The sequence below is a fragment of the Prevotella communis genome (assembly GCF_022024115.1).
Lineage (GTDB): Bacteria > Bacteroidota > Bacteroidia > Bacteroidales > Bacteroidaceae > Prevotella > Prevotella communis.
In genome coordinates, this window is sequence record NZ_CP091792.1 from 1499458 (window position 1) to 1555856 (window position 56399).

62 protein-coding genes and 3 tRNA genes (2 of these 65 only partly in view) are annotated in these 56399 nt (G+C 46.6%); 12 read left to right on the top strand and 53 right to left on the bottom strand.

Annotated features, from left to right (window positions below; all coding sequences use genetic code 11):
• The 4 genes from L6468_RS05900 to L6468_RS05915 all read right to left on the bottom strand — a co-directional run.
• Positions 1-7 carry the start of a hypothetical protein gene (locus tag L6468_RS05900; protein ID WP_237796390.1) on the bottom strand. The gene continues 533 nt to the left of window position 1, outside the view, so only the first 7 of its 540 coding nucleotides appear in the window; it begins with the start codon at positions 5-7; its stop codon lies off the left edge, out of view.
• 73 nt (positions 8-80) lie between these two features.
• Positions 81-836, bottom strand: a complete 756-nt coding sequence (locus tag L6468_RS05905; protein ID WP_237796392.1) for a hypothetical protein — start codon at positions 834-836, stop codon at positions 81-83.
• A 43-nt stretch (positions 837-879) separates the two neighbouring features.
• On the bottom strand, positions 880-1194 hold the full coding sequence (locus L6468_RS05910; protein ID WP_237796394.1) for a hypothetical protein: 315 nt from the start codon (positions 1192-1194) through the stop codon (positions 880-882).
• A 19-nt stretch (positions 1195-1213) separates the two neighbouring features.
• On the bottom strand, positions 1214-1666 hold the full coding sequence (locus L6468_RS05915) for a hypothetical protein (protein ID WP_237796396.1): 453 nt from the start codon (positions 1664-1666) through the stop codon (positions 1214-1216).
• A gap of 245 nt (positions 1667-1911) precedes the next feature.
• On the opposite strand from L6468_RS05915, the gene L6468_RS14685 reads away from it, so the two are divergent.
• Both L6468_RS14685 and L6468_RS05920 read left to right on the top strand, forming a co-directional pair.
• Positions 1912-2046: a hypothetical protein gene (locus L6468_RS14685; RefSeq protein WP_255779430.1), complete on the top strand. Its 135-nt coding sequence runs from the start codon at positions 1912-1914 to the stop codon at positions 2044-2046.
• 28 nt (positions 2047-2074) lie between these two features.
• Positions 2075-2965, top strand: a complete 891-nt coding sequence (locus L6468_RS05920) for a hypothetical protein (protein ID WP_237796398.1) — start codon at positions 2075-2077, stop codon at positions 2963-2965.
• Positions 2966-3031: 66 nt separating this feature from the next.
• On the opposite strand, the gene L6468_RS05925 is transcribed toward L6468_RS05920, so the two are convergent.
• Together L6468_RS05925 and L6468_RS05930 are read right to left on the bottom strand one after the other, a co-directional pair.
• Complete coding sequence (locus L6468_RS05925) at positions 3032-3880, bottom strand: DUF6712 family protein (RefSeq protein ID WP_237796400.1); 849 nt, start codon at positions 3878-3880, stop codon at positions 3032-3034.
• 80 nt (positions 3881-3960) lie between these two features.
• Positions 3961-5325 (bottom strand): hypothetical protein, encoded by a 1365-nt coding sequence (locus L6468_RS05930; protein WP_237796402.1) that lies wholly within the window; start codon positions 5323-5325, stop codon positions 3961-3963.
• Positions 5326-5448: 123 nt separating this feature from the next.
• Here L6468_RS05930 and L6468_RS05935 point away from each other — a divergent pair, with 123 nt between their 5' ends.
• On the top strand, positions 5449-5901 hold the full coding sequence (locus L6468_RS05935; protein ID WP_237796404.1) for a LexA family protein: 453 nt from the start codon (positions 5449-5451) through the stop codon (positions 5899-5901).
• On the top strand, positions 5886-7178 hold the full coding sequence (locus L6468_RS05940; protein WP_237796407.1) for a Y-family DNA polymerase: 1293 nt from the start codon (positions 5886-5888) through the stop codon (positions 7176-7178). Before L6468_RS05935 ends, L6468_RS05940 begins: the two co-directional genes overlap by 16 nt.
• Positions 7179-7770: 592 nt before the next feature.
• On the opposite strand, the gene L6468_RS05945 is transcribed toward L6468_RS05940, so the two are convergent.
• From L6468_RS05945 to L6468_RS05970, 7 genes are all read right to left on the bottom strand, one after another.
• Positions 7771-9411 carry a hypothetical protein gene (locus L6468_RS05945; protein WP_237796408.1) on the bottom strand — a complete coding sequence of 547 codons (1641 nt, stop codon included), beginning with the start codon at positions 9409-9411 and terminating at the stop codon, positions 7771-7773.
• A gap of 23 nt (positions 9412-9434) precedes the next feature.
• Complete coding sequence (locus L6468_RS14690) at positions 9435-9563, bottom strand: hypothetical protein (protein ID WP_255779432.1); 129 nt, start codon at positions 9561-9563, stop codon at positions 9435-9437.
• A gap of 117 nt (positions 9564-9680) precedes the next feature.
• Entirely contained in the window at positions 9681-9911 is a 231-nt protein-coding gene (locus L6468_RS05950; protein ID WP_237796410.1) for a hypothetical protein, read from the bottom strand.
• 54 nt (positions 9912-9965) lie between these two features.
• The gene (locus tag L6468_RS05955; RefSeq protein ID WP_237796412.1) at positions 9966-11057 is read right to left on the bottom strand and encodes a hypothetical protein; all 1092 of its coding nucleotides are present in this window, start codon (positions 11055-11057) and stop codon (positions 9966-9968) included.
• A gap of 189 nt (positions 11058-11246) precedes the next feature.
• Positions 11247-11615, bottom strand: coding sequence for a hypothetical protein (locus L6468_RS05960; RefSeq protein ID WP_237796413.1), 369 nt, complete (start codon positions 11613-11615; stop codon positions 11247-11249).
• Between the two features lie 46 nt (positions 11616-11661).
• Positions 11662-11886, bottom strand: a complete 225-nt coding sequence (locus L6468_RS05965; protein ID WP_237796415.1) for a hypothetical protein — start codon at positions 11884-11886, stop codon at positions 11662-11664.
• A 952-nt stretch (positions 11887-12838) separates the two neighbouring features.
• Positions 12839-13213 (bottom strand): A1S_2505 family phage non-structural protein, encoded by a 375-nt coding sequence (locus L6468_RS05970; RefSeq protein WP_237796650.1) that lies wholly within the window; start codon positions 13211-13213, stop codon positions 12839-12841.
• A gap of 815 nt (positions 13214-14028) precedes the next feature.
• Between L6468_RS05970 and L6468_RS05975 the strand changes: the two genes are divergently transcribed.
• Complete coding sequence (locus tag L6468_RS05975; RefSeq protein ID WP_237796417.1) at positions 14029-14673, top strand: vWA domain-containing protein; 645 nt, start codon at positions 14029-14031, stop codon at positions 14671-14673.
• Between the two features lie 43 nt (positions 14674-14716).
• On the opposite strand, the gene L6468_RS05980 is transcribed toward L6468_RS05975, so the two are convergent.
• From L6468_RS05980 to L6468_RS06100, 25 genes are all read right to left on the bottom strand, one after another.
• Positions 14717-16996 carry a UvrD-helicase domain-containing protein gene (locus L6468_RS05980; protein WP_237796426.1) on the bottom strand — a complete coding sequence of 760 codons (2280 nt, stop codon included), beginning with the start codon at positions 16994-16996 and terminating at the stop codon, positions 14717-14719.
• 750 nt (positions 16997-17746) lie between these two features.
• The gene (locus tag L6468_RS05985) at positions 17747-18193 is read right to left on the bottom strand and encodes an NUDIX domain-containing protein (RefSeq protein ID WP_237796428.1); all 447 of its coding nucleotides are present in this window, start codon (positions 18191-18193) and stop codon (positions 17747-17749) included.
• Positions 18193-18354 (bottom strand): hypothetical protein, encoded by a 162-nt coding sequence (locus tag L6468_RS05990; protein ID WP_237796430.1) that lies wholly within the window; start codon positions 18352-18354, stop codon positions 18193-18195. The genes L6468_RS05985 and L6468_RS05990 overlap by 1 nt, the downstream gene beginning before the upstream one ends.
• A gap of 3 nt (positions 18355-18357) precedes the next feature.
• A complete protein-coding gene (locus L6468_RS05995; RefSeq protein ID WP_237796438.1) occupies positions 18358-19143 on the bottom strand; it encodes an ADP-ribosylglycohydrolase family protein in 786 nt (261 codons plus the stop codon).
• Between the two features lie 27 nt (positions 19144-19170).
• Complete coding sequence (locus tag L6468_RS06000) at positions 19171-20142, bottom strand: AlbA family DNA-binding domain-containing protein (RefSeq protein WP_237796445.1); 972 nt, start codon at positions 20140-20142, stop codon at positions 19171-19173.
• A 53-nt stretch (positions 20143-20195) separates the two neighbouring features.
• Positions 20196-21680 carry a restriction endonuclease subunit S domain-containing protein gene (locus L6468_RS06005; protein WP_237796446.1) on the bottom strand — a complete coding sequence of 495 codons (1485 nt, stop codon included), beginning with the start codon at positions 21678-21680 and terminating at the stop codon, positions 20196-20198.
• A gap of 1 nt (position 21681) precedes the next feature.
• Complete coding sequence (locus tag L6468_RS06010; RefSeq protein ID WP_237796454.1) at positions 21682-23850, bottom strand: HsdM family class I SAM-dependent methyltransferase; 2169 nt, start codon at positions 23848-23850, stop codon at positions 21682-21684.
• A gap of 49 nt (positions 23851-23899) precedes the next feature.
• The gene (locus L6468_RS06015) at positions 23900-24562 is read right to left on the bottom strand and encodes a GIY-YIG nuclease family protein (RefSeq protein WP_237796456.1); all 663 of its coding nucleotides are present in this window, start codon (positions 24560-24562) and stop codon (positions 23900-23902) included.
• 346 nt (positions 24563-24908) lie between these two features.
• On the bottom strand, positions 24909-25529 hold the full coding sequence (locus L6468_RS06020) for a hypothetical protein (RefSeq protein ID WP_237796458.1): 621 nt from the start codon (positions 25527-25529) through the stop codon (positions 24909-24911).
• A 281-nt stretch (positions 25530-25810) separates the two neighbouring features.
• Entirely contained in the window at positions 25811-26128 is a 318-nt protein-coding gene (locus L6468_RS06025; RefSeq protein WP_237796460.1) for a hypothetical protein, read from the bottom strand.
• 28 nt (positions 26129-26156) lie between these two features.
• A complete protein-coding gene (locus L6468_RS06030; RefSeq protein WP_237796463.1) occupies positions 26157-26528 on the bottom strand; it encodes a hypothetical protein in 372 nt (123 codons plus the stop codon).
• 72 nt (positions 26529-26600) lie between these two features.
• Positions 26601-28337, bottom strand: coding sequence for a hypothetical protein (locus tag L6468_RS06035; RefSeq protein WP_237796464.1), 1737 nt, complete (start codon positions 28335-28337; stop codon positions 26601-26603).
• Between the two features lie 15 nt (positions 28338-28352).
• On the bottom strand, positions 28353-28979 hold the full coding sequence (locus tag L6468_RS06040; protein ID WP_091852019.1) for a P-loop NTPase family protein: 627 nt from the start codon (positions 28977-28979) through the stop codon (positions 28353-28355).
• A gap of 21 nt (positions 28980-29000) precedes the next feature.
• The gene (locus tag L6468_RS06045; RefSeq protein ID WP_237796466.1) at positions 29001-29207 is read right to left on the bottom strand and encodes a hypothetical protein; all 207 of its coding nucleotides are present in this window, start codon (positions 29205-29207) and stop codon (positions 29001-29003) included.
• A 230-nt stretch (positions 29208-29437) separates the two neighbouring features.
• Positions 29438-29959, bottom strand: coding sequence for a hypothetical protein (locus L6468_RS06050; RefSeq protein ID WP_091852011.1), 522 nt, complete (start codon positions 29957-29959; stop codon positions 29438-29440).
• A gap of 34 nt (positions 29960-29993) precedes the next feature.
• Entirely contained in the window at positions 29994-30815 is an 822-nt protein-coding gene (locus L6468_RS06055; RefSeq protein ID WP_237796468.1) for a hypothetical protein, read from the bottom strand.
• Between the two features lie 22 nt (positions 30816-30837).
• Positions 30838-31479 carry a hypothetical protein gene (locus tag L6468_RS06060; protein ID WP_237796470.1) on the bottom strand — a complete coding sequence of 214 codons (642 nt, stop codon included), beginning with the start codon at positions 31477-31479 and terminating at the stop codon, positions 30838-30840.
• Between the two features lie 39 nt (positions 31480-31518).
• Positions 31519-32511: a hypothetical protein gene (locus L6468_RS06065; protein ID WP_237796472.1), complete on the bottom strand. Its 993-nt coding sequence runs from the start codon at positions 32509-32511 to the stop codon at positions 31519-31521.
• A 144-nt stretch (positions 32512-32655) separates the two neighbouring features.
• A complete protein-coding gene (locus L6468_RS06070) occupies positions 32656-33669 on the bottom strand; it encodes a hypothetical protein (protein WP_237796473.1) in 1014 nt (337 codons plus the stop codon).
• A gap of 46 nt (positions 33670-33715) precedes the next feature.
• Positions 33716-34828 carry a Clp protease ClpP gene (locus L6468_RS06075; RefSeq protein ID WP_237796475.1) on the bottom strand — a complete coding sequence of 371 codons (1113 nt, stop codon included), beginning with the start codon at positions 34826-34828 and terminating at the stop codon, positions 33716-33718.
• A 104-nt stretch (positions 34829-34932) separates the two neighbouring features.
• A complete protein-coding gene (locus tag L6468_RS06080) occupies positions 34933-35358 on the bottom strand; it encodes a hypothetical protein (protein ID WP_237796477.1) in 426 nt (141 codons plus the stop codon).
• Between the two features lie 48 nt (positions 35359-35406).
• On the bottom strand, positions 35407-35892 hold the full coding sequence (locus L6468_RS06085) for a hypothetical protein (protein ID WP_237796479.1): 486 nt from the start codon (positions 35890-35892) through the stop codon (positions 35407-35409).
• 148 nt (positions 35893-36040) lie between these two features.
• A complete protein-coding gene (locus L6468_RS06090; RefSeq protein WP_237796481.1) occupies positions 36041-36277 on the bottom strand; it encodes a hypothetical protein in 237 nt (78 codons plus the stop codon).
• Positions 36274-36828, bottom strand: a complete 555-nt coding sequence (locus tag L6468_RS06095) for a sugar O-acetyltransferase (protein ID WP_237796482.1) — start codon at positions 36826-36828, stop codon at positions 36274-36276. The genes L6468_RS06090 and L6468_RS06095 overlap by 4 nt, the downstream gene beginning before the upstream one ends.
• 2 nt (positions 36829-36830) lie before the next feature.
• Positions 36831-37169 carry a hypothetical protein gene (locus tag L6468_RS06100; protein ID WP_237796484.1) on the bottom strand — a complete coding sequence of 113 codons (339 nt, stop codon included), beginning with the start codon at positions 37167-37169 and terminating at the stop codon, positions 36831-36833.
• Positions 37170-37266: 97 nt separating this feature from the next.
• Between L6468_RS06100 and L6468_RS06105 the strand changes: the two genes are divergently transcribed.
• Positions 37267-37671 carry a NifB/NifX family molybdenum-iron cluster-binding protein gene (locus L6468_RS06105; protein WP_237796486.1) on the top strand — a complete coding sequence of 135 codons (405 nt, stop codon included), beginning with the start codon at positions 37267-37269 and terminating at the stop codon, positions 37669-37671.
• Positions 37668-37961 (top strand): nitrous oxide-stimulated promoter family protein, encoded by a 294-nt coding sequence (locus tag L6468_RS06110; protein WP_237796487.1) that lies wholly within the window; start codon positions 37668-37670, stop codon positions 37959-37961. The genes L6468_RS06105 and L6468_RS06110 overlap by 4 nt, the downstream gene beginning before the upstream one ends.
• A 61-nt stretch (positions 37962-38022) precedes the next feature.
• Here the strand turns inward: L6468_RS06110 and L6468_RS06115 are convergent, their stop codons facing one another.
• From L6468_RS06115 to L6468_RS06130, 4 genes are all read right to left on the bottom strand, one after another.
• Positions 38023-38619, bottom strand: coding sequence for an antirestriction protein ArdA (locus tag L6468_RS06115; protein ID WP_237796495.1), 597 nt, complete (start codon positions 38617-38619; stop codon positions 38023-38025).
• A 972-nt stretch (positions 38620-39591) separates the two neighbouring features.
• Complete coding sequence (gene dnaG, locus L6468_RS06120) at positions 39592-42903, bottom strand: DNA primase (protein ID WP_237796497.1); 3312 nt, start codon at positions 42901-42903, stop codon at positions 39592-39594.
• Between the two features lie 391 nt (positions 42904-43294).
• The gene (locus tag L6468_RS06125; protein ID WP_237796499.1) at positions 43295-43504 is read right to left on the bottom strand and encodes a hypothetical protein; all 210 of its coding nucleotides are present in this window, start codon (positions 43502-43504) and stop codon (positions 43295-43297) included.
• Between the two features lie 356 nt (positions 43505-43860).
• Positions 43861-44160: a hypothetical protein gene (locus tag L6468_RS06130; protein ID WP_237796501.1), complete on the bottom strand. Its 300-nt coding sequence runs from the start codon at positions 44158-44160 to the stop codon at positions 43861-43863.
• Between the two features lie 515 nt (positions 44161-44675).
• On the opposite strand from L6468_RS06130, the gene L6468_RS06135 reads away from it, so the two are divergent.
• The 3 genes from L6468_RS06135 (at position 44676) to L6468_RS06145 (ending at position 45635) form a co-directional block, all read left to right on the top strand.
• Positions 44676-44748: transfer RNA gene (locus L6468_RS06135), tRNA-Thr, on the top strand.
• 15 nt (positions 44749-44763) lie between these two features.
• Positions 44764-44836, top strand: a tRNA-Gly gene (locus L6468_RS06140).
• A 4-nt stretch (positions 44837-44840) separates the two neighbouring features.
• Positions 44841-45635 carry a TrmH family RNA methyltransferase gene (locus L6468_RS06145; protein WP_237796502.1) on the top strand — a complete coding sequence of 265 codons (795 nt, stop codon included), beginning with the start codon at positions 44841-44843 and terminating at the stop codon, positions 45633-45635.
• Positions 45636-45667: 32 nt separating this feature from the next.
• Here the strand turns inward: L6468_RS06145 and L6468_RS06150 are convergent, their stop codons facing one another.
• Genes L6468_RS06150 through L6468_RS06160 form a run of 3 tightly spaced genes read right to left on the bottom strand, consistent with a single transcriptional unit; the run spans position 45668 to position 48141 of the window.
• Complete coding sequence (locus tag L6468_RS06150; protein ID WP_091818768.1) at positions 45668-45796, bottom strand: dehydrogenase; 129 nt, start codon at positions 45794-45796, stop codon at positions 45668-45670.
• Between the two features lie 15 nt (positions 45797-45811).
• Complete coding sequence (locus L6468_RS06155; RefSeq protein WP_237796504.1) at positions 45812-47311, bottom strand: DUF4270 domain-containing protein; 1500 nt, start codon at positions 47309-47311, stop codon at positions 45812-45814.
• A 17-nt stretch (positions 47312-47328) separates the two neighbouring features.
• Positions 47329-48141 carry a glycogen/starch synthase gene (locus L6468_RS06160; protein ID WP_237796506.1) on the bottom strand — a complete coding sequence of 271 codons (813 nt, stop codon included), beginning with the start codon at positions 48139-48141 and terminating at the stop codon, positions 47329-47331.
• Between the two features lie 173 nt (positions 48142-48314).
• On the opposite strand from L6468_RS06160, the gene panC reads away from it, so the two are divergent.
• Positions 48315-49169, top strand: a complete 855-nt coding sequence (gene panC, locus L6468_RS06165) for a pantoate--beta-alanine ligase (protein ID WP_237796514.1) — start codon at positions 48315-48317, stop codon at positions 49167-49169.
• Positions 49166-49507, top strand: coding sequence for an aspartate 1-decarboxylase (gene panD, locus L6468_RS06170; protein ID WP_091851945.1), 342 nt, complete (start codon positions 49166-49168; stop codon positions 49505-49507). The genes panC and panD overlap by 4 nt, the downstream gene beginning before the upstream one ends.
• A 73-nt stretch (positions 49508-49580) precedes the next feature.
• Here panD and L6468_RS06175 read toward each other — a convergent pair whose 3' ends face one another.
• The 8 genes from L6468_RS06175 to L6468_RS06210 form a co-directional block, all read right to left on the bottom strand.
• The gene (locus L6468_RS06175) at positions 49581-50672 is read right to left on the bottom strand and encodes a TlpA disulfide reductase family protein (protein WP_237796516.1); all 1092 of its coding nucleotides are present in this window, start codon (positions 50670-50672) and stop codon (positions 49581-49583) included.
• A gap of 22 nt (positions 50673-50694) precedes the next feature.
• Entirely contained in the window at positions 50695-51633 is a 939-nt protein-coding gene (locus L6468_RS06180) for a ribose-phosphate pyrophosphokinase (protein ID WP_091818762.1), read from the bottom strand.
• A 34-nt stretch (positions 51634-51667) separates the two neighbouring features.
• Positions 51668-52276: a thiamine phosphate synthase gene (locus tag L6468_RS06185; RefSeq protein WP_237796518.1), complete on the bottom strand. Its 609-nt coding sequence runs from the start codon at positions 52274-52276 to the stop codon at positions 51668-51670.
• A 62-nt stretch (positions 52277-52338) separates the two neighbouring features.
• Positions 52339-52412, bottom strand: a tRNA-Arg gene (locus tag L6468_RS06190).
• A gap of 68 nt (positions 52413-52480) precedes the next feature.
• Positions 52481-53278, bottom strand: coding sequence for a hypothetical protein (locus L6468_RS06195; protein WP_237796525.1), 798 nt, complete (start codon positions 53276-53278; stop codon positions 52481-52483).
• On the bottom strand, positions 53202-55208 hold the full coding sequence (locus L6468_RS06200; RefSeq protein WP_237796527.1) for a YgiQ family radical SAM protein: 2007 nt from the start codon (positions 55206-55208) through the stop codon (positions 53202-53204). Before L6468_RS06200 ends, L6468_RS06195 begins: the two co-directional genes overlap by 77 nt.
• On the bottom strand, positions 55189-55512 hold the full coding sequence (locus L6468_RS06205) for a DUF8442 family protein (protein WP_091818758.1): 324 nt from the start codon (positions 55510-55512) through the stop codon (positions 55189-55191). The genes L6468_RS06200 and L6468_RS06205 overlap by 20 nt, the downstream gene beginning before the upstream one ends.
• A 2-nt stretch (positions 55513-55514) precedes the next feature.
• A protein-coding gene (locus tag L6468_RS06210; RefSeq protein WP_237796529.1) for a golvesin C-terminal-like domain-containing protein crosses the window boundary here: on the bottom strand, positions 55515-56399 show its final stretch. The gene runs 1704 nt beyond the window's last position; the window shows 885 of its 2589 coding nt (coding positions 1705-2589); its start codon lies beyond the right edge, outside the window; the stop codon is at positions 55515-55517.

Consider the following 56399-nt stretch of genomic DNA (forward strand, 5'->3'; position numbering starts at 1 on the left):
GTAGCATAAGTAATGGTGTAATGTGAGTATGTAAGTATTTGGTAAATAAATTATTAAAGAATAACAACAAAATAAAAGTATCAAGGCTTTTTATAAGCCTTACGAAGCTCTTCTGCTTCCCTTGCCTTAGCGTCAAGCTCAGTGAGGGCACGCCATGTATCCATCTTCATGATGGCGGCTTCCTTGGTGATATCGCCACCAGTGAGGGCACGGATCATGGCATTCGTGCTGTCACGCAGTTGGCTGTAGATATCAGGCTGGGCACTACCAAGGAGATTGTCGTCACCCTTGGCGGGTGCCGGTTTGTAGAAGTTCGAGAAGAGCGAGGCGAAGTACTGTTTGAGCGAGGCCATCCAGTAGAAAATGCCTACGAGATGGGCACGAGAGGGCTTCACATGGTCGCTTCCATAAAGGATTTGCGCCATCTGAAGCAACAGTTCGTCCTGCTGTGTGTTGAGATAACCCTGGAACAGGTTGTCAACATACAGGTACTGCTCAAACGGAACCTTCTCGAAGTCTGCGGGCAAAGCATGGTACTTGCCGATTCGCGAGATACGAACAGGCATTGGAGCGAATGAATCCAAGTAATCTAGGACTGAGGTAGCTTGCTGAATCTGCCTCGTACTGAGCACAACCTGCTCCTTTTTCCTCTTAATGAGGAAACGATGGACGGGTAGGGTGGCAAGCACCTTCAAGTGATTCCACTTCATGAGACAGAGGGTCTTTACCTCTGCAGCTGACAAGTCGCGGCTGAAGAGGCTATAGACCATCAGGAGCTGCGCGTCGGATAGTTCGGCCCAAGTGGTGGGCAATGAGATATTAAAAACTGCTTCCATACCGCAAAGGTACAGAAGCAGGTTGTATGAGGAAAAGACAATGTTAATTGCCTCTTTTAAGTTCTTCTAACTCCCTTTTCTTCTCTTCAATATCATTTTCCAACTGCTTTATGGCACCTTTTATTGATTTTTGTAGGACGAAGTGCTTGACAGTTAATACAAGATTAGTGATATCAGCTTCTTCTTTGGGGATTGCTCCGTATGCTTCTGCTTCCTCTAACTGCTTTTCCTGCTCGAGCGTATGGTCAAGCAGGTCTTTCAATTTTGTGATTTCCTCAAAAGAATAAGGTGGTCTTATATCGTTTATTTCGCGGAGTTCGTCTTGCAAATACTGGGGAATTAATTCTTCCTTTTTCATTCTCTTGGTTGTATATATATTATTTCCAGGTTTTATTCGCTTCTATTTCCTTTGCCCATGCAATCTCCTTCTTAAGATAGTCTATTGCATGCTGATTGTATTTGTTTTCAGGTGAGGATTTAAACATGCGTAAAGCATATTCTTCTGTTTCGATGTAGTCAGCTGTAAAACCACCTAAAGCTATCAGTTTTTCTTCATAATTCAGCGCTTCGCCTTTTACGAGCTGTAGGATATAGCCTTCAAATCCCCATGAGGCACCACGATTGAATTCAAATGACTCTTTCTCGGCGGCAATTAAATCAGGAAGACTATTCTCATATTTGAGGATTGCTTCAATATCCTCTTTTGCTGTTGGTTGTCTGTTGTGAGCTATCTCGTAAACTACTTTTTGGGCTACCCAAACGGCACCACGAATAAAATCATCTGATGCATTTGGAAATGCCTTTCTAGTATATACTTCTATCATAATCATAGTGCAAAGGTACGAAAAATCCGCCTAAAATCGGTAGGCGGACGAGTAATTTTTAATCATGAAGACTTATTTGTTTTGATGATTAGGATATATTAGAATAATGAAAGAAGTAGGTTAATAATTTTGGCGAAAAATCGAATAAATTTTCCGCTTATAGGAAATTCTGGACATATTTTTTTGATATTTAATTAAAACGATGTAATTTTGCAGGCTGATTTAATTATTGTATTATTTATACCAAAAAAATGGAGATAACTAAAAAAGAAAATTACCAGAAACCTACCATTCAGGTAGTAGAGATTAAACAACAGTGCCATATTCTGGCTGGTAGTAATCCTCAATCAACCCTTAACGTAGAGTATGAGGAAGAAGAAGCTTAGTGTCAAACCCCAAATCAGAATGTGAACAATGAAGATGACTTTTAATAGAATGGGTTGGCTGGTCATGGCCGCAGCCTTCATCATGAGTTTTGCTGCATGCTCAAACGATGACAACGAAACAAATGTTCAACCTCAGACAATACATGTGTCCGTAGATGCAGGGCTAGGGAATGATGGAACTACTCGAAGTGAGATGATTACTGAGAGCGGTAAACGTGTGCTGACTTTTACAGAGGGTGATAGATTGTATGTATATGAAGATCTTGGGGGTTATTTGTGCTTGGCAGGCTATCTTACTATGAAAGATGGGTCGCTTGCTGCAGACGGGAAAAGTGCAGCATTTGAGGGTGACCTCAAAGTGTATGACTATAAGACTCTTACAGCAGTTGAGACATCCTATGACTTTGGCGATGCAGACCCCCTTGCAGCAGGAGCCGATGCCTATCTCGTCCACAAGAACATGATAGAGGGTGATGAAGCATCAGGTGCACATTATTTTATATCTAACTCGAAACGTCTTAATTTTAATCTAACAAACTTGATTGCTTCTGATGTAGAAACGCTTATGGAGTCAGCATTGCCTGTGTGGGGACTCTATAACAGTGCGACTAAGACCTTTGAATTAAGTAGCCATACCGCAATTTTTAATGTCCACATCAGCGGAAGCGGAGTTGTTGCAAATCAGGATTATAATATAGACGTGCGTGATTCTGACGGCGATTTGATTATGGGATATCGTTATACATCTGATGACACTGGCGTCATAAACTGTGCCTTCGTCGTTTATTGTAACGATTATGGTGCCCCATATAAACTCCAGATTGCGAATACATCCAACTGGTCTGATGACAAAACCTTTGAACTGGCCAACAATAAAATTGAGGCAAAGATATACAACATCACCCGCACGTGGAATTAATTGAACCAAGGAGTATTAACTATAAGCAGCAAGCACGACGTCTTTGAACGCCGTGCTTGTTTTGCATTATAGCCAGTAGCCGCCGGACTTCTTTTTGTTTTCGAAGACTTTGGGGGTGTATAGAGCTGCCACAGGGGAACTGTGCCAAGCGGGAAAGATTTCTTCGTGCTCACGGATGATGTTCACGAGGTCATAGAAGGATTGCGGATGAACCTGCATGTCTGAGAGAAGCATCATCTCCAAAGATTGGAGAGTGCGGATGACTTGCTCTTCCAACGGCTTGGCGGTGCGGAGCTGAGTGATGACGTGATTACGGAAGACTGTTATCTGCTCGTGGGAGAAGTATGTGTCTGCAAGGACCGACTCAATTTTAATGAGGCGGTCATGCAGCTTCTGATAATTCTCCCAGAGGTGTTCACGGATAGCGAGGCGGTGGCATAGGCTCAGGAAGGGGAACATAGTACTGGAGAAGTACTTGCCCTGTTGGGACTGGCGCCATTCGGGACGGGCGGAGAGGCGAAGGATGAGGGCTTCGATGGCGGCGTCGCGCTGAGACTCGAGAGAGGTAATCAGGGCGTCGACGCGCTCACGAGAAGCAGGAACTACGTTCTGGTTCGAGACGATGCCGAAGCCATTAGGGGTCAATACCAAATCAAGTGAAGGTATGGCGGTCATATAGGCATGACAGGCTACTAGCTTTTCCAAGGGGTAGCGGAAACGCTCGTTAGGTCCGAAGCTGTCGGCTGTAGCAATCTCGTCAAAGATAGCTTCAGGAACGAAGGTATCTATTGCCCATTGCTCTGCAGTCTCGAGATATGGGTAAAGCTTCTCTATCAGGGTGGGCTCGCCCTCTACAGTAGCGAGGACGTTTGGGATGAGCAGTCGGAGCTGGTCGTCGGTGGTGATTAGTTTCATTATTTGTGGGATTAATGGGGTGAATGGGGATAATGGGCTAGAGCTGCTATAGCATAGCAGCATACTGAACAGGGGTCACTTTATTCGGGGTCAATGGTCTTGTTTGGGGTCACGAGCTTTGCGTCTCTTTTCTCATCGAGCGTCGATAGCATGATGAAGGGGCAGTCGGGATGAACTCCGTCCCAGCCGTTATACCTTATTATAATATTATGAACGGTGAAAAGGAGGTCATGATACGGTTTCTGTAAGGCTTGGGCAATCGTATACAACTCGCGCTTGTCGCTTCCGGAATTGTTGGTCTGAGACTTTCCTGGAACTGAGCCGACAAGGTTTGAATGGACTCGCATCGTAAAACACATCATATTGACGGCCTCGATGATATCGGTGGACCAGTCGCCACCTTCCTTGTCGGTCTCTACCTTATTGATGACCACGTCGTGCTGCTCCTCGCCGTTGGGATTGACATAGAACGTAGAAAAGAGCACCTTGCCGGAGTTTTCCATGCCTGTGAGGAAGTTGATAATCTTCTCCTTCTCCTCGATGACACGATCCATCTGCTTCTTGCGGTCGGTAATGCCTTCGGCCTTGAAGATACCGTCCCAGAAGCGGTTGGCAATCTCTATGTGATACTTGATGGGCGCAGAATTCTTCAGTTTTGCCTCCTTGGCCATACCGATGAGCTTCTTGATGTTGTACCAGTTGCCCTTGAAGAGAGAGCCATAGTAGGGGATTGGGTAGTAGGTGCTGTCGGGTGTGGGGACGCGGCTGACGATGGCGAACTTGCGGCACTTCGTCGCGGGCTTGGTGGGCTTCATGGGCGAAGTGGGGGACTTGCCTAAACGATTGTTCAAATCACTCCAGGGAGAATGAGAGTCGAGCATCTCGATTTTCTCGACCTGGTCCTTGCTGGAGATAGTCTTCCTCCAGTTAGCATAGAGAAGATAGGGGATACGGCCGTCCTTCTCTGCAGGGGCGAAACGACAGTAGCAGGCCTCCTTGCGAAGAATGCGGACGATGCGGGAGGCGTCGGCACTGAGGATGATGATACTGACGCAGAACCCGAAGTGCTTGAAGTCCTGACAGACACCGAGAAAATAGGAGGGAAGGTCGTTGTCCATGAGGTAATGGTCGACGTCCTTCTTAACGGCTGCTTTGGCTTCCGATGTGTCATAGACCAGGCCGGAGCCATAGCAAACCTCGGCATTGAAAATCTGGCAGGTGGAAAGCGTCTCGTCCGACTCGATAAGCTCAAGAATCTTGTAGGGCATCTGGTTGTCAGCACCCCATGGCATATACTGATAGCCCTCGTCGAGAGGCACAGGAAGGATATCCGACTGTTCGCGGAATACCTCGGACGAACTGGCGGTGAAAGCTGCGGAGGCCTTCAAGTCAGGAATGTTTTCAACGGAGTTGAAGGAATAGTTAAAGTCTTGTGGCTGGTTCATATCTTAGCGTTTTTGATGCAAAGATATGAAGGTGGGTGCGTATGAGAAAAGACATCAAATTTTGGCGAGATTCTTCCCTTAATTACGGATTATTGAGTAATTTTGTAGGCAAAACAAGGAAGAATGAAAGACGAAGAGATTTTCAAAGCAGAGGTTTCAACGGAGCTGGAGTTGCCGCTTTACGATGCGATAGCAGCTGGTTTCCCCATTACCAGTGACTATCCAGCCGAGAGACTGGACTTCAACCGCGATTTCATCAAGCATCCTGAAAGTACCTTCTTTGTCAAGGTGAAAGGTGATTCGATGAAGGATGCAGGTATCTATGACGGTGACCTTTGCCTGGTGGACAGAGCAGAAGAGATGGTGCACGGCAATATCGTGGCTGCGTATGTCAATGGCGGGTTTACGGTGAAGTACCTCGATACCTCGACCAAGGATGAAGGTTTCATCCGACTGCGTCCTGCCAATACGGATTACAAACCGTTTATTGTGGATGCCTCTGACGAGTTTATTGTCTGGGGCAAGGTCATTTTTACCATTAGAGACTGGAGGAACAGCTATTGTTTGCCATTGTAGATTGTGATAACTGCTTCGTGAGCTGCGAAAGGGTGTTTCGCCCTGACCTCAACGGAAAGCCTGTCGTTGTACTGTCGAACAATGACGGCTGTGTTGTGGCACGCTCGAACGAAGCAAAGGCTCTTGGCATCAAGGCAGGAACGCCATATTTCCAACTTAAGGATTTGTTCCCCGGGCAGGAGATTGCGGTGTTCTCCTCGAACTACGAGCTCTACATCGACATGACGGACAGAGTGATGTCACTTATCCGTCAGGAGGTGCCAGAGTTCTACCGCTATAGCATCGATGAAGGCTTCTGCATGCTCGATGGGATGAATTTCCTCGACCTGAAGGAATGGGGAGAGAAACTGCACCAGACCATCAAGCGCTGCACAGGTATGCCTGTCAGCATCGGTATTGCCCAGACTAAGACCTTGGCAAAGATGGCCAGCCACTATGCCAAGAAATACCCCGGCTTCAATCATTGCTGCTACATCGATAATATCGAGCGTAGGAACAAGGCCTTGGAGCTTTACCCCATTGAGGAAGTATGGGGAATCGGCAGACAGTACGCCAAGAGGCTGCAAGCCGAGCGCGTGACGACTGCCTATGATTTCGCCATGAAGCCCAAGAGCTGGGTACGTGCCACCTTCAATGTGGTGGTGGAGCGTACGTGGCGCGAACTCAATGGGGATGACTGTGTGCCCCTGGAAGATCTGGGCAAGAAAAAAAGCATCTGCACCAGCAGGAGCTTCCCCGGGATGGTGCCAGACTTTGAGACCCTGCGAACCAGTATCAGCAACTTCGCCGCTCATTGTGCCGAGAAGCTGCGCAAGCAACAGTCTGCAGCGAGCATTGTGAGTGTGTTCATCGACACGAACCATTTCCGCGAGGACTTGCCCCAGTACTGGAACTGGGCGCAGGAGAGTCTGCTGACGCCCACCAGCTCGACACAGGATATCGTGCAATGTGCGCTGCGCTGCACCCAAAGGATATTCCGACAGGGGTATCAGTATAAGCGTGCGGGTGTGGTGGTGGCAGGCATCTGTCCCGATACTGCCGTTCAGACCAACTTCATCGACTATGATTCTGAACGGTACGAGAAGAAGAAAAGGCTTGATGAAGCCATTGATAAAATCAACAGGATGAACGGCAGCGAGACCATCGTGCTTGGGTCGCAGCAGTATACGGCAAAGGACGGAAAAGGTAAAGCGGGCGTTTTCCGTGACAGCATCAAGCACGACTTCCGCAGTCCCAGCTACACCACGAAGTGGAGCGATATTCCTGAGGCAAAATGATAATAGAAGTGGCGGTCTTCGCAGATCGCCACTTCGTTTCGATTTTTTAGAACACTGGTCAATTAGTAAATAAATGGCCGTGTATCAATGTTATGCAACGGGAAACATTGATGGGTATACTCAGGCTGGCGCTTCTAGAAAAGTAGGGATACAAAGAACGTGGACCTGCGTATCCCAAAGTCTTCGTACTTAGGCACTGGAAAAGCCACATAGAAAAGACAATGAGACGACAAGCCCACGTATATACGTGAACTGTCGAACTCCAGTCTTGTTCTATTTTTGAAGTTTCCAGTTTCAAGTACACAAGACAGAAGCACATCAGCTTCGTTTTCAATAAGAGTACTGCGGGTGCACGTAGGCAGGGGCAGTAAGAATGGCTGTACCACTGTACATCGTCATTCTGGGTGCAAAGGTACGAAAAAAAACGAATATAATATAAGAATTACCTAGATTTCATTTTTTATTGAACTAAAAGATAAAAAACTGCAGAGCTGATTTTCTCAACTCTGCAGATTTGGATAATACTTATTTATGCTATTATTAGCTGTTTAAGACTATTGTGTATGTACTTATTACTTACTGTGGTGTTATATTAGTATATATAGCCCCAACCATTATCATTGTTTATACGGAGCGTGCCACCCGAGATATTGGCGAAGTCATATATCACAGGCATCATGTTCCAAAAACGTTCCTCTAAGACTTTATATTTAGTCGCTTCGCTGGGTATGTTTGCGGTGAAGACATTATAACTCTCGTCATACCAGGTCGTGCCTACTGAGGTCAGGCTGACGGTGCTGCCGACTGTTGTATTTTCATCTTTGTAGAACTGGACGTAAAAGTCAGAGGTACCCCAGTCTTCAGGAAGCCACACCGTGATGTAGGATTCATTTGGACCGCCGGCACCCACGAATTTCTTGTAGGCTACGCCCCCGATTTCCTCGTCGGTGGAAGTGATATTGAGGCCGGAGGCGTCATGGACGAAGCCATATGCGAATGTGGGGGCGCTGCTCGTGTAGAGCGTCACGTCTTTGGTGAGCATCCAGCAACTACCATCAATACTGCCGTTGACGGTCAGCGTGTGAGTGCCGCCCGCCGTGGTGATAAGCGTGTGGTTGGAACTAGAATTGCTTGCCCTGATATTGCCATTCACGGTGACGTTGCCGTCGAGCTTGATGGTGGCGCGGTAGAAGTCAACGGAGTTATAATATGTTAAGGTCGATATATAGCCGTTGAACACGGTGCCGTCGGCAAAGGTCATGGTGGCTGCATTGCCGATGATTTGGCCGCTGCCCGTGCCGCTGATGGTGTATTCCTTGCCGTCCTGCAGCGTGTATTTGCCATCGTCCGACTTCTCCACGGCCACGCCATCGGTGGTGTTCATGATGAAGGGAGTCATCTTCCAGCTAACGTTGTAGCCGTTGCTTGCGGCGTAGGTCTTGCTTGTCAGCGACTTCGAATAATCGTTAGTGGCGGAGGCGGCGGTAATCTTGATGCTGGCATTGTCCGTGGGAAGGATAGCTAAATAGATGGGACCTGCCGCTGCTGAGCGAGTGACAGTGTAGTTGTTGGTGCCGTCGCTCAGGGTGAGGCTGGTGATGCTGCTGGTAATGTCGCTGCTGCCATCGCTGTTCTTCAGCGTCATGGCGAGGATGGCCAACTGATTCGCAAGCGTGCCAGTGGGCAGCGAGGTGCCGTCCCATGTATCGGTGTAAGTAGCTAAGTCCAGATTGGTGGCAAGGTTATCCAATGTACCGTCCTGCGTAGACAGCGCGTCGTAGTTGACCGAGCCGTCGTCCTTTGCCATTGCGGCGGGATAGATGTAGGTCACAGCCTGCGTTTTGTCGGGGTCTGTCAGCTCGAAGGTAAAGGTGGCCGACTTCTTGTCTGTTGCAGGGTCGGCAGTAGTGGTGATGTCACCATCCGTCAGTGCTGCACTTACGGCCTTGACGGTATTGCCGCTGGTGTTCTTGTAAACGATGGCCATCGTTTCGCCTGCAGCAAAGGTCTTAACGGCCTGTTTGTTCACGTAATCAATATTCAATGCGCGACTAGTACCTCGTGCCTCTGCACCCTCGTCGAGGCCGACGGTGGTGGTCATTGTTACTACATTGCTTTTGTTTTCAGGCTGCTGGGGAGTGTCAATGAAGTTGTCATCGCTGGAGCAGCTGGTCACGATGGCGCCCACCAGTGCGAGGGCAGCCATGCTGAGATATTTCATTGTCTTCATCATTGTTTTTAACGTTTAGTGGGTTGTTACTCTTCTTCTTCATCGTGAAAAGTGTAATTTTGCGCTCCTGCCTGTCCTGGGCTGGTGCAGATGATGCCTTGGTGTTGCAACTTGACGACCTTCATCGCCGGTTTTCTGTAATCTTTTCGTTTCATTTTGTTTATTATTGATATTAGTTACGTTTTACCCGGGTTGTAAAAAGATTAAAACGAGCGCAAAGGTATAAAAAAATATCTGAAAATGAGCATGAAAAAGGAAAAATGTGGTAATTTTTAGAGGAAGACCTCCATGCCGTTGAGCTTGAAAATGCAACACTCGCGGGTCTGGCGGATCTGGTTGGAGTCGAGAAGCTTGAACTTGCGGATACCCTTGTAGTGGTCGTACTTGATACAGATGCATCGGTGCCACTCCTGGATCTCGCCCTTTGAGGTCCAGAGACGGATATCTACTGGGTCGGGTCGGTTGAGAATCAGTCGGGCGGTGGAAATGTGGATTGAGTTCATAGAGTTAAAGACATAATAACTGGTTAAAGACACAATAACATATTAACATATAAACTATAACCTTTCGGTTCCGTCGGCATATTTCCATGAGAACTTCAGGCGGATGAGGTCTTTGTCGGAATCAGTTACTTCGGATGTGATATCGCTGATAAGAACCTTGGCAGAGGTGAAAGAGTCGATTTGGCGGGTGACATACTTTGAGGAAAGCATCTCGCTGAGCCATGAAGCTTCCTGGGGAGTCAGCGGTGCCGTCTCTACCTCGTGCTTTACCTTAACAGACTCGTCGTAGAACTGCGTATAATGACCACAAACGGCCTCACTATGATCTATTTCGGTCTTTGTGGTGGTGGCAGCGAAGAGGTAGGCGGTATCGAGGTGGTTGAAAGCATTCAGGAAGTGGAATGTGTCGCAGGGTTGCTCGTCGGTGAAGAAGAGGTTGAACTGCCGGTTGCCGACGCGATACTCTGCGCCATGTACCTTACAGGAGAAATGCGTTGCTCGGTCGACAAGAGTCTTCAGGTAGGCATGGGACAGAACCTTGGAAGAAATGGAATCGAAGTCGGACGGTGTTTCCCCCAGGTCACAATCAAGCGAGAGAATCAGGCTTGGATTTGCAAGTTGTGAGAAATATATCCGTGCGCTGATGGAACTTGCTTCTCTTGTGGTGGCGAAAAAGCTCAGCTTCATGCTGCCGCTGCGGGGAATGAGTGCGCTGCGCAGTGTGGTCAGGAAGTGGCTGGACAAAAAAGCCTCAGAAGAAAGGATAGTGCTGAAGCGGCAATAGATGACCGTGATATCGTCACTTGAAACGACAGTTGGTGAAGAGGTGTCGCTGCCGTATGACACGTGGATGTTTCCGTCGTCGTCATACGTAACAGTCTCCTTGATTGTCTCAGCGCCCTTAGCTTCTATCTTCAATGTGGCAATGTTTCGCTGAGCGCCTGACATGTAGGACTCCACGATGGAACGGATATCACGGACGATAATCTCCTGGTTGTAGGGGTAGTAGACGGACGAGAAAACCTTTGAGGAGTTCACGAGAACGGAAACCTCCAAAGACTCCTGGTCCGTGGTGATGCTGACCTCCTCCGGAAGATGTGACGTGAGGAAGATGCTGCTGAATGTGGTATTGATGGTAGTGGCCATGATGTTTCTTTTTTGTGCAAAGATAAAAAAGGGTGGGGGGTGGGGAAAAGACACGAAAATATTTCATGATTCTCGGATTTTTGTTGTACCTTTGCATGACGAAATTTCATCGAAAAAAAATTCATTTAATTTTTGTTTTGTTTAGAAAGGTTCGCTGTGAAGCGAGCCTTCCTTTTTTGATAGCCCCCTTTACAGGAAGGCTATCAATCCTTTTTGCTCGGCAACCTGAGCTAATGCCTGAGACTCCGCCTCGGCTTTCTTAGCGCGGGGCTTGCGCTGCTTCTTTGGCTTTGCCTCTGTCTGAGCTTCCTGCTCAGCAGGCTTCTCAGCCTCAGATGCTACTTTTTCCTTAGCGATTTCCGCTGAGAGAGCCTTGAGGGATGCATCCTCGATATGGAATCCTGTCTGCTTCTTTAAGAGAAAAGCGAAACGCATGGCCTTATAGGGACTCTTGCAGTATGCCTGACCTTGTTCTTCACCTGTGATGGCCACCATCCATACATTGTTCTCACTCTTGTTAGACTTCACTTCTGTAACGATAATAACTTTTGCTTCCATAATACTAATTTCTTTAATTGTTTATACTCTATTTTGTGATACTTATTTATGCTGCCTTATAGACTTCGATGAATGTAATATCTGCCATCAGATCATTGGCCATGCTCTCTGCTATCTCTGTGGCTTTAGCGAATGTGTCCGCTTCTACCTCATACTCATAGTACTCGCCATCCTCACAATTGACAACTACACTGTAGATATTGCCTACATAATAGCGCTTGCTGTATAACCTGCTGTGGGTGAAAACTGATGTTTGTACATTCTGTGTCATAATTCTTATTTTTTAAATTGTTTGACTTCTTGTTAATTTAGCTCCGAGGAGCTTTTGTAATTTTTACGTGCAATGAAGAGCAGCAAGAGGAAAGTGCGTAAATGCAAGGAATTACCAGCAAAAATCATGGAATACCCCATTTTCTTTAGGCTCTGACGTAAAGAAGAAAATGCGGAAGGCTGCTGTGATTTATGTGCAGGAATCGGGAACCTTAGAGACCAGTACTTGCAGGGCACGGGCTTGCGCTAAATTTGCAAAGGAAAAATAAGTAAAGGGCCTATAGGTAGCTAAAAGGAGAAGTCCAACAAGCATGGAGAATGGTAATGACACAGAATTCGCAAACATTCACCTGCAGCGGGTACAGTAAGCGCTCTATTCGCCTCTACCTTGTTCGGCAATATCCAGGGTGTACCTCTTTTGATTGTGATGGCCACCTCTTTTGTATGAGGTATGTTGCGGACTACCAATTTATGGCCACAGATAGCTGAACGGCGGGCACTACCTATTTAGGCAGATTACACATCGATGTCGGCAGCAAAAGAAATCACGAAGGAGTATGGCAATAGAAATGACGTGGAAGCAAATGACCTCTTTCGCAAAGTGAAGTCCATCAAGAGTGAGCTAACAATGGACGGTGACATCCTGGTACTTGAAGAACGTCAGGCGTACAATGAGGCCCATCAGAGCCATGCATACCTTTTGAATATGAAGCAGACGGAACTAAAAAAGAGACAGCGGACCTCACGGCTCGCCGTCTCAGATTTTTGGGTAATATAAAAGCATTTGCTATTATTCAGCGTCCAGAAGCCTGGCAGGAATTTCAAAGACAGAGTCCAATGATAAGTCCGCAAACGTTCACGCCATTAGCAAAAGTGTAGAGTCTCACGACTCATAGTCTCATATAGTCGGCAAAAACGATACAACCTCGCGAGAATGAGGGGTACGTTATATTTTACCAATTCGGTGGCAATACGATATTGTCCACCTCATGTGCTTTTTCGAATAGGGGCGAGATGTCTTCGTCCGTGAAGCCAGCGATGCCGCAGCCGATGCGGGTGACGAGGAAGGTGAGGGCAGGGTGCTGTTTGGCGAACTCTATGAACTCGTCCACATAGGGACGGATAGTATCTACGCCACCCTGCATGGTGGGGATAGCATAACTCTGTCCCTGCAGACCGACACCTTGCCCCATAATGGCGCCGAAGTGGCGGTATGCAACGTAGGCTGCACCTCCGCCATGCATTCCGCGAAGGTTTGAGCCGAAGACGAAAATCTCGTTGGGCTGGAGCGAGGTGATACGCTCTGGAGTAGTACGTTTCTGCTGCATAATATCTGTCATTCTTAGTCTTCTGAATTCCGTAGCTCCTGCACATGGTGCTGCCTCCTCCATCATAGTCTCGCCAACGATAGCGAAGTCCGGCATAATCTCAGGCATATCGAGGTCCATGTCGAAGTTCTCGCGGAAGTATGGTACAATGATGTCTTCCTTGATTTTCTTGTATTTCTGTGAAATGGCTGCAGGAGTCATTCTCATCTGGGCGGCAACATCCTTTGATTTGTAGCCCTGCAGGAGTATCATATCAATGATAAGGCGCTCCTGTCGGCCCATAGGAACATGGTCACAGACATCTTGTACCATGTGGTTGAACTGCAGACGAAGGTCGCTCGTGACATCGAACGACTGGAGATAGTCCTCAAAGGTGATGCTGCCGTATTCCTTGCGGTACCATTTCAGCGCATCGAGGACTATAAAGCGGAATCCGTTGATGAGCCATGTTTTCAGAGAAACGCTGGGCGAATGGTCCTCCAGAGGTTTCCATTCATGCTCCATCAAGTAGATAATATACTGATGAGCGAGCGAAAGGAAGTCCAGATTTTGTTTCTCATGAAGCTGATACCGCTGGTCGAAAATATAATAGCCTACCTCACAATATCCGTAGAAATAATCACGGATAATGTCAGCGTCGCCTTGGCGGAAGCCCTTTAGAATCTCCTTATCTGATAGTCGTCTGTAGGTCATATTATAGTTTTATGGTGCGAATATACGAAAAAAAATGTGATACCACTTAATTTTTTCCGAAAATCTTCTTTAAAGTGATAAAGACATGTCGAAATAGTATTCACCTTTAAAACATTACAACTATGACAGATTTGATTCCAACGAGAGTTCACAACTTGATTATTGTTGACGAGAGCGGTTCCATGGAGTGCATCCGCAAGCAGGCCTTTACTGGCATGAACGAAACCCTGCAGACTGTCCGCATGATGCAGAAGAAGTATCCCAATCAGATTCAGTATGTCACGCTGATTACCTTTGACAGCGACCACACTAAGCTGCACTATGACAATACGCTTGCCGACAAGACCAAGGATTTGAAGTGGAAGGCATACAATCCTTGCGCTGCCACGCCGCTTTACGATGCTATCGGAAAAGGCGTTTCCAAGGTTAATGCCCAGGTAGAAGATGGCGATCACGTCCTTGTCACCATCATTACCGATGGCTATGAGAACTGCAGCGAGGAATGGACGCTGAAGATGGTCCGTACCCTCATCGAGAAGCTGAAGAAGCAGAACTGGACCTTTACGCTCATTGGTACCGACAACCTCGATGTCGAGGAGATGGCTCATTCCTTTGCCATTGAGGAGCACATGGAATTCACACAGGATGCTGAAGGTACCAAGGAGATGTTTGCCCGAGAACGCAGGAGTAGAGAACGCTATAACTGCTGCGTGGCTGAAGCTGCACCGATGCCCAAGGGAAAGTTCTTCGAGGAAGAGGGTAACTAAAAGAAAGGAGCGGCTGCACTATTAGTGGCCGCTCCAACTTCTTCTAAACGTAACCGATTCCTTTAGCTCTTCGTCTGCTTTCCCTGAGACGTTCGATATCTTGGGCAGTAGTCTCTTCTGAAACCAACAGGCCTGGCGGTGTGAGGTCGCCGAACTTCGTCTCAAAGAAATCACAACCTGCTTCATTGTTCGAACAGATGAATGAGCGGTATTTTGTGCCGTTGGACGATACTCCGTCCTTAACGGCGACCATCTTTCCTTCCAGACATTTCGGACATAGGTGGGAACCAACCTCGAGTTTTACTAGGAATTCAGAAATGAAAGGAGAAGGCTTTCGCTCGTCATAAAGAACATACATTCGCTTCTTGGCGCGAGTCATGGCCACGTAGAACAGACGTCGCTCTTCAGCGAATGGATATTGTTCGCTTCGACTTAGAACGAAATCAAGAATTGGGTCGTCCTCAATGAGAGAGGGGAATCCGTAGGCACCCTGATTGCAATTGATAAGTATGACATGGTCAGCTTCCAGTCCCTTTGCAGAATGGACGGATAGGAAGAATACCTCACGACCAGCAATCTTGATTTTGATACGATTATCAGAATGATCAATCTTTCCTGTGAATCCGACTGACATTGCATCATAATTGTATCGACCCATCAGAAGAACACTATCATCTTTAGGAAGACTGGCAATGATTTCCTCTACTTTCTCCTTAACACCATTGTCTTCTGAGGAGCATTTGGCGAAGTTCAGGTAAGTCTTCATCGAGTCGCCCTCAGGAGTCTTTATCGTCTTCTTCTTTTGTGCAGGGTTCTTCATAACGAACTCAGAGGAGCGGGCAATCATTGGCTGATGGAAACGATAGGTAGTCTCAATCTTACAAACCTCAGTATAACCGAAGAACTTCTCAAAGTCATAGAACAGCGCCATGTCACTTCCTGCGAAACGGAAGATAGACTGCCAGTCGTCACCGACACAGTAGAGCTTGGTCTTGGGATGCTCAGATCTGAGGGCTTGAAGCAGCTTATAGCGGTCAACGGATATATCCTGGAACTCGTCGACAAGGATATAGTCGTATTGCTTCCAGAGTCCTTCACGACAAATGGAAGTAGCCTGTATGATGGCATCAGTAAAGTCAATCTCGAAATTGCGCTTTAGCTCTTTCTCGTAATTCTCATAGAAGGGCTTGACTATATGGTAAAGTACATAATAGTTGCGCTTCTTTTCGAGTGACTGCATTTTTCCCTCTCTGGGCGTAACCGTCTCAAGCAGACCTTCAATCGTCTTTTCATTAGCCTTCATCAAGGTAACGAATGACAGAAGAAGCGTGAAGACTGTCTTCTCCAATTGGCGGTTGCGCTTGACAAGCATATCATATAGCTCCTTATCAGTACGACGCTTGATGGGAACACCATATCGAACCAACTGGTCTTCCAGCTTTTTCTCAATGGTACCATCATGGAAATCCGCACTTGTCGTCTCTAAAAGGATTGTTCCGTTCATCCTATGAGTCATGCGTTTCCATTCAATACCATCAATATACCGCTTGTTTGCGGCTCTCCAACCACCTTTTGTTCCTTCTCCGAACCATCTTGGAACCTGACCGTAGAAATCAATTGCGAAATGCTCTAGATAGATACGCTGCCATTGACCTTGACCGTCTTTGAAGTAGATGGTGAAATCCGGCTTGTACTGGCGACGTTCGGGAGTCCTGGTGTTGATTGGATAAGCACATTCATAACGGAAGAGAACACCTAACTTCGTAAGGATGGAACAAAGGCGCTTTTCCTCCTCGCTTCTGGTAAAGATGATTTTACCGTCGACATCAGGGAACAAGGCCTGAATACCATATTTCTTGCGGTCTTCGAAATAGGTAAAAGCATCGGTGTAGTCATGCTCCAGCTTCATTAAAGACTGGAGATTGATAATATAATTGTCAACGGCTTTAAGGAAGTAGTCGTCTTCAAGAATCAGCTTCCTGAAAATATTGAGAGGCACGTCCGCATCACATATTGATGGAGCCATTCCTGTAGTATCAGCAATGATACGATATGCCAGACTGTGAAATGTGCCACTGCTGATACCGTCGATTTTCATACGCTCAGCCAGCTCATTTGCAGCTTTCTTGGTATATGTCAGAAGCAGAATCTTTGAAGGGTCGATATTCTGTTTCTCAACCAGATACTTAGCCTTGCCGACGATGGTAGAGGTCTTTCCACTACCGGCACTGGCAATAACTAGGCAGTTGTCCTCGAGCTTCACGATGGAGTCACGCTGCTGCGGGTCGAGTGGATACTTACCCAGAACATGGTCAAAATACAATCTGTTCGAGTTTAATTCGCGTTCGACAAAATCCTGATTATGCTTGGTACGCTCTAATTCTATTGTAGAATAGAGTGCGGGTAAAGTTTTTGTTGATTCATCCGTAACATAATCAACGTATTTTGGAAGAACAAGGTCAATCTTTTCTTTTTCTCGTTCATACAGTCTTTGCCATTCCTCCATTTCAGAATAAGTGAAATATCGGGATGGGTTAAACAAAGCCTGATAAGAATCAGTCAACTTTGTCGATATCCCCTTCAAATATTCTATTGCATCTATGATGCTATTATTCTCGGACTTTTTCTCTTGAAGGTCTGTTATATAGTCCTTGAATTTAGAAATACCTGATTCAATGAAAACAAATTCATCAAAGTATTTGTGACCTTCAAGGACGGTAATTTCAGATAGGAGATTCTGATGCTTTGCGTTCAATAAGGCTAACTCTTCCTCCTCAACCCTATGAGTAGGGAGGAAGAATGTTTCCAATTCATTTAATGCTTCGGAAATTCTGCCGCTAAGAGCATCAACTGAATTTCTGAAATCAGCTTTTCCTTTCTTTATGACAATCCATCTTGTCACAAAGAAAGCGAGGGCAATTCCTATAACTATCAGTATAGGAATCGAATAGCCCGAGATACGATCCAGTATAGCTTGACCAGAATCGGCATAACAAGATGCCGATGTCATTACCAGACAAGGTAAAAGTGTGTATTTCTTAAAACTTTTCAACTCTTCAGTTACTATAGATTATTATTCGCTTACATGAACATTCAGAGCGTAAACCCTTGCAGCATCCTTCATGATATCGTAATGATCAAAAGCCAAGTGCGGTATATCTGTAAGCGGGAACCATTCAGCTTTGGCTGCGTCGTCCTGCCCTTTAACTTCCGCTGGTGACTCGATGATGGCGAGGTATGCAACAGTTATGGTTCGTCCTCTTGGGTCACGGTCTACCTTAGAGTAAGCACCAATCTGACGAACGGTGGTCACTTTCAGGCCAGTCTCTTCCTCCAACTCTCGAATTGCGCATTGCTCTGTCGTCTCATCCATATTCATGAATCCGCCAGGGAATGCCCATGCACCTTTGTAAGGGTCGGCACCTCTCTGAATCAGCAGCACCTTTGGGAGTGGTTCGTTAGTCATTACCACACAGTCAGCTGTGACTGCAGGACGTGGGTATTTGTAGGTATATTCCATTATCGTTTCTTTTTATTATTGGGTATGAACATTCCACCGAAGAAGAACACGATGAATAAGGCTGCAAGGAATCCCATCCATCCTCCGAATATTGTTCCAAAGGCTATCAAGAACAGGGCTAATCCTATCAGTATCCAGTCGTATAAATCGAGCTTCTTCATGGTTTACTTTTCTTTAATAGATTCGTAAAACTGAGCTATAACCTCCTTCATCTCTGCAGGGAGATATTCCTGAATTTCTTGCTTCATAGGCTTGGGTATGCCCCAGATGGCTTCGGCGATACTGCCAACGATGGCACCCAGTGTGTCTGCGTCGGCGCCCAGTGATACGGCCTTACGAACCGCATCCTCAAAACCATCGCTGATGCCGATAATCCAGAGCGCGACAGGAACTGTGCCCTGGCATGTTTCATCGAATCGGTTGATAACATCAGCCTTCCTAATGTTGATGTCATAGCCGGAGAACTGGACACATTCATCGAGAATCTCGTCAATATGCTCTGGTGCTTGCTCTTCATGTTGCAAAGCCTTGAAGATGGCCAGAGCAACAGTCTGAGCACCTTTGATTCCTTCATCATGATTATGGGAGGGTAGGGCGGTGGCAGCTGCAGCATCAAGAACCTCGTCGACGTTGTCGTGCCAATGAGCTACTGGAGATACGCGCATTGCAGAGCCGTTGCCAAAGCTGTTGTATGGCTGAGGGTTGTCGCTATGAACCCACTGGGCAAAACGTCCGCCATATCCTCCCTTCGGATTAGGATAGCGGCGGCACCAGTCATGGATGCTTTCACCGAACTCGCGTTCATGTAGTAAAGCATCGGCGACAGCGACGGTGCAGATGGTGTCATCGGTGAAGCCGTTCTCCTCTGACAGCCATTCGAAATTGTAGTCGTTCGTAGGATTGAACTCCCAGCGACTACCAACGATATCTCCAATTAATGCTCCTAACATATCAGTTCTTTTTAGTCCTTATAATAATTATAGATAGTCTGCTCTGTAATCAGGGAAATCTTTTTTCAAAACTGCATTTATGGCGTTAACTTCCTTTATACAAGAGTGTTCTTTAGGAACATAAAGAATTTCTGTAGCACCTTTCTCATATAATAGAACCACACGTATTAGTGAGGTGGAAAAAAATGTTTCTTTGTCCTTATCTGGAATATTAATAAAAAAATTACCTACCTCAATGCATTCATTTTTAAAGATTGGTTCTTCTGACACTATTCCTATTCGAATACTTTGTGAGTCCATTTTCGTCAATGTACAAACTTTAGAAGATTCGTTTACTCTAGCTAAACTAATGTTATCAATGGGAGCTTTGGTAAAAATATAGACATTGATTTTGTAAAGACTAGCAACCCCTCTGCTATTATTCTGTACAAAGGCTCTAAAAAACAATTCCTTTCGTTCTGATGCTGGCTGTATTTCATAAAAAAGATCAGCACCCATTAATCTCAATAAGGGTGCAGTGAAACGATGAAAGCAGTCACGAACTTCATCGCTATGCATAATTTCAGAGGAGAAATTACCTCTTCTATAATACCTTTTATCATCTGCCATATGAGGGGCGTCATCACTTCTGGGAATCTTAACAATGTATATTGACTTTGTTGCTTTTTTATTGAGTCTTATGGGATATATTGTAAGCCCCTCAATTTTCGGTTGGATGAGGTTTATCTTTTGTTCAAGCCATTCCTTTGAAAATTTGCTATCGATTATTGGGGCATAATAACTTGGCTTGTGAGTATTTTTGTCTTCACCTACACCATAAATAATAATGCCACCATCCGAGTTCGCAAATGATGACACATCCTTTGTTATTTCAGGAATCTTATCTGGGGATAACGCAGCTCCATCTTTGTAGTCAAGATGCCTGTTTTCTTCGACTTCTAACTCGATAAAGTCATTTAAGTCTTCTATACAATATCCTTTTCTTTCGTAAAAATCCATTTCTTTTATACAATCTACTATGTATTCATTTTTCGTTTCAGAATACTTACAAATTATTTAAAATCAAAGGTGATAGAAACACTCCTATTATTAACGACGTCATCTATCGCTTTGTCTAAAAGAATTTTGATTTTATTTGCTGCTTTATCTAGTTCATATATTCCAGCACATTTAGTAAAAATATCATCTTTTTCAATAAAATTAGTAAGATTGAAATTTAATTTGTCGTAATCCTGTGAATTGTAATATAATGATGCAATTTCTTTCTGTACAGAATCAGGGAATAGTGGTGTTTCTATCATATGAAAATAAGAAGGTGCACAATGACCGCCAGAACCTCCAACCCCAATGTAATCTATCATCCCTTTTTCACGCCAGAACGCCAAGAAACATCTAACAAAAATACTTTCAACTAAGTTCTTATTCTTGTTTATTATTCTTATGCCGTGATAATTGGTTGCAACATTATGACTTTCGTCTACAACAACAAATGTTCTTCCTTTGCCGAATCCTTCTCCTCCAAAAATAATATCTCCTTTCTCGATTGTTTTCAATTTTGTAGGGGTACCGATATAAGTAGATTTCTCTACATATCCATATTGATGAATGTTTGTTGGTAGTACTAGTTCATAGAAGCCTTTAATATAAACTTCACTATCTATTCTTGACTTTAGAAACTTATTTTCAAGGGAAGTTCCTCTGCTATAAGTGAAACCTCTTTCGATTAGATTTTTTGAACCATATACATAGTTTTTTACCATCCAATTCCAAAAAGAGAAATCCTCGTTGTATAATCCTGTATCTAGCCTTCCGAAATTTTGTATTTCATTAAAATTCGGAAGATTATAAATAAATGAGCCATCATTCTGATTATTACGTAATTCTTCTTCGATTTTTCTAATTATTTCTTTGTGTTTCCTTTTTATCTGACTATATTTCTTAATGTATGCTTTTGCTAACATAGAGATATATTCTATTACTTGATTGTCAGAAGGAACTGGAATAATCACTTTATCCATGGCGTTACTATCAAGCCTAGGATACATACCGCGATTTTGAAATCCAAGAATTTGTTCTACGAAGAATTCTGTTCTTAGAATCGCATAAAGATACTCTTTTGTTATTCGTTTGTCAATGATATCTCTTATTATTAATATTGCGGGTGAGCAGCAATGGTTTTCATATTCATCTGTAATTATACCAATGCCACCACGATATGTTCTTACTGTTGATATGAGAATATCTCCTTTTTTGCATTTCTTTGGACTATCTGAAGGTAAATTAAAACCAAAAAAAGTGTTACTTTCAATAGAACCACAGTTTACGTTAATATCACCTATTTCAGAGTATGTATATTGCTTTTTTCTTTCTGGACGTATTTTCTTCTTACTCTCTTTACATACAGATGATAATGGCTTGTACAAAGTATTGTCATCTGGTAAAAATCGTGAGTATTTTGATGGAGCAAATACAAAACCATTCTTTTCACATTCATGAAAAGATATAGATTTAGGAACACCAATATATTTATATGCCATTTTATTTTTCTTTTATGAATAAATCTTGCAAACTCTTCTCTTGCTGAAGACACCATTGACGGAAATCCTTGATTGTCTGTGTGAAATCCTCATCAAGAACAGGATTTCCTTCACTGTCAATTTCCGTTTCAAAAGTATCATAATTTATTTTAAAAGAAGGAGAGAAGTATTTTACACGCTTACTTGTTTTTACTTCATATCCGACCTTTTTGATATCCCTTATAAAAATTTCATAATTCTGTTCTTTGAGACGGTTAAGTTCTGCATTTGACGGTTTATATGCAACGATTATAGTTGTGTTCACACCTGTTTCGGCAAAGACATTGGCCGGCATGTCAAATAATGCAACGATTCGCATCTTTTCCATAAGCCATTGTCTTGCAACGCGATGTGAGTCAATACTTGCAATTGAATTGGACAGAACAATACCCATTCTACCATTCTCTGCTAATATGCGATAGGCGTTCTCAAGAAATACTATTCCCAAATCAATCTTGTTAGCCTCTTTTGCTTTTGTCTTCTTTTTCTTTGTTTCATTAGTTTCTTCTCTTTGGCCATATAACTTCCAAAGTTCGTAGCACTTAATAACATCTAAATCTTTTTGATCTTTAGGAGTATAAGCACGATCTTCTCCGAAAGGAGGATTAGTTAAAACAACATCAAATTTTTTGATTTTGTTTGTGTCTGGGCGTTTTTCCCAATCACCATTTTGGTTCATTGATGGTATCAGCTGTATAGGCTCACCTGTACTTCCAAATTTTGTAAGTAGAGAACCGTATCCGTCTGTCTGAGCTATAATCTTTGCATTTCCATCTCCATTTAACAGCATATTGAGGGTGGCCAACATCACCATTTGGTCATCAATATCCATACCAAAAATATTCTTGTCATCTAATTTGCTGTTTGAATTGACATATGAAACGGATAAGAAGTCTGCAATTCCAACTGTTGGGTCAATCACTGTTTCGCCATTTCTTGGATTAACAATGTCCACCAGAAATTCTATGAGAGGAAGTGGTGTGACAAACTGGGCATTTTGATCCTTAGAAAACTGTCCAGCAAACTTGTAGAATACTAATTGATACAAATCTGTTTTCTGAGAATTTACAAATGAATAATCTTGAAACTGTTTAACAACTTCAATCAGTATACGAACGAGTTTTTCGTCTTTAATGTTAAACAAATCACCCTGTAGTATACGGTAATATGTTCCACTTGCTTCTTCTTTTAATTTACTTATACGATTAAGAAAAGTCTGAATTCCACTATCTGCTAATGTGTTAAAGGACCTTTCTTCGGGCTTTACATAAAAATCTAGATATCTTGTGGGTTGCTTCTCATTACGCTTTTCATCATATATCTTCAAAGATAAAATCTGAACTAAAACTTCAAATCCCTTTTGATTTACCATTCCTAATTTGTCCATCGTTCTAAGAATTGCGGACATGGCATCATTAATTTGTGTTGATTGTATACCCGAAATAATATCAAGATCATTTATAGAACGTATAGAATAATCTGTTTCTTTTGCATTTGCCCAATTAACTATACGTTCATAACTTGGAATATTTCTATAAGGATCTGGTAAATTTAAGGATAGATCTTTTAGACCACTCTTTTCTCCCTTAACGTTATATTCATCACTATAACGCAGATATTTACCATTATACTTGCGGAATAGATACAGTCTTTCTGTGTCATACAATACTCCTAAGCAAAAATCAGCTTCGCTTTCTTTCATGTATGCTTTTAGCTGTTTATCCCATACTTCTGTTACGTTTTTATTGTCTTCTTTCTTGAATTCAATAGCAACAATTAAATGTTTTCTTAACCAATCCAAACTTTCAGAATTATTGTTCTGATGATAATCTTTGTATTTATCATACCACGAAGATTCTGAAAAAATGGCGGCATCAATTATAATATCCGACGAACTTTTATTACCCTTTGGAAATCTTATTTCAGTACCTATAAGGTCTTTTGGAAACAATCCTGAATTTACGATACTATATAAGAATTGCCACTTGTAATACTGTTCATTGTGAGAACCATCTTTTTTCAAAAAAGATGTTGTTTTGTTTAGTGTCAAATGTTCAGGAAGAAAACAAACGTATTCTTGAGCTCTCTTATACTTTGAATCAAATATGATTTTTGCTTCACTATATTTCATAATCTATTTATAAACAATATTCTAACAATACAAGATAATTACAATTATACTATTCTTTTTCTTTTTCCAATCTAATATTCCACAACGTCTTGCCTTTATAACTGAAATATTTTGGGCCTTGGTAGGCTTCGCTTTTATTATGCATTTTTTCAGGCAGGTATGTGCCGCAGAACGCAGATAAACTCCAAAGACGCCCATCGTATTCTACCTTATTTTTGCCAGCTACCTTAACTGGCAAATGTAGAGCATCAAAGATAATCTCATCGCCAACTGTTAGACCAACCATCGAAAAATCGAAAGGTGGACGCTGCTCTTTCTTTTGGTCTACCTGTTTGATGACTACCTCCATAACTGGATATACTTGATGGGGTTCTCCATTCTCATACTTCATTACTACGGCATCAGGTGATAATTGAGCAAGGTCGAGCATAATTTCCAAAGCTAGAGACGGTTCAAGATTAAAGAACTCTCTGTTTTGACGGATGCGTCTGTCTGTTAGACGGTCTATCTGCTTATGGATGGCTTTTTCTGCTTCACTGTACTTTTCTGTCTGCATTGTTGCATATATATCGAAAGGCAAAGGTACAGCAGTATTGTCTAGCTCCTTGCTCCTCACGTCCACGGGGCGAGAGCTCTTGCCTATCTTAACCCAATCTTCTCTAAAGCTCGGATTGGTCAGAATGTATACATAACCAGTTTCCTTGGTAGCCATGTTATTTATAATACAGAAACTCCCTGACAGTGTCTCGACTGGCGACCAAACCTTTTAATACACTGAAAGGGAGTAACTATTATTTCTCTATGTTGTTAAGGCACGAATGCCTGGGTGGTCTTTGTCGGGTAGTAGTAACAGCCTAGGCTGATAACAACTAATTGGCTACAAAGATAATAATTTTCTAAGAAAATTAGAAGATTTTTGGGAATTATTAAAGAAATAATATTGATTAGAGATGCCTATCATAGAAAAATGAGTGATTATTTGTGACATAGTTAACAAATGCCCTCCCGCTATCTTAGGGTGGTTAGCCTTCGATAGCGGGGTGGGGATAGATGTGCGTTTAACCACGAGATAAATGTTTGGTGTAGAAATCCTGCAGGGGAAAATCGTGGTTGGGGATGAATTTTGTCTCAGGGGAAGAAACCAAACGGAGGATTTTGGAGATTGGTATCTTTGCAGCTACATCGTTAGTGGCATCGTGGCACAGGAGATAGTAATTGGGAATGTCACACAGAATGTAGTATGGGTGGACCAGAATCTTCTGTTCGGGCTTCTCAGCATTAAGCTTGTAGGTGATGGTAGCGGGCTTCTTGTCGCTGATATGCTGATATAGAGCTTTGAATCTCCTCTGGTCCGATTCAGACGGAATTCTTTTGTAGAGAACAATCGGGTCGTTTGCTGGGTCAACATGCAGCATGTCTGACAGACGATTGGATAACTCGAGATACGTAAGCGAACCCTGAATGGGGTCGACAAAGCGGATTGACATCAAAGCGAAATGAAGGTGTCGGAGTTCGCCAGCGGTAAGTGCATTGTTGAATATCGTGGCATTCTCGTCTTCATACATATAATAAAGGCAATATCCACGGCGCTCAACATGTATCTTTTGCTTATATAGGTATTTGAAGTTCTGGAGGTCAAAACGTATCGCATTTACCGTTACCTTTCGAAAACCATCCATTTCGAGACTAGCGTTGACTTTTTTTGTAATCTCATACACCGTGTAACCACATCGGTCGCGTAGTAGACGGTCGATAATTATCTCCCGTGCAATTGAAAGTTTCGTGTTTGCCATAATTTTGATTTACTAATTTTTAGTGTTCTAAAAAATCGGAACGCAAAATTAGCAAAAAATATGGTGAAATGAGCAAAAATCTATGATAAGATAGATAAATTGATAAATTTTTGTTTCATTTTTCCTAACTCTTACAATTTGGCTGTAAAAGTTGATAAAAACTGCAGTCAATTGTTTCCTTGCGATGTCACAAGATCGTCACCCTCATTCTCGGCTTCTATTTCGCGACAGGCAGCGAAATAATCATTGAAGACTGCCTCGGCATCAATGCGCTTACTTTCATCGAAGCAGAAGTCCTCTTCCATGCGGATGAAAGCGTCGGCAAGACGAGCCAAAGTAAACAGGACTTCCTTTTTGCTAAGGCCCTTTTCCTCCTGTATATGAAGAACGGTATCTTCCAGCTCTTCTGCAGCTTCCTTAGTACGCTCCAGAAGCTCAGCGAACTCCAAGAGTTCATCAGCGGAATAGGGTATCGCCGGTCTCATGGTTTATTTGCACTATAGATAATATATGTCAGAACGTGATAAAATATCCTTCGTCCCATTCTGTATCGAACGTAATACCAACTCCAGTGCTGATTGTGAGCTTGTATCCGAAGGCTGCTGCAGCAGAAACCATATTGTCGACGGTGGGCGAGTAGTATTCGTCGTTAATGGCCTCGTGATGCTGGTTCATATAGACACAGAACTTATCTGAGAATGAACCGACGCTGTCAATAGAGGTGTCTGCTAGTCCTTTGCTCTCGTTGTAGAACAGCTCCATCTGATTAACTTTAACAGGCTCTTCAACAGAATCCTTTTCGCAGCTGGCAAAGCCGAATGCCATTGCTGCGAAAAGCATACAGAGGAATCCCTTCAGGGAAAATATGCGAGAAAATGTTACCATAACCATCTTTACCTTAAAACTCTGGCAAAGGTACACAAATTATCTGAAAGATAATCTGATTATCGGAGATTTTTATAAAACTCCGCCAAGAGCGATGGGGTAGACGTCGTGCTGCGGGAACTTCTCACAGCCGATGTACAGCGTATCGAAAGCGTCGGTGCCGTCGGTACGATGCTCGAGCAGGTCCTCTTCGGACTCTGGCTGCTTCTCCATAGACTTGTTCTTGCGGAAGCCGAGGCGTCCGCGTTCGACACCGGCAGACTGGATGGCCAGTATCAGGTCATCGTTGTTCTGGCGGTTGAAGAACGGCATGAGGCGCTGCTTGCCCGCGAAACCCTGATTGATGAGAAGGTACTTCTCGTCGTGGCGCATCGGGTTGCCCAGGTACACATCCTGTACCTGCCACCCGTGGCGCTCAAACTCATGGACGACGACGTAGCGGAAGTCCTGGTCGTTCACGGCATAGTTCGAGCCGAGGGCCGTGGCATCGTAGTAGAAGATGACCGTCTTGTTCTGATGATATGCGTAGTAGGCGCAGAAATCATCGACCAAGGCGGGAATCTTACGCTCGAACTTGACGTAGAAGGATTTGAGGACGTTCAGGCGGTTGCCGCTTGGCTGGCCCGCTACAATCCAGTTGATATTGGCATTGTAGTCCATGCCGATGCAGATGGGAGCCAGAGGATTCACATCCTCGTCGGCGCGGGAGTCAATGCTGCTGCCGAGCGTGGAGAACTGCGACGCAGCCTTGATGTCGTAGTTCTGCTGGCTCGTCTCTTTGAGGATCTTGTCGTAGCCCAGCTCGTCGAGATACGCAAAGTTAGAGGCATCATACTTATGATGCTCCTGCATAGAGGAGTAGAAGCCGTCATGCGTGATGCCGATGCGCTGACAGAGGATAGAGGTCTGGAAGGTCTTCGGTGTCAAGTCACGCTTCATCTGACGCAGATACTCTTCGCCCAGGAGCTGCAGGTTCTCAATGGTGCTGTACTCCTTATAGTACACCGCCACAGAACGGAACTTGTTCAGCGACTGGTCGAGCCATTTCAAGTAGCCCTTCAGGTACTGGGGAATAGGCTGGTGCTGCTCCTTCAGACGAGCAATCCGCTCCTTTGTCTCCCAAATCTTGTAGATGGTGCCCTGAATCGTCTCGATAAGCTGGGGATCCATCTTCTCCCGATAATGCAGGAACCAGGAGCCCTTCTGCGTCTGGGGCATATCGGAGAGAACCATCATGGCGTGATTGAACGAATGATGGCCGAAATACGAGCGAATGCCGCCGTTGGCGGGAAGCGTCTCGTCCTTCAGCTTATTGTAATCAATGAACTTGGCCTCGTCAATCAAGAGCCAAGAAAGGGTCAGAGAGTTAGAAGAGCCAGGGCGGTCCTGAGAGATGATGACCGCGATGGAGCCGTTGTAGAAGGTGATGACATGCTCATAGTCTGCAGGTTCGGTAATCGGCTTGCCGAAGGACTTTGGCGGCTTACGGCCTACCACATAGTGGATGCCGTTCAGGTAGCCCCAGCGCTTCCATGCAGCCAACAGTCCGGGAATGGTGTTAGTGAGACCATGCTTAAACGTGGGAACCACGATACCACCAGTAGAGCCCGGCATTCGCTGCATATTACGCAGAACGAATGGCGAGGCGATAGAGTCCGTCTTGCCAGTACGTCGGCCAGCGACAATGACTGTTGTCTTGGCACCGATGTACTGGGCCATCAACTGGGGCTTGTTAAAGTACACGCGCTTCTCGTGCTGACGGGCTTCTGCATCCCAAAGGCTAGTATCTATTGTGGGCTTAGTGGGCATAATGGGGCTAATGGGCTATTTGGTTGATTCTGATTCTTCCTTGGGGTCGTCAAAGATTTCCTCAAAGTTCATATCGGCTTCCTCGTACTCGATATTGAGCGTATCAGGGTTAGAAGCACCCAATTCCTTGGTGAGCTTCTTGATACGCTCGTCGATGTTAGGCACAGGATTGATACCAACGACACGAGGGTCAGTAGTGGGGAAGAAGGGCTGCACCACAATCATGTGATACGGTACTGCCGTCTCGTCCTCGACATCGATGCGGTTGTATTTTGCGTATGATGTGGCCGCTTTCTCCATCGTCTTCGTATCCTTGCGCTTCTTCGCCATCTGGTATGTCTCCAGGATCATCTCGTTATATCGCCAACGGTGATAGTCGCGTGAGGCCTCGGAGAGATTGGGTAGGAGAGACTTCACGATTTTCAGGTCAGCGTAGGCAGTGACCTTTGAGATGCCGTAACGCTGCATGATTTCATCGACGAACTGGCGGTCCTTGGCGTCGCAGTTCGAGATGCACCACGTGACCATGTCACGCAGGCGGAGAATGTGGTCGACCTGTGTGATGGCGTATTTGGCCTCCAAATCCTCACGCTGGGTGTAGAGGTCAGCTCGGGCTATGTCTATGATTGATGGTAAAGGCATATGATTACTGGAACTATTGGGCTATTCGTCGTCCTCCATATCCATGAGGTTCTTCTGGGCGTTCTCGAGGGCGAGGGGAGAGCCGACATAGGCTAGCTGCATTTCCTGATGCAGCAGCTTCACCTTCGAAGCGGCCTTACCCTTGTGGTAACGCTTGCTGGCCTCGGTAGAGCGGTCGGCAATGTCCTCGCGAAGCTGTTCGGCGGGGATGTCGAAAAGCACAGCCATATCGGAAATTTTCAGATAAATCGAGGCATATTGTTCTATTTGTTGGAGAATTTCTTCTGTATATACTGATTGAGCCATTTCTTGTTCTAAATATGTTTAATTTATTTGTACACCATTGGATTTTTTAGTACCTTTGCATCCAAGGAATAAAATTTTTATTTCATAGTGTAGTAAGAAGTGTCTTACTCAGTGTTATCCCAAAAGCATTCTTCGTGAGAAGAGTGCTTTTTTTATGTACCATTGATTCTCTGTGAGAATAAGTCATACAGGGGAACGCTGTGGTTGTCAATTAAATCCTTTACTTGTGAGTGCAAGCGGGCGAAAATGGCCGGATCAGTAGAGATGAAGGCTGACTCGTGGCGGTTGCCTCGGGTCAGGTTTTGTGAGGTAATGACTGAGACTGTCTGACCAGACTCAGCCTGTACCAGCAGAATCTTCGAGTGATTGTCAGTGAGGAAGGTACGCTCAATGACCTGAGTCATGAATGACCAGAGCTTGAGCGTCTTGTTCGTGGCCTTGTGGTCAAGAACAAGGTTGAACTCGCTGACCTTGCCGCCCTTCTCGATGAAGTACAAGCGGCGAAGGAACTCCTCGGAGATAGAGAATGAAGTCTGCCACACCTTGGCTGTGCCTACCTGCTCGAGAATCCATTCAAGCAGGTCTGCTACCTGAACGGCATTGGAGAGATAGGCTTGTGAAGGGCATTCAGAGAGCGGCTTCACAACGTCAGCCATAGATGCGGTACGCTTCATGAGATGTCAGATGTAAGATGTCAGATGTAAGATGTTACTGCTTCTTTGTAGCCTTCTTCGTGGTACGCTTAGCCGTGGTCTTCTTAGGCTTTGCCTCTGGAGCGGGTGCCTCTGCAGACTGCTCAGAAGATTCGGCTGATTCTTCGGGATTAACCGAAGTGCCAGTAGGAATAACAGATTCCTCGTTAGGATTGACCGATGTTTCGGACTCCTTGATGGGCTGCTCGGAAACAGGTTCTTCCTCGGTGGAATCGGTATTTTCGAGGGTGGGGGACTCGACTGCTACAGGCGTACCAGGGATATAGTGGTCATAGATATCCCAGTTCTCAACGCGCTTCTTGTCGAGGGCGATGATTTCCTTCAGGAAGGGATATCGCTCGCTGTCGGGGCAAGTGGCGTTATCGAGACTGAGCGAGCGCAGCTTCAGATGCAGCTCACGCATACGATGGACGATATCCAGGTTCTCCACATAGAGTGCCTGAATCTCCTCGGGAAGGTCATCGTGGTCAGGACGCTTGCCAGCCTTGAAATTGGCAAATTCCTCCGATTTAACCGATGGAGATGCATCGGGAGTGGCGGCGGGCTTGATGACCTTTTTCACGATTTCATCGACCTCGGACTGCATCTGGCAGACCTGGTCGCGGGTGAGCTTCTGAAGGCGGAAGTTCAGGTACTTCTGAAGCTGCCCTTTAATGAACTCTGCCTTGCCTTTGGGATTGATGGAGATGTTGTGGTACATGATACGGTTGCCCGATAGCTGCAGTAGCATAAGGGCACCTTCATCCCAATCCTTCTGAGGGTCAGGCGTGTTCAGCCAGGCCTGTAGCTTGGCAGTGAATTGTGAATCTTGATTCATATTCTAATGTTTATGTTTTACTTTAGAGCTTGTTATTTATTCCACTGATAAACAGGATGTTCTTATTATATGGTTCAAGCGCACGTTTCATAGCTTGAAGCGTCTGACCTGTGGTGACGAAATCATCAAAGCAGATGATATTCTGCTCCTTCGGAACGATGTTCACATCGAAGATTGCATTAACGCGCTGCCTGTTCCTGCAGGTGCAGACATCCTCGTAAAACGGGATGGAGAGGCGGGCGGCAATCTGCTCTGAGATACGCGTGGCGAAGTTCTTCACGAGGTGGCGGCGCTTGGGAGTGGTGATGATGCACCAGCAGCCCTGAGAGAGGTCCGGCCCGATGATGTCATGGATGAGTGATACCATCGCTTCGGCGAAGAACAGCACCATACTGTCATCAGACTTGATGTCAGTGAGCGTTCGGCCATAGACGGACTTCTGCCAGTACGAGAGGAAGAATAGCCCGGAACGGCGTGTCAGGCGAGGGCGCGGTGTGAAGTCGCAACGCGCTTCCACCGTCTTATCCCATCCTTTGCGCTTCCCATCAGCAAATATATCCTGCTCGCGCTTTGCCTGAATATCTTTAAGGGCAAGCTGTGCACTCCCGATATCAGGGACTTCTATCTCTGATAGCAGGTCGCTCATATCTATGGGAGTGCGCATGCTCATGAACTTTTACTGTTTCCAGTGGTCAACAGGTGGCTAGTCGTTTTCGTTGCCACCGCCGGGGTTCACAGGACCGCTTGAAGAGCTGGTCTGTTTGATGGTGAACCATTCAGTATCAGCTTTGCCAGAGGCCTCCTTACGGTAAATCACAATTGTGCTGGGCGCGGTAATCTTCTGGCTTAAAGTAGCGGAGGTGCCGTCGCTGCTGATTTGAATCTCTTCAGGCATACCGCCTCCGTCATAATGCGACAGGTACAACATGTTCTTACCGGTGAACCTTATCGATGTGATATCACCTGTGACATTGACTGTACCGCCCTTTGTGACGTTGTAAGTCTGGCCATTGATTACAACCTTGCTGTCATAGACAGGCTCAGAGGAGGTAGAACTGCCGTTGCTACCGCTGTTGCCGCTATTGCCGCTTCCGCTGTTGCCGTTGTTGTCGCCGTTGATGTCCTGGTTAGGGTTTCCGTCAGGGTTGATGTCACCGTCCTCAGTAGCAATCTTTCCTGCATAGAAAGGAGCGGGGCACTCGTCAGAAGCTTCCACGTTGATAGTGGTAGAAGTGGCACCAGTAGCGCCCTGTCCCAGATCCTGGGCGACAGTCGTCTTGGTGGGCCACTTGTCAGAGCCTACGACGCGGAAATCACCATGCATGTTCTCGACGAGGAACACGTTGTCATTGTTATTGAGGTATGCAGCAGCCTCGGAAGCCTCCTTTCCTACACCAGGATGAACAGCCACCAGCTTGTTCAGCTGTGTCTGCGAGGGATATTCGCCCTGAGCCTCAGAAGTCAGCTGCGACTTGTCGGAGATGATATCGATGTACTTCCACTTCTTGTCGGCACGGAGAACGAAGTCACCCGCATAAGAGGCTGATGTCAGTCGGCCGTTTGCGTCGTGCTGAAGTTTGGGCCACTGAAGTACGTCATACTTGGAAATGTAATAGATACGGCGCTTGACGCCGGGCAGCTCGGGGCGACCTTGGCACCACGCGAGCGATTTCTGTACTGATGAACAATCAGGCATAATGTATAATGGTTAAAGGTTTAACGATTCAAAAGAGAAAAGGGAGCCAGAGCCTTCACAGGTGCCGGCTCCCCAAAACTCAGAAAAAATGAAAACGGACTTTGGTTAATGTTGAACAAACTTTATTCTATGCACAATATCTGCTTAGCCTTCGCCACCTTCACCAGCGCCTGTGCCTCCCTGAGAAGGAGCAGCAGGAGCACCGATTTCAACGACCTTCAGGCGTCGCTTGTCGATAGACTCGAACTGACAGCCGAAGAACATGGTGGCGATATATGAGAGGATGAACGGCTCGTACTCCTTAACCATGACATTCTCGGTATCGCCCATCTGGTCGTAACCGACCAACATGTTGATCTTAGGAGAAACATGGATGAACTTGGAGTCAGCCTTGTTAGCCAGCGGACAGAGAATCAGCTTGCCGTTAGAACCTTCGACGGCGTTCTGATTATACTGGTTGTTGTAGTTGATACCCGCGTGAGTCAGGAGATAACCCTCGTTGTATTTGTCGGCGAAGTCCTGTGAGCAGTACATATAACATGTCTGAGCGCGAAGGTGCGGATCCAGGGAGAAGAGCACCTGCTTGGCGATATCCACGGCGTTTGCGGTCGTGATTTCGTCGGTGAACTTCATATAGTTGCCCTCTTCCTTGGCAATCTTGCCCTCCTTGATTTCCTGCGCGGTGATGGTGTCGAAACCGTCGAAGAGGTCGAGGGTGGTGTCACCAGAGGCGTTGCGCTTACCAGCCCAGATAGCGTTGTTCAGGTTCTCAGACAGCGACTTGGCAATCAAGGCCAAAACGTGCTTGGCGGTAGGTGCCTGAATCTGACCGTCGCCCTTTGTGTCGCCGATGGCACCAAGAAGGGTCGAGATGGCGCTGTTAGGCTCGAACTGGGCAACAACGGAGCCGAAGAAGGTCTCCAGTGTGCGGAAGTCCAGGTCCAGATTGAAGTTTGAACGACGTGAGGGCTTGTAGGGCGCGAACTGAGCGTTGCCGTTCAGCGCTGCCACACTTTCCTTGTAACGGATGCCCGGTCGGCCAGTCATGAACTTCAAGGTGTCCTGAATACCGATGATGGGCAGCATGAGGAGATCCTTGCGGTACTTACGAGCCGCGTCCTGATACTCCTCCAGAGTAAATTGTAGTTTTCCTGCCATAAAATGATAAGGTAAATGGTTGATTAATTCGGTTTGTTAAGAGGTCCTAGGGGAGAGAGTCGAAAAGAGACTGAGCACTGGCACGTGACTCGAAGTACTCTTCGGCCTCCGTCTTCTCGGTGCGCTGCTGCTGATGCTGGTCGTTCACCACGTGTGCTGTGGTGTCGCCAGGCTTCTGCTTCAGGGTGTTTACCTCGTTCTGCAGCTGAGCGTTTGCATCCGAAAGAGTCTGTTTCTCGGTCTTGAGCGTCTGAATCTCAGCGTTCAAGTTGTTGATTGTCTGCTTGTCTGCGCTGATGGCCGACTCGATAGTATCGAGCTGAGCGTCGTCAAGCGTGATTTTGCCGTCCTGACTGAGCAGGTGCTCACATGAGAGGATGGCACAAATGGAAGTGAAAATCTTCTTCATAGGGTTGATGGTTTGAGAATTAATGGATTCTTGGTGCTTTGAAGTGCTGAAGCACTGAGTCAATGCGCTCAGGAACTTCATGAATGCCGACTGGTCCTGCTTCGACATGGTGGGCAATTTGGGCGATATGGGCATGTTGGGGACAGGGATTCCTGCTGCTGACATGGCGTTTGCCATCGTGTCGGTCAGAACCGGTGCATCCTCGCCCTCGTAGTCAGTCAGCTCGTCCACGAAGCCCCATGCAAGAGCCTCTTCGGCGGTGAGCCAGCCACCTTGCTTCATCAAGTCGAGAAGGTCAGCCTTGTCCTTCTTGCAGCGTGTGGCATACATCTGGGCGATGTTAGCGTCCAGCTTGTCGAGGTCGGCCTTCTGGTGCTCGATGTTGTCGATGAGCGCCTGGAGGTCGTCCGAGTTCATCTGACCCCATTCAAGGAAGCCCACGCTACATTTATGAACAAGGTACATGGCTGACGAGTCCATTGTGATGCGCTTGGCACCGAGTGAGGCGATCGTAGCAGCACTGGCGTTCATACCCACGAAATGAACGTTCACATTCCCATGGCGCTTGAAAGCCGAGAAAATAGAAAGGGCGGTGTTCGACCTGCCTCCCAGCGAGTCAATCAGGACGTGGACCTCCTTTCCCTCATTCTTAGAGAGAACGTAGTCCACATAGCCTGCATCGAAGTCGTAACCTCCGACGAAGCCCTTCAGGTGAAGTTGGTAGTCTGTAGTTTTTGTGTTGGTTGCCATAATGCGTATGAATTATGGCGCAAAGATACAGACAAGAAAAAAGTGGCGAAAAGACGGACTAATACGCCTCTTTGCCACTTATGGAGCTTTAGGAGTGAGGAAAATCACCCAGTACAAAGTGCCAGGGCTTTCCTTGCCGTGAAGGAAACCTCGTACTTTCTGACGGAGGCATCACCATCAGGCTGACCCGTAGAACTGGTGATTTTGACGGTGGGGTATGGCCGCTCCTTTGCTCCCAGCAGATACAGTTCGTCGTTCGCTGTCTTGATGACGAACGTCGGATGCTGGTCGGTCGGCACGTCGTCCAGCGTCAGGAACTGTAGCTTCGCCTTCTCTATATAACTATTGTTGTCGTATGACTTCTCCACTTCACAGACAGCTTCGCCCTTCAAGGTGATGCTGACGGTGGGCGTCTCAAGCAGTGAAATGGGGATTCCTGCGACGGAGCGATAAACAACGTCGTCAGGGAGGTCGGCACAGGGGATGTACCAAACCTTCTGTATGCCGGGGAGAGATTGACACTTACTCATGGTCTTCAAACAAATCAAACATAATCACGAATCCGACAAAGGAGGGGTTCAAGTCGGAATCTTTTTCTTCATTTTCCTGTTCAGGGCGGTCTTGTAGCAGTTTTTTTTGCGCTGGTATATCTTCTTGATGGTATCCGAGCTGGTGCCGTCCTCCTTGATGCCGTTGAGCTCCATGAACTGATATATCAGAGAATTGAGCTCGCTGCCGCAGCGGTCAATGTCGTGAAGGTATTCCCAAAGGTCAACCTTGAAATCATTCTTCAGCATTTCAAGGAGATGGTGCTTGCCATGAGGAGAGAGGTAATTGTATGTGCGTGGGTCATGGCTCTTGTAGTAGGGGATGCAGATAGCGAGTTCGTCCTCCTGCTGTGGCAACTGTATGACACCGCTGGGGAGCTTGGTAGTAGACTTCTTCAGGAAGTCGCTCTCGGCAGAACCGCGAACGAGCTGGACAGGTTCGCTGCCTCCGTGACGGTGTATCAACCACTGGCGGAGGTAGGATGGCATTTTAACGTAGATACAAATTTCGCTCATTGTAGTAGTACTTTATTTATATGATGCAAAGTTACTAAATTTCAGCGATATAAACAAAAGACAGAAATCAAACATTTCAAACAAAAACGAAATTATCCGATTTCTTTGTTGAAGTCGGAAAGAAAAAGTTCTGGAAATGAATTTGTGGCTATAAGTAGAATGAGAACTTCGTGCCCTTTGAGCCTTCGCCGTCATAATCCGCGGCGATGGGGAACTGGCTGCAGAGATTGTCGATGGCATCGTCATCGAGGGTAACTGTCAGCTCCAACTCGATGGCCATCCGAGGGTCGTTCCAATTAAGATTCCAGATGCATTCACCAAGAACGGCATTCACTACCGTTCGGATCTCGTCCTGCGTGCGCCAGATGGAATCGTAGTCGGTCATACCTTTTTGATTACTTTGCAGGGATTACCAACGGCTACAGAGTTAGACGGTATGTCCTTTACTACAACCGAGCCTGCGCCAATGCTTACATTATCCCCGATTGTTACTCCTGGAAGGATGGTGACGCTGCCGCCAATCCATACATTGTTCCCGATAGTGACGGACTTTGCCCATTCCTGGCGGCTATTACGCTCCACAGGGTCAGTACTATGGCATGCAGTATAGATACTGACATTTGGACCGATGAAACAGTCGTCGCCAATGGTGACGCGGGCTTCATCGAGAACGGTGAAATTGAAATTGGCAAAGAACCGCTTTCCTATACTTATCTGCTTGCCATAGTCGCAACGGAACGGCTGGTTAATAAGATAATTATTATCAGCCACGTGGCCGAACAACTCTTTGATGATTTCCTTCATCCTTTTGGTCTCAGATGGTCGGAGCGAGTTATACTCAAAGATTTTATCCCTTGTTGCGGTTAATTCTTCCAACAACTCTTGGTCAACCGCAGAATAAATCTCGCCTTCAAGCATCTTTTCTTTCTCTGTCATATCTATCGTATTATCTTTGCTTTTTGCAGATTGTCGAAGTCATCCCAGAAATCAGCCTGCTCTTCGTCGGTGAAGCCGTTCGAGGAAAGCCCGTGAAGGATGGCATCCAAAAGCTGTACCTTCGAGACGTTCAATTCAGGGGCAACGTCGATAGGATAGGTGAGGATATCCCCCAGCGAGCCGACGTGACAGCCGGTAACGACAATGTCACCGCGAACTGCAGTTACCTGAATATGTCGGCTGTCGCCGTATTCAGGCTTCGTCTCACGTAGCTTTTGATATAGCGGATTATCGCTATACAGCTCGGAGTCGATTGAATTGATGAGTTCGCGAAGGGTCATTATAAAATAAATACTAAAGTATTGTAATTCTCGCTGCAAAGGTACAAAATAATGCGGAATTATGAGTAACTTTGCAAATCCAATTTAGAAGAATAAAATGAAAAAGATTGCTATTCCAACACGAGAGAACATGGTAGATGACCATTTCGGTCATTGTGCTTATTATACAGTAATAACCCTCGATGATGAGAATCAGGTGCAGAATACAGAACGCCTGGATTCACCAGAGGGATGTGGATGCAAGTCTAACATCGCATCTGTCATGCAGGAAATGGGCATTACCCTGATGCTCGCCGGCAACATGGGTATGGGAGCCTATAACAAACTGTCAGCCCATGGCATCACAGTTATTAGAGGCTGCCATGGCAAGGTGGATGATGTGCTCAAGTCATACCAGAACGGCGAGCTGCAGGACTCCCTGGAATCCTGCGACCATCATGACTGCAGCCACCATGAAGCCAAGCCTGTGTACATGATTTCCAAGTTTGGAAATATGCAATGAGCAGAATTGAGCGAGAAAAGCAAACTGTCCTAAAGATGATAGAGCTTTATTGCCGTCATCATCTTCATCAGAACACAATGCCAGAAGAGTATCAACATCTGGCTGACTTTGCCTGTCGCCGATTGGATCATTGCAAGTATGGCGAACAGAAAACGGCTTGCAAGAATTGCCCTACCCACTGCTATGCTCCAAAAGAGCGTGAGCAGATTCGCGAGGTGATGCGATGGGCAGGGCCAAGAATGTTCTGTTATTCACCCATTGAAGCCATTCGGCATTTAATCAATCAATGATATAAAAGCACCGTTCTGCTACTTTAAGCAGGGCGGTGTTTTTTATGGCAATGTGCCAGGATTATCTCCTGAACACATAGCCATTTGTGAAATAGTAATCATCGATGAATAAATCACGGGCGAATGCTTCGTAATCGAAGTATGATGCGAGACTTCCCATCATGTCATCCAGATTGTAGCACTCATCAACGATGTGCTCAGCGAAATCTTTTTCAGATTCCCACTGACCCATGTAGCGCTCGCGGAAGCTTTCGATGCTATCATTGCCGAAAGCATCTGAGAACTCCTCGAAGGCATCCCTGTCATCATCATCCAAACCAGAGAATTCGATGATTCTATCGAATGTATCTTCATCAATACCGCTTTCAGAGTACCAGGCACTGGGGAAACATTCATAATCCTGAAACATCAGCTCCGGATCCTCTTCATCTGCATGCAGATTGTGGCATACTTCCATGAATGTGTCATAATCACCGCACTTTACCAATGAAATCCAGGCACCGAACAAATCCCCATCATTGTATTTGCTGTATGTACCTACGTAAACAGCTGGCTCATTATCCGTGCTGTCATTCATATAATCCTCTACTGACATCTTCTGTAGAATGAGCTTACCGATTTTGTTCTCCTCCTTTTTGGCGAGGGCTTGTAATTCCATTGATTTACTGTTCTGCATAACTTATAATATTTAGATGTTTAACTTTTAGTGAAGCTCTCTGTGTAGAGCGCTTTTTACGATGCCTTGGAAATTGAGCGAGGGAAGTGCCTAAAGGCAAGGAATGGCCAGGAAATTTTATGGAATACCACCATTTTCGTGGACTCACGCAAATGATGGAAGGCTTCCGGAAAATTTCTGCAGACATCGGGAACTTGTGACCAGTACTTGCAGAGCACGGCGAGCATTAAATTTGCATCGAAAAAGTGTGGTACACAGCCCGAGAGCCTCACGTTAAACATCTATAGATATGGAGCAGAACAGATTGAATCAGGTAAAGCCCGGATAAATGATGTGGAGAACAGGTAAGCTAGGCTAGGGGAGAAAGATGTATACCTATTGTCAATATGACGCAAGGATATGCCCAGCTATAGATAACAAAAGCAAAAATGATGGGGAGGAAGTTCAGGGCCTTCTCGTGCTTGTGCGTGTGATACTCAGATGGATGCACAAAAGCGCACTAACCTATAAAGAAGGATTTAGGAGACTGATATTCAGGTAATTATGTGTTCTAGATGCCTGCACAAAACGGTATTATATTTGTGCAAATGATATATTCTTTGTGCATATCTAATTATTTGTGCAGGATTTGTGCAGCGTCGAGCAGGAGTTGTGCAGATTCAGCAGGATTTGTGTAACGTGGGAAAGCCTGTGTAGATGGGCGTTTCGAGAGATTTGTGATTCCTTGTGCTTTGTTGTGCGCAATACGCCTCGTGCGCGCGCGAGGCAAAGCCCAGACGCAAGGCTTGAAAAAAAAAGCCCAGACGCTTCACAGCGGCCGGGTCTCGAGAGGTAACCACAAACGCTTCACAGCGGTTATGGTTCAGGGGAAATCCCTAGACGCTTCACAGCGGTCGGGATTGGGGAACGATAGTTCAATAACTAAAACAATAACGATGCATAATACACAATACATTAAAAAAACTCGGGCTCCGTGACCTTAGGCTTGGACGCCTGTTCCTCTTCCTTCTCGATACGGTCTGCTTCAAGGGAAGAGAATCGCTCCAGATGCAGTCCGTAGCGGTTCTGCAGCACTTCATAGTCGAAACAGAGGAAGCGGTCGAACTTATATATGTTGTTAGAGCGGATAATCGGTCTATTCTTGCTGTCATACAACTGGTTGCCCTTAGAATCCTTGGCGGGTTCTGGCACCTGTTCGGGATAGCCGTCCTTCATGGAAACGTACCGCTCAGACGGCTTGACGCCGAGATAGGCACTACCTGTAGTCAGGTAATAGCGTATCGAGTCGCGGTCCATGATAATCTTCTTCTCACCCTCACGCTGAGCCAGCTGCTTGTACTGTGACACGAAGTTGGCCAGGCGGAGCATGAGAATGGGGTGCTTCTCCTTGAATTCCCGCTGACCCTTGTCCGTCTTCAGGCGCAGAACGTACTTTACCTTGAAGTCAGAGTCAGCATAGATCTTGCCCTGGTCATAAAGGGTAGAAAGAGCGTTCCAAAGGTTGCCCAGCTCATTGTTCGAAGTCACCTCGCCGCTCTGACGCTTGATACCCTCGATGCAGAGAGATTTCATCTCCTCGTAGTCGAACGGCAGACCGAGGGGAACACGCAGTACCTTGTAAGTGGCCAGGAGCATAGCCCAGTTGCGCCAAAGACGGTCCTCGATGTTATCCCCATCAATGAGGTCACAAACCTCGTTGCACACCTCATTGTACGTATCATAGAAAGAACTCTCGAAGTTCGCACGATGCGCCAGAATCTGCATGGTGAGGTGCTGCAGCCCCAGCTTTCGGATGTCCGAAAGATGGTTGAACTTATCCTTCGCCTCCCGGTCATGCACCGTGATGGCCGTGGGAAGGTAAATCATACGCGTGAACATAGCGATATCCAGCGTCGGCATCTCCTGACCGCAGACGATGACACCACAGTCAACAGGCGTGCGCTCAATCTTCTTTCCCCGGTCCATATCCATACGCGCACGTCCCACACCGTCATAGGCACCCTTGATTATCTCAATGATACGCATATCCAGCGTGTTCTTATACTCGTCCAGCAGCACCAGCGAATTCGCCGACGTCGACAGCACCTGAGAGAGAGAGGGCGGGGTAGTGTTGCGCAGGTTAAACGGCTTGTCACCGATGGTCAGGAAACGCATGAGGGTGATTCCCAGCTCCGTCTTACCGCTACCCTTCGGCCCAAAGAGATTCAGGATGGGGAAGTTCACCGTATATGAGGTGATGATGTCACGGTGCAGCGATGCCAGAAGATAGCAGATGGCTATCTTCGCGTTGTCACCGAAGACCTCGGCCATCAGTCGTGCGATGTCAGGAAAGGAAATGCTGGAATGCGTCTCAGGATAGATAAACTGCCGCTCAAAAGTGAAATAGCTAGTATCCTTCGCATATATCTCAGATGCGCCCTGCAGATAATAGTTGTCCAGACGCTTGTCAGCATCATGAAGATGGACGATACCCATGGAATCTGCAGGATACCACTCGTCGTCGAAGATACAGCCGTTGCCAAAAGCCCAGAAACCGCTGCGCTGCCAACCATATTGATGAATGAGGATGGCCGTCTCGGTCTGGTCAAAGAGATAACACTTCAGCTTTGTCAGTTCAGACATTGAAACTTTCCAGATGAAGTTGCCAATTGACTCCACCTTCACCATGAACTTCTGCAGGGAAACCAGTTCCTCCGCGCTCAGCTCAAGGATCCTGGTCGTATTGTCGATGTTGGTAATCTCATACAGACGTCGGGAATCATCCACACCGATGACGTGATAGAGCGGTTTCATGCGGAAATTAGACCACTGCTTCTCGTTGCCGTTCTCATCACGACTCCAGTAACAGTTGTGCTGCTCATAGAAACCATACTTCAGAAGGTCGATGCCCGACTTCTTCTGCGTGGCCTTCGCCTTCTCCTCAGCCCTGCGGAGCTTCGCCTCGTTGACAGCATTGCGCCATAAGGCCTTGTGACCGTTGTGCTGCTTTATCAATGCGTCAAGAAGCGCTTTCTGCGTGTACTCATCCTGCTCCAGAATCAGCGTATCACAGATATTCTTCACGGCATCCGAAATGGTCGTCTCGGTAACAGAAGCATCCTCCGTACTCGGGAACGTCTTGCCTGCCATCCAAATGATGAAGTCTTGCTCAGGGATAGAGCGAAGCTGGTCAAGCGTCTGCAGATAACTGTCTGCGTCCTGCTTGTACTTGTGGGCGACTCCTTTCTCGTCTGTCTCTTCACGCTGCGGAATCTCCTTCACCTTGACACGGAAACCATTCTCCATGGCAATACGTCCGTTTTTCAGCACCGCCTTAATGCCAGGCTCGTCGGCATCGGGAATGAATATCAACTTCGGATGGAAACGCTTCAACTGCTGCAGCTGCTCCTTGGTCAAGGCCGTCCCCAAAGGAGCAACTGTGTTTAATGCGCCTATCTGCTGCATCTTCAGTACGTCTGGGCCACCTTCGACAATATAGAACGCTTCCTCCCTGGCACCCACCTTCATGGCCGTATCCAGTCCGAAGAGCACCTCAGACTTATGGAATACCAGACTGTCCCTGCCGTTGATATATTTCTGCTTGTCCTTATCGTCGGAGAGCGTCCGCGCCGTATAACTGATGACCTGGTGCCACTTGTTGCGGACAGGAATCATCAGACGGTCGCGATAGAACGCATATTCCCACTTTTCCTCCTCGTCCTCAGCAATGAGGCCTGCACGCTTACATAACTCCCAGCTCAGACCCGTCTTCTTGATAAAGTCAAAAAACTCCTGGCTACGCCTTGGCGCATAACCGAGCCCCATGTCCCTGACTGTCTCTTCGTTCCATCGATGCAGCGCGTATCCTAATGCAGCCTTAGCCTCCGGCGTGTCACTAAACAGACAGTCAACATAGAACTTCTGGACACGCTCATAGATGACCTGCATAGACTCCTTGTCGCGCTGGTCCTGAATCTCCTTTGGAGTGAGCTCCTTCTTCTCTTCCTCCAGGTCAATGTGATACTTATCTGCTATCTTGTGACAAGCCTCGTTGAAACTGATATTCTCATGCTCCATGAGAAAGGTAATCGGTGCACCACCTTTGCCGCAAACGAAGCAATGGCAGATGTTTTTCTCAGGACTGACATAGAATGAAGGATTCTTGTCGCTGTGAAACGGACACAAGCCCTTATAATTGACTCCAGCCTTCTTCAGCGTGACGTATTCAGACACGATATCATGGATTGACTGGCTGTTGAGCTTGTCTATAATTCTGTCTTTTATCATGATTTATGCTTTTTGATGGCTGCAAAAGTACCATGTTGGTTTAGCCTTTTAAAAGACTGCAGGGCCGGTATCTTTTTACCTTTAGGTCGGTCCATGCCGGTTCCTGGCAGTCCTCTATTCTTTTTTGCCATAACTGCATCAATTTGCGACACCTGTAATACGAGCGGGGAACGGAAACAACTTCCCGCTCGCCAGTCATACGATTGACAGCAGTTATGACATACCGTTTCACTTTATTTCTACATATGATGCATCTATTTGACACATCTGATTCAGGAAATATGCAAAGGCCTTCAACTGAATCTCACTGTCGAAACTCATGGTCTCAGTAAAGCCATCGTCTCTTCTGCAGAATGACAATTCTATAGTCCCGTATTCTGTGGTCTCTTTTTTAATGATTGTCCTCGCCATCGTCAGTCAACTCTGTATTAATGATTATTTCGTTGAATCTTGGATGTTCCTCCAGAAGCACAACTGCTGACTTGTAGATGGACTGACCTTCCTCAAGCATTGTCTTGCAGTCTTGCTTTATATTGTTAAGCGAATCTACGTCGCCACCGACGCAAAATTCGCCGCATATTCTTTGTACCTTAATTCTCATTGCAAATTGGGTTTTTATAATATTCTACATATTGGTTTGTTTTCAGGCAGTAGCGGCCGTTGATGCACACCCTGCAGTTTTCACATTGTCTGCACTTGTCAGGCATGGGGCGATGTTTTAAAAATGCCTCGCTCTGTTTTCTTCCCAGAGAACTAGAGCGAGGTCTTTACTAGTCGGTTAGATATATCATCATTACAATAATTTCATGAGCTCGTCTCTCTTGAAATAGATTCTATTTCCCATAGTGTGATATGGTATATATCCATTCTTAGCTCGTTTATACATTGCCCATCCGGAAACGCCAAACAATTTTCCTGCTTGTACAGCATTTAGAATGTTCCCTTCCATAGAACTAATTACTGAGCTCGTTTCCATACCTGAGGAATCCTTTCTTTCCAGTGGTTCTTATAACTATAATCAGATTCCTCTTTCATGCGGTCCTCAAGGCTAACCGTAACCAAACAGTATTGTAATAAAGTCTTTTTGGACGCTGCATGCACAAACAGCCCTTTCTTCCTGGCTCTACTTGCATTGTAGTGAGAAAGCTGCACAGTAAATGACCTGTACTGGTCATAGTCATCAAATCCAACTATAGATACTTCTCCCACTTTCAAACTTCTTGCTTTTTCAAGCTGATTACTCTCAACTACTTTCATATACAATTTAAAATTAACGTAATATTTAAGATTTCTGGCATGTTAAGCCAAAAGCGAGGGCAAAGGTATAACCAACTCTTACAATGAAAACAAAAGCGGCTTTCAATCATTACTATCTATCTATTTCTTTAACTATCTTATACAAAACCAAAGAGAAATTAACAACCTATCTATGTATCAATCTTCCTATATATTTAGGTTTTTCTTCTATAATATTATGGTGTATGAAATTGTTTTCGTACGAAAAAGCGAAAATATGATACCTGTATCAAAAATAATGGGTTCGAAATTTGGTGGTATCAAATTAATAGAGTACCTTTGCACCGCAATTCAGCAATCTATCTATCTAACAGTTACTGATCCTTGCAAAAAGAGAACACAGAGGTGTGTCTAAGACCACTTAAGAAATATCGTTGCACCTAAAGAATTGATACCGATTCCAATCAGTATCAAAAACGGGCAAAACCCACTGATTATCAGTATAGGTTTGTTACTCTGCGGGTGTACTTGGGAAGGCCGACATGGCTCAGTTGGTAGAGCAACGCATTCGTAATGCGTAGGTCCCCGGTTCGAGTCCGGGTGTCGGCTCAAAAGGATGTCAATGCGGAATTAGCTCAGTTGGTAGAGCATTGGCTTCCCAAGCCGAGGGTCGCGGGTTCGAGTCCCGTATTCCGCTCATAATGAAAGAGATTCAGTTTATATCCAGTCTTCAGAATCAGAAGATAAAGCAATTAGTCTTACTGCAACAGAAATCATCGGAGCGCAAGAGGTCCGGTCTTTTTGTCGTTGAGGGTTTGCGTGAGTTGCGTCACTGTGTGAGCAAAGGCTACGAGATAGATAGTCTTTTCTTCTGTAGTGCGTTGCTTGGTGAGTCAATCGATGACTTGTTGGTGGCTCCTTCGTATGAGGTGACAGAGCAGGTTTATGAGAAGATTGCCTATCGTGGCAGCACTGAGGGTGTGGTGGCCGTGATGTGCATGAGGCACACCGCCTTAGAGGATCTGCAGTTGTCGGACAGGCCGTTGCTGGTGGTGCTGGAGAGCGTAGAGAAGCCTGGCAACCTGGGGGCGGTGCTGCGTTCGGCCGATGCCGCAGGTGCTGATGCCGTGATAGTATGCGACCCGTTGACGGATTTATATAACCCGAACCTGATTCGTGCCAGTATAGGTGCCCTGTTTACGGTGCCTACGGTGGCGGTGTCGTCTGAGGCTTGTATCCGTTTTCTGAAGGCTCGTGGCATCAGGATTCTGACGGCTCAGCTGCAGGACTCGGAACTGTATTACGACACGGATATGACGTGCGGCACGGCTATTGTGATGGGTACGGAGGCTACGGGGCTCACCAACCAGTGGCGCGTGGCGGCCGATGCTCACATACGGATTCCGATGCTGGGACAACTGGATTCGCTGAATGTGTCTGTCTCGGCGGCCATACTGCTGTTCGAGGCTGTGAGACAAAGAGAGGGAAATCACTAAGTGACTTCCCTCTCTCTCTTTTTTTCTTATCGTTACAACGCCTCATCGTCGGGGCGCTGTGGCTTCTTGACAATACGGGGCAGGTGCCTCTTCTTCCTGAGATACTCGGCCTTGCGAGCCTCGTAGTCCTGCTGGTGTTTCTCTAAATATCCGTCGGCCATGATGCGAGTGTATGCTTATTTGTTGAATTTAGCGTACGCCACATTAATCTTGATGGGCTCGTAGGGGTTGTCGGCACCTCCAACGAGTTGTGTGCTGGTCAGCGACATGTCGTGCTGAGCATTGGTTGACGAACCGCTCTCGTAGGTGATGGGCACCAGCAGCACCTTGTTCCAGTTGGGATGCTTCTGCTCCCAGTTGGCATCATTCTTAATGCCTTCCTGATATTTCTCCCATACCTTGGTGATGAGTGAAGCTATATTGGCGAAGTTATAAGTGTTTGTTCCGTTGTAGGTGGAGTTGATGTAGTTGTAGTTGGCATAGAACGACGTAGCCTGGTCGGGCACATTGTTTCCCTCGAAGAATGTCTTCAGGCTGTCCTCCTGCACCATCAGCAGGGTGTAGGGGATGCCAAACATACGACTGTCGCTCGACTCGTCGTTGATGCGCTGGAAAGAAATCTTGGCAGCAATGAGCGAGTCGTTCTCGTGACCTTCCTTGATTTCCTTGACAGGCAGTGTTACCTCAGTGAACAGACCGGCAGGCGACTTGATATAAGTGTGTGTAGTCTCTTCGGCCAGTTTCTTGATGGCCTGCTTGTCGTTGGTAATCAGCGTGGTCTGGGTGACCTCACGGGTACCTGCCAGCGTCACACCAGTGTTGACAACGGATGTGTCGCCCTGAATGGTGTAGTTCAGGCGCAGACCGATATTTGAGACTTTGGCATGGAAGCCGTAGCCGTCTGTAATCTCGAAAAAGAATCCGGGGCACACATGGCGACTGAAGGCATATGAGTTCTTGAAATACTCAGGATGCTCGTGAAACTGTCTGATGATGTATGTGCCGTAGTTATTATAGGTAACACCATTCTTGTCTGTGTAAGGCTCGTTGAGCGATACACGGATATTGTTCATATAGGATGAGGTGCCACGAAGACTGTCGTTGTCAACCAGGTTTCTGTAAGAGAACATCTTGTTCTTGTTGAGACCTTCCGTACGCACCATGCCAAGCTTCATGGGGTTGAAGTCGGAATAGTATTTCAGGCCAGTCTCCAGTGTCTTGTCCAACTCATGGACTGTCATCTTCACAGATGCCAGCGTGTCGGCCGTATTGAAGGGATTGCTGACGTAGAGTATCAGATAGCAGGAATCGGCAGCAGGCAGACCATTGTCCAGGCTCAGGAACTTATCGGCATCAGGTATTGTGACGATATCGAGCAGGTGGAACTGTGTAGCAAACTCGCTCTTGATGTCGGCCTGTGTCTGAGGGTCGCGTACCATGCCTAAATAGCAGGTGCTGCTCTGCGTGAACACAGAACCAAGATGCTCGTCGCTATTATTGAATACGGTATCGGCAATGACGGTGCGCGTCTGGACGTTGAAAACCTTTGAGGCGATATTCAGCTGGTCTTCATCGCTGGTAAGAGAGCCGCCAATCTGGTCAGTGGTCTCATCACAAGAAGAAATGGCCATTGCCGTAAGTACGACACCAGCCATATAGTGCATAATCTTTTTCATATAGAAATGATTTCTAACTATAATTCCGGACTAATCTGATCGTAGAATGCTTCGTAAGCATCTCCAAATTCCTCGCCCTGGAATCCAAGGGTAGGAATGTTCTTGTCCTTGGCATACTTCTGTAGCGTCTTACTCACGTCCTTGTCAGCAAGAATCACACCATCGCTATAGTCGATAGCCAGCTTGCCGAGGTCTTCGAATGTAAACTGGTCGTTGTAGGGAGCTAGTAATTCTACTTTTGCATCGCGGAAATCAACACACTGCTTGAAATTAGTGCCAAAGTCGCCCTGAATCTCCTTGTTGAAAAGCGAGGTGACCACCTTCGTATTGGCAAACGAAGGCTCGTCCTTGTAGGCCGTCTTGATATAGAAAGGCACAACGCCACTCATCCATCCCTGACAGTGAATGATATCGGGAACCCAGCACTGCTTCTTCACAGTCTCCAACACGCCTCTTGCGAAGAAAATAGCACGCTCGCCATTGTCGGGATAGTCCAGTCCGTTCTCATCGACGGTCATCTGACGATTAGAGAAATAATCATCATTGTCGATGAAATAAACTTGTACACGACAAGAGGGGATTGAAGCAACTTTAATAACAAGGGGGTGGTCGGTATCATCGATGATGAGGTTGATACCAGAAAGACGGATAACCTCATGCAACTGTCCGCGACGTTCATTGATATTTCCCCATTTAGGCATGAAGGTGCGAATCTCATGATTGCGATCCTGCATGGTGCGAGGTAATTCACGACCCATTACCGACATTGCGTTGTCGGGAACGTATGGGGATATCTCCTGATTGATGAATAGAATCTTCTTCTTTGCCATCTTTATGTTGTTAATAGTTGTGCAAAGGTACGAAATAATTTGCAAATAACGACAAAAAATGTGTGATTTTAGGAAAAAGTGACACTTTATATACTTATTTTTAGTGTTTTTTTTCCATATTTGAGAAATTTGTTGTTATTTTGCACCGCCAAACCAATTGGTGATTATTAAGAATGAAAGTTTTTAAGAAGATTGTTGACCTGCAGAATGCGCTTTTCGAAGAACGCAAACAGGGTAAGGAAATTGGATTAGTGCCTACAATGGGGGCTCTACACGAGGGACATGCCTCGCTGGTAAGACGTAGTGTGGGCGAGAATGGTGTGACCGTAGTGTCGGTCTTTGTTAACCCCACACAGTTTAATGATAAGAATGACCTGAAGAACTATCCTCGCGACTTAGAGGCCGACTGTGCGTTGCTGGAAAGTTGCAAGGCTGATTATGTGTTTGCACCTGAGGTGGAGGAGATGTATCCAACACCCGATACACGTCATTTTGAATTCCCACCGGTATCAACGGTGATGGAGGGCGCTCATCGTCCAGGCCATTTCAATGGTGTTTGCCAGGTGGTGAGCCGTCTGTTCTATATCGTACGTCCTGACAGGGCCTATTTCGGTGAGAAGGACTGGCAGCAGATTGCCGTGGTGAAGGCCATGGTGCGTCAGTTGGGCTTAGGCGTAAAAATTGTGGAGTGTCCTATAGTACGCGATGACGACGGACTGGCACGCAGCAGCCGCAACAGTTTGCTGGCACCAGACGAGCGCGCCATTGCTCCTGCTATCTATAAGGCTTTGAAGAGCAGCGTGACGTATGCCAAGAAGCACACGTTGAAGCAGACTCACGACAAGGTGGTAGCTGATATCAATAAGGTGGATGGTCTCGATGTGGAGTATTTCTCTATCGTGGATGGCAACACCTTGCAGGATGTAGCAGAATGGGAAGATTCTCCCTATATAGTTGGTTGTATCACTGTTTATTGTGGTAAGACGCCTATTCGTCTTATTGATCATATAAAGTATAAGGAAGCATGATGATTCAAGTACTGAAGTCTAAACTTCACTGTGTTCGGGTGACTGAGGCCAACCTGAACTATATGGGTAGTATTACTATTGATGAAGACTTGATGGATGCAGCAAATATGATTGCTGGTGAGAAGGTGCAGATTGTTGACAATAACAATGGTGAGCGCTTTGAGACTTATATCATCAAGGGCGAGCGTGGCAGTGGCTGTATCTGTCTGAACGGTGCAGCAGCCCGTAAGGTGCAGGTAGGCGATACGGTGATCATCATCTCCTATGCCCTGATGGATTTTGAGGAGGCTAAGACATTCACGCCTACTGTGGTATTCCCTAACGATAATCACATCTGAGAAAACAGATACAGACAGATAAAAAATCCCTTCAGCCTGATGACTGAAGGGATTTTTTTATGTGAGATATTACTTATTTCAGGTTCTCATTGATGAACTGTGAGAGTTCGGCACCACGCAGTCCCTTTGACAGCACCTTACCCTGCTGGTCGATGACAGCGGTGAAGGGGATGGCCTGCACGCCAAAGCTGCGTGCGATATTTGAGACGCCACCTTTCAGGTCGGACATCTGAGGCCATGTGAGTTGGAGCTCGTCGATGCAACTCACCCATGCCTTCTTGTCATCGTCGATAGAGATACCTACGATGCCAAAGCCTTTCTCCTGATAGTCTGCCAGCATCTGTTTCATTGCGGGCATCTCCTCACGACAGGGCTGGCACCATGATGCCCAGAAATCCAGGACGGTGAGCTTGTTCTGCTTCACCAGACTCATGATGCTGATTTCCTGACCCTCAGGTGTCTGCATCTTGAAATCGGGAATCTGCTGACCTACCTCCGTGGTGAATATCTCGTCAAGCATCTTCAGAATATCTTTGATAGCTTGGCGCTCCTGGAATTTGGAAGGCAGTTTTGTAATGGTCTCCTTTAACTCGTCACGTGTGAAGTCGTCACTATAGGCCATCTGGTTGATGAGGAAATAACCCAGCTCGTTGTTGAGATTGCGGAGTGCCAGATCTTTGACTTTCTTGCCAACCTCCTTCTGAATCTCAGTGTACTGCGTATAGATCTCCACTTGCTGCTCTTCGGTCAGACTGTCATTGTAGATCTTGCTCATCAGTGCCTCGCCCTTTTTCTGGGCCTCAGAGAAAATTGTACCTAATTCCTGCAAGCCTTCGTTGGACTCGGTACCAGATACCTTAGAGTCGCCAGTGGCCGAAAGCAGCAGATTGATGGTGCCTGGCTCCCTGAAGAACATGACAGAGGTCATTGTCTTCGGAGCTACAACAGTGCAAAGGAATACGGAGTCGGCTTCGCCCTCCCATTCAAATTTGCCATCTTTGACGATGAGCGTGTCGAGCGGGGTGGGAGTGTTGGACATGATGAGCAGTGTGTCACCGTCATCAATGCCCTCTACCTCACCTTCTACCTTGAAACCGTTGGAGTTACAAGATGTCATGGAAATAGCTGCAAGAGCTAATCCGAAAAGGAATTTTAGTTGTTTCATCTTTATAGTAAAATTGGTGTGACTATACCAGATACTGGTCACTGATACTCTCGTTCTCAATCACACGGCGGATGGTCTCGGCAAACATCTCGGCAACGCTGATCTGCTTCACCTTGGCGCAACGCTGGGTGTATGGGATAGAGTCGGTGAATACAATCTCCTCAAGAGCTGACTCCTGTACACGATCGCTGGCGGGACCGCTCATCACACAGTGGGATGCACAGGCACGCACGCTCTTGGCACCAGCCTCCATCATCAGGTCGGCTGCCTTGGTGATAGTGCCTGCTGTGTCAACCATATCATCGATAATGACTACGTTCTTACCTTCAACATCACCAATAATCTGCATGGTGGCTACCACATTGGCACGAGCGCGGGTCTTGTTGCACAACACCAGCGGACAGCCCAGGTATTTGGCGTATGTGTTGGCACGCTTAGAACCACCTACGTCAGGTGAAGCAATTACAAGCTCGTCGAGTTTCAGACTCTGCAGATAGGGCAGCAGCACACCTGAAGCATACAGATGGTCAACAGGTACGTCAAAGAAACCCTGAATCTGATCTGCGTGGAGGTCCATCGTGATCACACGGTTAACGCCAGCAGTGCTCAGCAGGTCGGCAACCAACTTGGCACCAATGCTAACGCGTGGCTTGTCCTTACGATCCTGACGTGCCCATCCGAAATAGGGGATGACGGCGTTGATAGTACGAGCAGATGCACGCTTGGCAGCATCGATCATCAGCAACAGCTCCATCAGGTTGTCGCTATTGGGGAATGTGCTCTGTACCAGGAAAATGTCGCGTCCACGAATAGATTCTTCGTAAGAAACGGCAAACTCTCCGTCAGAGAATTTGGTGATTTGCAATTTGCCCAGAGGGCACCCTAAACTTTGGCAGATTTTCTCAGCCAAGTATCTCGTTGCAGTACCCGAGAATACCATGTAAGAGTCTTTTGTAGTCATTGCTTATTATGTAGTACGTATAAATTGAATAGACTTAGTTAACTGCTTTTTGTAACTTCTGGAAGTGAGATATGAGATCCTTGTAGTCCTGCTCCTGATGGATGTTGAAACGATTCCACAGGTCGCCACAGATGACTACGCCTCCAAAACCCAAGTCGCGCATCTGACGGATATTGTCAAGATTGATGCCGCCCATCGCGTAGACATGCTTGTCGATAAGACCTTTCCTGCTGGCCTCGCGCAGCTCCTCCTCGCTGATTGTTTGCTTGTCTTGGGGATTGCTCTGACTGTCGAAGATGGTCTTCAGGAAAACATAATCGGCTTTCTTCTTGGCATCATGCAGTTCGGCAATACTGTGGCAGGTGCAGCTGAAATGGCCTTTGTAGCCATAGGGCAGTTCTGCATCGGCTGTATTGAGGTGAATACCTTTAAGACCAAATTCCTCACGTAGGTAGAAATGATCGTGAACGGTGATTTTCCTATAGTAATCTTCAGGTAGGAGGGTAAGCAACCGTTCGGAATAGACGGGTTCCGAATCAGGTTTGTATAAGTGCAGATTATCCATCCCTTCTTCGAAAAGAGTGGTCAGGATCTTGTCTTCTTCCACGAAAAACGTGGCCTTTGTCAGGATGATAAGTTTCATCTACAAATCTTATTATTATAAAAGCCCTTTCCTGTTAGGAATAAGGGCTTTATGTAATTAAGTGATTCCGTCGGGATTCGAACCCGAGACCCACAGCTTAGAAGGCTGTTGCTCTATCCAGCTGAGCTACGGAACCAGCCTCGCATGAGGAATGCCCTCATTTGCGAGTGCAAAGGTACTCTTTTTTTATGATATATGCAAATTTTAAACCTTAAATCTGATATATGACCTGTCATCGAACGAATTATTTCCCGCTGTGAAGGCTTTGGTGGCTTTGAACTCACCGATATTCAGGGGGTCGTTCTCACGTTGCCAGGCTAGTTTTTCCTCGGATTCCTGCAGGGTGTGGCACAGGAAGGGATAGCCATCGCTGGCCAGTACGATTTCCCATGGCTGGAAGTCGAGGGTGATGATACGCACATATTGCTCTGGGATGCGGAAGCCGTCAATGACGCTATAAGTGATGTTTTGCTGCTTCATAGCCTCCAGCATCTGTGGGATAATCTGCTGACGGGCAGTGTCGTTGACGAGGTAGTGCTCCCTGGGCTCTGCTCCTTCGTTGATAATCTGCGCCCTGTGCTCGGCTAACTCCTGTTCGTAGGGCTTTGGATTGTCGTAGAAGGTGCCGCCCACCATGCATTGGCAGTCTCCAATCATCCAGATTTCGCGATTCAAACGGCTATAGACAACGGCACTGGCCGTGAGTCTTTCCTCAGGGTGTTCTATCAGTCGGGGTATGTCCGCTTCTTTGTAGTGCTTATTGATTTGTCTGGATACCCCTATGCAGAAATCGTGGCATGAGATACCCTTTGGCACTTTGCGGATATATTTCCCGATGAGCTGCATGGCATAGCGTCCGTTGCTCTTGAAGTAACTGTATCGCTTGTCGGTTTTTGACGTAGAGCCATCGATAACGGCGATGAAATCATCCGTGACGACGATGCCGTCCTCGCTTTTCTTCTTTGGGTTTTTCGGAACGAGGTTTTGTTCGAGAATTATCATTGTTGAAGTTTGGATTATACGATTTGGGCTTATTGCCTGACGATGCACGATGTTCGCCATACGGACGCTTCTCGCCAGACGGACGATAGCCGCCTTGCGATGGTGGCATGTCGCTATACAGCTTTGCAATCAAGTCGGGACGGCCAATACGGCGTAACGACTGCTCGATGCCACGACGCTCCTCGGGCTTGTACCAGAAGAAGAACTGGCGCTGGGCCAACTTCTCCTTTGGCGTCTTGGCGCTGAACACGGGTTCGAGTGTATAAGGGTCGTAGCCTGTGTACCACGTTTCGGTGGCATTGGTAAGAGGCGTTGGTGTGAAGTCCTGCACCTGCTCGAGGTGGAAATCAAGTCCCTTGGTAATCACAGCCAATTCGGCCATATCCTCCTCCTGACAACCTGGATGGCTGGAGATGAAGTAGGGAATGATTTGCTGGCGAAGTCCCTCCTCGCGATTAATACGGTCGAAGATGCGCTTAAACTCGTAGAACTGCTGGAACGAGGGTTTGCGCATGAGGTAGAGAACACGGTCGCTGGTGTGCTCGGGGGCTACCTTCAGACGTCCTGAAACATGACGGGTAATCAGTTCGCGGGTATACTCCGCAGCGGCCTTGTTGCTGGCCTCATCCTTACTCTTATATAATAATAGGTCGTAGCGGACGCCACTGCCGATATAGCTGTGCTTGATGCCAGGAAGGGCATCTACCGAACGATAGATATCGAGCAACTTAGAGTGATCGGTGTTGAGGTTAGGGCATATCTGCGGGTGCACACATGATGGGCGACGGCATTTCTCACAGGCATTTTTATTCTTGCCGCTCATGCCATACATATTGGCCGATGGGCCACCTAAGTCGGACAGATTTCCCTTAAAGTCGGGCATCTGAATCACCTGTTTTACCTCGCGCAGGATACTCTCCTTTGAACGGCAGGTGATAAACTTGCCCTGGTGGGCCGAAATGGTACAGAAGGCGCATCCGCCAAAGCATCCGCGATGGATGTTGACGGAGAACTTAATCATGTCGTAAGCCGGAATGCGCTTGCCCTTGTATTTGGGGTGCGGCTGACGTGTGTAAGGCAAATCGAACGATGCGTCGAGCTCCTCGGTAGTCATGGGCGGGTAAGGCGGATTAATGACCACATAGCGTCCGTCAACCCCCTGCAGCAAGCGCTGGGCGTGCATCATGTTGGATTGCTCCTCCACATTCTTGAAGTTCTCGGCCTGAGCCTTTTTGTTCTTCATGCACTCCTCGTGCGAGTGGAGTACGATGTCGCGATCGGTAATGCCGCCCAGGATATCCTCCTTGCGCGAGAGATAAACGGTTTGCGGCAGGTCGCGAATATCGCGGATGCTCTCGCCGGCAGCCAGGCGGCGTGCCAGTTCAATCGTAACTTTCTCGCCCATGCCGTAGGTAATCATATCAGCAGGCGAATAGCAGAGCAGACACTTCTTAAGGCTGTCGCTCCAGTAGTCGTAATGGCTCACACGACGCAGTGAGGCCTCGATACCACCCAGTACTACAGGCACGTCGGGGTATAGCTCCTTCAGGATTTTGGTGTAGACGATGGTGGGGTATTCCGGACGCATGTCGTGACGTCCGTCAGGGGAATAGGCATCCTCTGAGCGCAGACGACGTGCAGCCGTGTATTTGTTCACCATGGAGTCCATACAGCCTGGTGATATGCCAAAGAAAAGACGTGGCTTGCCTAATTTCTTGAAGTCACGGTAGTCACCGTGCCAGTCGGGCTGGGGCACAATAGCCACACGGAATCCCGCGGCCTCGAGTGTGCGGCCAATCACGGCGGCACCAAACGATGGGTGGTCTACATAAGCATCGCCCGAAAACAGGATTACATCTACGTAATCCCATCCCCGGAGTTCTAATTCCTTTTTTGTTGTCGGTAGAAAATCAGTCAGCCGATACTCCATTATTTGCGGTTTTGTTCTTCTTCCAGTCTAGGAAGAGTGATACTAGGTTCTGCAGTCCCAGTGCCTTCATGTTGGGATGATAGATTACATCCAGGCAAAGGTCGAGGAGTGCCTTGTCGCGCCCTGTCTCTGATTCAAGAAGGGAGCGTATGTTAAACCTCAGTTTATCGAGTACGTCTTCGTCAACGTATCCGTTGGAATCGATGAGATCACGAAGCAGTTGGTACTGCTCGATAGTAGCCAGGTGCTGGTCACTTACCTCGATGCTTCTTGTACCTGAAGCGTTGGTTTGAATTTTTGCCATAATTATCTGTTAATTAGGAATTTCAATATACCACGCATAATTGATCCTTGAAGTGCTTTATCTGTGATGCATTCAAAGGGAAAACCTATTGAGAATGCGTGGTAGTCATTACCTTGATAGGCCACTGCAGCGCAAGTCTGGTTGTTGTAAACCATCGTGGGAAATGCGTTGCTGGTGGTGGGCATCAGGATGTCGCTTTTCAGGGCGGCGTAATGCTTTTCGTTCAGCTGGCGATAGAACTTGAATGTCGTGCCAAGTCCCTTGACGTCTCCACTCAGGTCGTTGTTGGTTCCCTCGTAGCTGACCTTCAGGACGTCGGCAAGGAATGCCTTCTCTTCGTCGTTGGTCATGTCAGAACCGATATAGGCTCCGCTTACCAGCAGGTTGCCGCCGCAGGCTGTATAGTCTCTCAGTCGTTCCTGCATAGCCTGACGGAAACTCTTGTATGGCACTAAGCTGTGCCCGTCATTTTTCTCCAGTCCTAACAGCAGGTCAATGGCCTGGTATCTGTTCAGGTCGCAGTCGCCTTTTTCAATGGCCAGTGAAGAACTGCTGACGATACTGTATTCTCCAGCCGAACGGATGGCACTGGCATGGGTGCCTACATAGTTGAAGTCGTTGCCGGCAATGAACATACCCTGAAAATCGTTTGTGGTATATCCTAAGCCCGTCTCGTTCTCAATACCCATGCGCTTGACGTCGAAATTACGCTGTAGTCCCAGCCATCCGGCTGTCCTGCCATACGACACACCAATGTCTTCGTTGAGGTCAAAACCCTGTCCCTCCTTACTGATGGCGGGTGATGAGAGTCGGTTGAACCCATTGACTATCATGATGGTCTTGGTGGATTTGGGGTTGTAGAGTGCGGCGAGAACCTCAGTGGGAAA

What these genes read in the sequence shown, in the direction of transcription:
- L6468_RS06050 (WP_091852011.1), bottom strand. Translation starts at nt 29,959, where the DNA reads ATGAAGCGTACCGCATCTATGGCTGACGTTGTGAAGCCGCTCTCTGAA.
- L6468_RS05945 (WP_237796408.1), bottom strand. Translation starts at nt 9,411, where the DNA reads ATGATGAAGACAATGAAATATCTCAGCATGGCTGCCCTCGCACTGGTG.
- L6468_RS06025 (WP_237796460.1), bottom strand. Translation starts at nt 26,128, where the DNA reads ATGAGACCGGCGATACCCTATTCCGCTGATGAACTCTTGGAGTTCGCT.
- L6468_RS05950 (WP_237796410.1), bottom strand. Translation starts at nt 9,911, where the DNA reads ATGAACTCAATCCACATTTCCACCGCCCGACTGATTCTCAACCGACCC.
- L6468_RS05955 (WP_237796412.1), bottom strand. Translation starts at nt 11,057, where the DNA reads ATGGCCACTACCATCAATACCACATTCAGCAGCATCTTCCTCACGTCA.
- L6468_RS06035 (WP_237796464.1), bottom strand. Translation starts at nt 28,337, where the DNA reads ATGCCCACTAAGCCCACAATAGATACTAGCCTTTGGGATGCAGAAGCC.
- L6468_RS05915 (WP_237796396.1), bottom strand. Translation starts at nt 1,666, where the DNA reads ATGATTATGATAGAAGTATATACTAGAAAGGCATTTCCAAATGCATCA.
- L6468_RS05930 (WP_237796402.1), bottom strand. Translation starts at nt 5,325, where the DNA reads ATGAACCAGCCACAAGACTTTAACTATTCCTTCAACTCCGTTGAAAAC.
- panC (WP_237796514.1), top strand. Translation starts at nt 48,315, where the DNA reads ATGAAAGTTTTTAAGAAGATTGTTGACCTGCAGAATGCGCTTTTCGAA.
- L6468_RS06045 (WP_237796466.1), bottom strand. Translation starts at nt 29,207, where the DNA reads ATGGCTGTGCTTTTCGACATCCCCGCCGAACAGCTTCGCGAGGACATT.
- L6468_RS06180 (WP_091818762.1), bottom strand. Translation starts at nt 51,633, where the DNA reads ATGACTACAAAAGACTCTTACATGGTATTCTCGGGTACTGCAACGAGA.
- L6468_RS14690 (WP_255779432.1), bottom strand. Translation starts at nt 9,563, where the DNA reads ATGAAACGAAAAGATTACAGAAAACCGGCGATGAAGGTCGTCAAGTTG.
- L6468_RS05960 (WP_237796413.1), bottom strand. Translation starts at nt 11,615, where the DNA reads ATGGAAGCAAAAGTTATTATCGTTACAGAAGTGAAGTCTAACAAGAGT.
- L6468_RS05920 (WP_237796398.1), top strand. Translation starts at nt 2,075, where the DNA reads ATGAAGATGACTTTTAATAGAATGGGTTGGCTGGTCATGGCCGCAGCC.
- L6468_RS06095 (WP_237796482.1), bottom strand. Translation starts at nt 36,828, where the DNA reads ATGACAGAGAAAGAAAAGATGCTTGAAGGCGAGATTTATTCTGCGGTT.
- L6468_RS06125 (WP_237796499.1), bottom strand. Translation starts at nt 43,504, where the DNA reads ATGAGAATTAAGGTACAAAGAATATGCGGCGAATTTTGCGTCGGTGGC.
- L6468_RS06040 (WP_091852019.1), bottom strand. Translation starts at nt 28,979, where the DNA reads ATGCCTTTACCATCAATCATAGACATAGCCCGAGCTGACCTCTACACC.
- L6468_RS06160 (WP_237796506.1), bottom strand. Translation starts at nt 48,141, where the DNA reads ATGGCAAAGAAGAAGATTCTATTCATCAATCAGGAGATATCCCCATAC.
- L6468_RS06175 (WP_237796516.1), bottom strand. Translation starts at nt 50,672, where the DNA reads ATGAAACAACTAAAATTCCTTTTCGGATTAGCTCTTGCAGCTATTTCC.
- L6468_RS05905 (WP_237796392.1), bottom strand. Translation starts at nt 836, where the DNA reads ATGGAAGCAGTTTTTAATATCTCATTGCCCACCACTTGGGCCGAACTA.
- L6468_RS05975 (WP_237796417.1), top strand. Translation starts at nt 14,029, where the DNA reads ATGACAGATTTGATTCCAACGAGAGTTCACAACTTGATTATTGTTGAC.
- L6468_RS06010 (WP_237796454.1), bottom strand. Translation starts at nt 23,850, where the DNA reads ATGAAATATAGTGAAGCAAAAATCATATTTGATTCAAAGTATAAGAGA.
- L6468_RS05910 (WP_237796394.1), bottom strand. Translation starts at nt 1,194, where the DNA reads ATGAAAAAGGAAGAATTAATTCCCCAGTATTTGCAAGACGAACTCCGC.
- L6468_RS05985 (WP_237796428.1), bottom strand. Translation starts at nt 18,193, where the DNA reads ATGGAATATACCTACAAATACCCACGTCCTGCAGTCACAGCTGACTGT.
- L6468_RS06110 (WP_237796487.1), top strand. Translation starts at nt 37,668, where the DNA reads ATGAGCAGAATTGAGCGAGAAAAGCAAACTGTCCTAAAGATGATAGAG.
- L6468_RS06000 (WP_237796445.1), bottom strand. Translation starts at nt 20,142, where the DNA reads ATGGATTTTTACGAAAGAAAAGGATATTGTATAGAAGACTTAAATGAC.
- L6468_RS06185 (WP_237796518.1), bottom strand. Translation starts at nt 52,276, where the DNA reads ATGAAACTTATCATCCTGACAAAGGCCACGTTTTTCGTGGAAGAAGAC.
- L6468_RS06065 (WP_237796472.1), bottom strand. Translation starts at nt 32,511, where the DNA reads ATGCCTGATTGTTCATCAGTACAGAAATCGCTCGCGTGGTGCCAAGGT.
- L6468_RS05935 (WP_237796404.1), top strand. Translation starts at nt 5,449, where the DNA reads ATGAAAGACGAAGAGATTTTCAAAGCAGAGGTTTCAACGGAGCTGGAG.
- L6468_RS06090 (WP_237796481.1), bottom strand. Translation starts at nt 36,277, where the DNA reads ATGACCGACTACGATTCCATCTGGCGCACGCAGGACGAGATCCGAACG.
- L6468_RS06100 (WP_237796484.1), bottom strand. Translation starts at nt 37,169, where the DNA reads ATGACCCTTCGCGAACTCATCAATTCAATCGACTCCGAGCTGTATAGC.
- L6468_RS06150 (WP_091818768.1), bottom strand. Translation starts at nt 45,796, where the DNA reads ATGGCCGACGGATATTTAGAGAAACACCAGCAGGACTACGAGGCTCGC.
- L6468_RS06070 (WP_237796473.1), bottom strand. Translation starts at nt 33,669, where the DNA reads ATGGCAGGAAAACTACAATTTACTCTGGAGGAGTATCAGGACGCGGCT.
- L6468_RS06105 (WP_237796486.1), top strand. Translation starts at nt 37,267, where the DNA reads ATGAAAAAGATTGCTATTCCAACACGAGAGAACATGGTAGATGACCAT.
- L6468_RS05965 (WP_237796415.1), bottom strand. Translation starts at nt 11,886, where the DNA reads ATGACACAGAATGTACAAACATCAGTTTTCACCCACAGCAGGTTATAC.
- L6468_RS06030 (WP_237796463.1), bottom strand. Translation starts at nt 26,528, where the DNA reads ATGGTAACATTTTCTCGCATATTTTCCCTGAAGGGATTCCTCTGTATG.
- L6468_RS06055 (WP_237796468.1), bottom strand. Translation starts at nt 30,815, where the DNA reads ATGAATCAAGATTCACAATTCACTGCCAAGCTACAGGCCTGGCTGAAC.
- L6468_RS06145 (WP_237796502.1), top strand. Translation starts at nt 44,841, where the DNA reads ATGAAAGAGATTCAGTTTATATCCAGTCTTCAGAATCAGAAGATAAAG.
- dnaG (WP_237796497.1), bottom strand. Translation starts at nt 42,903, where the DNA reads ATGATAAAAGACAGAATTATAGACAAGCTCAACAGCCAGTCAATCCAT.
- L6468_RS14685 (WP_255779430.1), top strand. Translation starts at nt 1,912, where the DNA reads ATGGAGATAACTAAAAAAGAAAATTACCAGAAACCTACCATTCAGGTA.
- L6468_RS06080 (WP_237796477.1), bottom strand. Translation starts at nt 35,358, where the DNA reads ATGAGTAAGTGTCAATCTCTCCCCGGCATACAGAAGGTTTGGTACATC.
- L6468_RS06060 (WP_237796470.1), bottom strand. Translation starts at nt 31,479, where the DNA reads ATGCGCACTCCCATAGATATGAGCGACCTGCTATCAGAGATAGAAGTC.
- L6468_RS06085 (WP_237796479.1), bottom strand. Translation starts at nt 35,892, where the DNA reads ATGAGCGAAATTTGTATCTACGTTAAAATGCCATCCTACCTCCGCCAG.
- L6468_RS06130 (WP_237796501.1), bottom strand. Translation starts at nt 44,160, where the DNA reads ATGAAAGTAGTTGAGAGTAATCAGCTTGAAAAAGCAAGAAGTTTGAAA.
- L6468_RS06155 (WP_237796504.1), bottom strand. Translation starts at nt 47,311, where the DNA reads ATGAAAAAGATTATGCACTATATGGCTGGTGTCGTACTTACGGCAATG.
- L6468_RS06200 (WP_237796527.1), bottom strand. Translation starts at nt 55,208, where the DNA reads ATGGAGTATCGGCTGACTGATTTTCTACCGACAACAAAAAAGGAATTA.
- L6468_RS05990 (WP_237796430.1), bottom strand. Translation starts at nt 18,354, where the DNA reads ATGAAGAAGCTCGATTTATACGACTGGATACTGATAGGATTAGCCCTG.
- L6468_RS05925 (WP_237796400.1), bottom strand. Translation starts at nt 3,880, where the DNA reads ATGAAACTAATCACCACCGACGACCAGCTCCGACTGCTCATCCCAAAC.
- L6468_RS05995 (WP_237796438.1), bottom strand. Translation starts at nt 19,143, where the DNA reads ATGTTAGGAGCATTAATTGGAGATATCGTTGGTAGTCGCTGGGAGTTC.
- L6468_RS06005 (WP_237796446.1), bottom strand. Translation starts at nt 21,680, where the DNA reads ATGGCATATAAATATATTGGTGTTCCTAAATCTATATCTTTTCATGAA.
- panD (WP_091851945.1), top strand. Translation starts at nt 49,166, where the DNA reads ATGATGATTCAAGTACTGAAGTCTAAACTTCACTGTGTTCGGGTGACT.
- L6468_RS06015 (WP_237796456.1), bottom strand. Translation starts at nt 24,562, where the DNA reads ATGGCTACCAAGGAAACTGGTTATGTATACATTCTGACCAATCCGAGC.
- L6468_RS06205 (WP_091818758.1), bottom strand. Translation starts at nt 55,512, where the DNA reads ATGGCAAAAATTCAAACCAACGCTTCAGGTACAAGAAGCATCGAGGTA.
- L6468_RS06195 (WP_237796525.1), bottom strand. Translation starts at nt 53,278, where the DNA reads ATGATAATTCTCGAACAAAACCTCGTTCCGAAAAACCCAAAGAAGAAA.
- L6468_RS06020 (WP_237796458.1), bottom strand. Translation starts at nt 25,529, where the DNA reads ATGGATGGTTTTCGAAAGGTAACGGTAAATGCGATACGTTTTGACCTC.
- L6468_RS05970 (WP_237796650.1), bottom strand. Translation starts at nt 13,213, where the DNA reads ATGCAGCAGAAACGTACTACTCCAGAGCGTATCACCTCGCTCCAGCCC.
- L6468_RS06115 (WP_237796495.1), bottom strand. Translation starts at nt 38,619, where the DNA reads ATGGAATTACAAGCCCTCGCCAAAAAGGAGGAGAACAAAATCGGTAAG.
- L6468_RS06075 (WP_237796475.1), bottom strand. Translation starts at nt 34,828, where the DNA reads ATGGCAACCAACACAAAAACTACAGACTACCAACTTCACCTGAAGGGC.